The sequence below is a fragment of the Vibrio sp. D417a genome, from assembly GCF_030248595.1.
GTDB classification, from domain to species: Bacteria; Pseudomonadota; Gammaproteobacteria; order Enterobacterales; family Vibrionaceae; genus Vibrio; species Vibrio alginolyticus.
Genome location: NZ_JAHGAM010000035.1, coordinates 1 through 49,364 on the forward strand (window position 1 = coordinate 1; position 49,364 = coordinate 49,364).

At 46.0% G+C, this 49,364-nt stretch carries 46 protein-coding genes and 5 tRNA genes; 39 read left to right on the forward strand and 12 right to left on the reverse strand.

Annotation, left to right across the window (positions count from 1 at the left end; all coding sequences use genetic code 11):
• Positions 1-56 precede the first annotated feature (56 nt).
• From KI742_RS21690 to KI742_RS21710, 5 genes are all read left to right on the forward strand, one after another.
• Positions 57-133, forward strand: a tRNA-Met gene (locus tag KI742_RS21690).
• A gap of 30 nt (positions 134-163) precedes the next feature.
• Positions 164-239, forward strand: a tRNA-Gly gene (locus KI742_RS21695).
• Positions 240-275: 36 nt separating this feature from the next.
• A tRNA-Gly gene (locus KI742_RS21700) sits at positions 276-351 on the forward strand.
• Positions 352-387: 36 nt separating this feature from the next.
• Positions 388-463, forward strand: a tRNA-Gly gene (locus KI742_RS21705).
• A 58-nt stretch (positions 464-521) separates the two neighbouring features.
• Positions 522-598, forward strand: a tRNA-Met gene (locus KI742_RS21710).
• A 620-nt stretch (positions 599-1,218) separates the two neighbouring features.
• On the opposite strand, the gene queG is transcribed toward KI742_RS21710, so the two are convergent.
• Positions 1,219-2,346, reverse strand: a complete 1,128-nt coding sequence (gene queG, locus KI742_RS21715; RefSeq protein ID WP_285385671.1) for a tRNA epoxyqueuosine(34) reductase QueG — start codon at positions 2,344-2,346, stop codon at positions 1,219-1,221.
• A gap of 277 nt (positions 2,347-2,623) precedes the next feature.
• Between queG and tsaE the strand changes: the two genes are divergently transcribed.
• From tsaE to hflC, 8 genes are all read left to right on the forward strand, one after another.
• Positions 2,624-3,088 carry a tRNA (adenosine(37)-N6)-threonylcarbamoyltransferase complex ATPase subunit type 1 TsaE gene (tsaE, locus tag KI742_RS21720; protein ID WP_005381372.1) on the forward strand — a complete coding sequence of 155 codons (465 nt, stop codon included), beginning with the start codon at positions 2,624-2,626 and terminating at the stop codon, positions 3,086-3,088.
• Positions 3,082-4,791, forward strand: a complete 1,710-nt coding sequence (locus KI742_RS21725; RefSeq protein WP_005381374.1) for an N-acetylmuramoyl-L-alanine amidase — start codon at positions 3,082-3,084, stop codon at positions 4,789-4,791. Before tsaE ends, KI742_RS21725 begins: the two co-directional genes overlap by 7 nt.
• 18 nt (positions 4,792-4,809) lie before the next feature.
• Positions 4,810-6,822 carry a DNA mismatch repair endonuclease MutL gene (gene mutL / locus KI742_RS21730; RefSeq protein ID WP_213874975.1) on the forward strand — a complete coding sequence of 671 codons (2,013 nt, stop codon included), beginning with the start codon at positions 4,810-4,812 and terminating at the stop codon, positions 6,820-6,822.
• Positions 6,819-7,751: a tRNA (adenosine(37)-N6)-dimethylallyltransferase MiaA gene (miaA, locus tag KI742_RS21735; protein WP_005395375.1), complete on the forward strand. Its 933-nt coding sequence runs from the start codon at positions 6,819-6,821 to the stop codon at positions 7,749-7,751. The genes mutL and miaA overlap by 4 nt, the downstream gene beginning before the upstream one ends.
• Positions 7,752-7,945: 194 nt before the next feature.
• On the forward strand, positions 7,946-8,209 hold the full coding sequence (gene hfq / locus KI742_RS21740; RefSeq protein WP_005381379.1) for an RNA chaperone Hfq: 264 nt from the start codon (positions 7,946-7,948) through the stop codon (positions 8,207-8,209).
• A 38-nt stretch (positions 8,210-8,247) separates the two neighbouring features.
• Positions 8,248-9,537, forward strand: a complete 1,290-nt coding sequence (gene hflX, locus KI742_RS21745; RefSeq protein ID WP_005381380.1) for a ribosome rescue GTPase HflX — start codon at positions 8,248-8,250, stop codon at positions 9,535-9,537.
• Between the two features lie 45 nt (positions 9,538-9,582).
• Positions 9,583-10,788, forward strand: coding sequence for an FtsH protease activity modulator HflK (gene hflK, locus KI742_RS21750; protein ID WP_017633728.1), 1,206 nt, complete (start codon positions 9,583-9,585; stop codon positions 10,786-10,788).
• A gap of 2 nt (positions 10,789-10,790) precedes the next feature.
• Positions 10,791-11,771, forward strand: a complete 981-nt coding sequence (gene hflC, locus KI742_RS21755) for a protease modulator HflC (RefSeq protein ID WP_005381382.1) — start codon at positions 10,791-10,793, stop codon at positions 11,769-11,771.
• 63 nt (positions 11,772-11,834) lie between these two features.
• Here hflC and KI742_RS21760 read toward each other — a convergent pair whose 3' ends face one another.
• The gene (locus tag KI742_RS21760; RefSeq protein WP_154204985.1) at positions 11,835-12,020 is read right to left on the reverse strand and encodes a DUF2065 domain-containing protein; all 186 of its coding nucleotides are present in this window, start codon (positions 12,018-12,020) and stop codon (positions 11,835-11,837) included.
• A 172-nt stretch (positions 12,021-12,192) separates the two neighbouring features.
• On the opposite strand from KI742_RS21760, the gene KI742_RS21765 reads away from it, so the two are divergent.
• Both KI742_RS21765 and KI742_RS21770 read left to right on the forward strand, forming a co-directional pair.
• A complete protein-coding gene (locus KI742_RS21765; protein ID WP_005381385.1) occupies positions 12,193-13,509 on the forward strand; it encodes an adenylosuccinate synthase in 1,317 nt (438 codons plus the stop codon).
• Between the two features lie 216 nt (positions 13,510-13,725).
• On the forward strand, positions 13,726-14,361 hold the full coding sequence (locus tag KI742_RS21770) for a tetratricopeptide repeat protein (protein WP_054575294.1): 636 nt from the start codon (positions 13,726-13,728) through the stop codon (positions 14,359-14,361).
• A gap of 80 nt (positions 14,362-14,441) precedes the next feature.
• On the opposite strand, the gene hmpA is transcribed toward KI742_RS21770, so the two are convergent.
• Positions 14,442-15,626, reverse strand: a complete 1,185-nt coding sequence (gene hmpA / locus KI742_RS21775; RefSeq protein ID WP_213972530.1) for an NO-inducible flavohemoprotein — start codon at positions 15,624-15,626, stop codon at positions 14,442-14,444.
• A gap of 157 nt (positions 15,627-15,783) precedes the next feature.
• On the opposite strand from hmpA, the gene nsrR reads away from it, so the two are divergent.
• The 5 genes from nsrR (at position 15,784) to trpS (ending at position 21,573) form a co-directional block, all read left to right on the forward strand.
• Complete coding sequence (gene nsrR / locus KI742_RS21780; RefSeq protein ID WP_005381392.1) at positions 15,784-16,209, forward strand: nitric oxide-sensing transcriptional repressor NsrR; 426 nt, start codon at positions 15,784-15,786, stop codon at positions 16,207-16,209.
• Between the two features lie 115 nt (positions 16,210-16,324).
• A complete protein-coding gene (rnr, locus tag KI742_RS21785) occupies positions 16,325-18,832 on the forward strand; it encodes a ribonuclease R (protein ID WP_285385662.1) in 2,508 nt (835 codons plus the stop codon).
• A 67-nt stretch (positions 18,833-18,899) separates the two neighbouring features.
• Positions 18,900-19,643 (forward strand): 23S rRNA (guanosine(2251)-2'-O)-methyltransferase RlmB, encoded by a 744-nt coding sequence (rlmB, locus tag KI742_RS21790; protein ID WP_005381395.1) that lies wholly within the window; start codon positions 18,900-18,902, stop codon positions 19,641-19,643.
• Between the two features lie 110 nt (positions 19,644-19,753).
• The gene (locus KI742_RS21795; protein WP_050910301.1) at positions 19,754-20,440 is read left to right on the forward strand and encodes a phosphoglycolate phosphatase; all 687 of its coding nucleotides are present in this window, start codon (positions 19,754-19,756) and stop codon (positions 20,438-20,440) included.
• A 116-nt stretch (positions 20,441-20,556) separates the two neighbouring features.
• Positions 20,557-21,573 (forward strand): tryptophan--tRNA ligase, encoded by a 1,017-nt coding sequence (gene trpS / locus KI742_RS21800; RefSeq protein WP_005381398.1) that lies wholly within the window; start codon positions 20,557-20,559, stop codon positions 21,571-21,573.
• Between the two features lie 57 nt (positions 21,574-21,630).
• On the opposite strand, the gene KI742_RS21805 is transcribed toward trpS, so the two are convergent.
• Entirely contained in the window at positions 21,631-22,005 is a 375-nt protein-coding gene (locus KI742_RS21805) for a hypothetical protein (protein ID WP_005381401.1), read from the reverse strand.
• 543 nt (positions 22,006-22,548) lie between these two features.
• On the opposite strand from KI742_RS21805, the gene KI742_RS21810 reads away from it, so the two are divergent.
• The 6 genes from KI742_RS21810 (at position 22,549) to KI742_RS21835 (ending at position 31,508) form a co-directional block, all read left to right on the forward strand.
• Positions 22,549-25,503 carry an ExeM/NucH family extracellular endonuclease gene (locus KI742_RS21810; protein ID WP_285385660.1) on the forward strand — a complete coding sequence of 985 codons (2,955 nt, stop codon included), beginning with the start codon at positions 22,549-22,551 and terminating at the stop codon, positions 25,501-25,503.
• Positions 25,504-25,692: 189 nt separating this feature from the next.
• Positions 25,693-26,280, forward strand: a complete 588-nt coding sequence (locus KI742_RS21815; protein WP_033907164.1) for an aminodeoxychorismate/anthranilate synthase component II — start codon at positions 25,693-25,695, stop codon at positions 26,278-26,280.
• Between the two features lie 361 nt (positions 26,281-26,641).
• On the forward strand, positions 26,642-27,853 hold the full coding sequence (locus tag KI742_RS21820; protein ID WP_005381420.1) for an aspartate aminotransferase family protein: 1,212 nt from the start codon (positions 26,642-26,644) through the stop codon (positions 27,851-27,853).
• Positions 27,854-27,962: 109 nt separating this feature from the next.
• On the forward strand, positions 27,963-28,982 hold the full coding sequence (astA, locus tag KI742_RS21825; protein ID WP_005381422.1) for an arginine N-succinyltransferase: 1,020 nt from the start codon (positions 27,963-27,965) through the stop codon (positions 28,980-28,982).
• 28 nt (positions 28,983-29,010) lie between these two features.
• The gene (astD, locus tag KI742_RS21830; RefSeq protein ID WP_005381424.1) at positions 29,011-30,468 is read left to right on the forward strand and encodes a succinylglutamate-semialdehyde dehydrogenase; all 1,458 of its coding nucleotides are present in this window, start codon (positions 29,011-29,013) and stop codon (positions 30,466-30,468) included.
• Between the two features lie 248 nt (positions 30,469-30,716).
• On the forward strand, positions 30,717-31,508 hold the full coding sequence (locus tag KI742_RS21835; protein ID WP_042523639.1) for a DUF1338 domain-containing protein: 792 nt from the start codon (positions 30,717-30,719) through the stop codon (positions 31,506-31,508).
• Positions 31,509-31,644: 136 nt separating this feature from the next.
• On the opposite strand, the gene crp is transcribed toward KI742_RS21835, so the two are convergent.
• The 6 genes from crp to KI742_RS21865 all read right to left on the reverse strand — a co-directional run bounded on the left by crp (position 31,645) and on the right by KI742_RS21865 (position 37,258).
• Positions 31,645-32,277: a cAMP-activated global transcriptional regulator CRP gene (crp, locus tag KI742_RS21840; protein ID WP_005381432.1), complete on the reverse strand. Its 633-nt coding sequence runs from the start codon at positions 32,275-32,277 to the stop codon at positions 31,645-31,647.
• Positions 32,278-32,517: 240 nt separating this feature from the next.
• Positions 32,518-33,387, reverse strand: coding sequence for a phosphoribulokinase (locus KI742_RS21845; protein WP_005381434.1), 870 nt, complete (start codon positions 33,385-33,387; stop codon positions 32,518-32,520).
• 125 nt (positions 33,388-33,512) lie between these two features.
• Entirely contained in the window at positions 33,513-33,725 is a 213-nt protein-coding gene (locus KI742_RS21850) for a YheU family protein (RefSeq protein WP_005382815.1), read from the reverse strand.
• 33 nt (positions 33,726-33,758) lie between these two features.
• On the reverse strand, positions 33,759-34,766 hold the full coding sequence (locus KI742_RS21855) for a hydrolase (protein WP_033907159.1): 1,008 nt from the start codon (positions 34,764-34,766) through the stop codon (positions 33,759-33,761).
• Between the two features lie 87 nt (positions 34,767-34,853).
• Positions 34,854-35,342, reverse strand: coding sequence for a TIGR02444 family protein (locus KI742_RS21860; RefSeq protein WP_033907158.1), 489 nt, complete (start codon positions 35,340-35,342; stop codon positions 34,854-34,856).
• Positions 35,339-37,258: an ABC transporter ATP-binding protein gene (locus KI742_RS21865; RefSeq protein ID WP_042523641.1), complete on the reverse strand. Its 1,920-nt coding sequence runs from the start codon at positions 37,256-37,258 to the stop codon at positions 35,339-35,341. The genes KI742_RS21860 and KI742_RS21865 overlap by 4 nt, the downstream gene beginning before the upstream one ends.
• Positions 37,259-37,467: 209 nt before the next feature.
• Between KI742_RS21865 and kefG the strand changes: the two genes are divergently transcribed.
• The 5 genes from kefG to KI742_RS21890 all read left to right on the forward strand — a co-directional run bounded on the left by kefG (position 37,468) and on the right by KI742_RS21890 (position 41,792).
• Positions 37,468-38,061 carry a glutathione-regulated potassium-efflux system ancillary protein KefG gene (gene kefG, locus KI742_RS21870; protein ID WP_005381444.1) on the forward strand — a complete coding sequence of 198 codons (594 nt, stop codon included), beginning with the start codon at positions 37,468-37,470 and terminating at the stop codon, positions 38,059-38,061.
• Positions 38,045-39,841, forward strand: a complete 1,797-nt coding sequence (kefB, locus tag KI742_RS21875; RefSeq protein ID WP_017633740.1) for a glutathione-regulated potassium-efflux system protein KefB — start codon at positions 38,045-38,047, stop codon at positions 39,839-39,841. The genes kefG and kefB overlap by 17 nt, the downstream gene beginning before the upstream one ends.
• 33 nt (positions 39,842-39,874) lie before the next feature.
• Positions 39,875-40,075: a YheV family putative zinc ribbon protein gene (locus KI742_RS21880; protein ID WP_005381449.1), complete on the forward strand. Its 201-nt coding sequence runs from the start codon at positions 39,875-39,877 to the stop codon at positions 40,073-40,075.
• A 92-nt stretch (positions 40,076-40,167) separates the two neighbouring features.
• Positions 40,168-40,719 (forward strand): peptidylprolyl isomerase, encoded by a 552-nt coding sequence (slyD, locus tag KI742_RS21885; RefSeq protein ID WP_005381451.1) that lies wholly within the window; start codon positions 40,168-40,170, stop codon positions 40,717-40,719.
• A 131-nt stretch (positions 40,720-40,850) separates the two neighbouring features.
• Positions 40,851-41,792, forward strand: a complete 942-nt coding sequence (locus tag KI742_RS21890; protein WP_115386342.1) for an isoaspartyl peptidase/L-asparaginase family protein — start codon at positions 40,851-40,853, stop codon at positions 41,790-41,792.
• A gap of 83 nt (positions 41,793-41,875) precedes the next feature.
• Here KI742_RS21890 and KI742_RS21895 read toward each other — a convergent pair whose 3' ends face one another.
• Positions 41,876-42,103 carry a SlyX family protein gene (locus KI742_RS21895; protein WP_005381455.1) on the reverse strand — a complete coding sequence of 76 codons (228 nt, stop codon included), beginning with the start codon at positions 42,101-42,103 and terminating at the stop codon, positions 41,876-41,878.
• Positions 42,100-43,086, reverse strand: a complete 987-nt coding sequence (locus KI742_RS21900; protein WP_017633742.1) for a WD40 repeat domain-containing protein — start codon at positions 43,084-43,086, stop codon at positions 42,100-42,102. The genes KI742_RS21895 and KI742_RS21900 overlap by 4 nt, the downstream gene beginning before the upstream one ends.
• Positions 43,087-43,214: 128 nt before the next feature.
• On the opposite strand from KI742_RS21900, the gene fkpA reads away from it, so the two are divergent.
• The 8 genes from fkpA (at position 43,215) to fusA (ending at position 49,190) form a co-directional block, all read left to right on the forward strand.
• Positions 43,215-43,997, forward strand: a complete 783-nt coding sequence (gene fkpA / locus KI742_RS21905) for an FKBP-type peptidyl-prolyl cis-trans isomerase (protein ID WP_017821751.1) — start codon at positions 43,215-43,217, stop codon at positions 43,995-43,997.
• A 143-nt stretch (positions 43,998-44,140) separates the two neighbouring features.
• Positions 44,141-44,863: a transcriptional regulator gene (locus KI742_RS21910; protein WP_005382804.1), complete on the forward strand. Its 723-nt coding sequence runs from the start codon at positions 44,141-44,143 to the stop codon at positions 44,861-44,863.
• Positions 44,860-45,255, forward strand: coding sequence for a sulfurtransferase complex subunit TusD (gene tusD, locus KI742_RS21915; protein WP_017821752.1), 396 nt, complete (start codon positions 44,860-44,862; stop codon positions 45,253-45,255). The genes KI742_RS21910 and tusD overlap by 4 nt, the downstream gene beginning before the upstream one ends.
• Complete coding sequence (gene tusC, locus KI742_RS21920) at positions 45,252-45,608, forward strand: sulfurtransferase complex subunit TusC (RefSeq protein WP_054702275.1); 357 nt, start codon at positions 45,252-45,254, stop codon at positions 45,606-45,608. The genes tusD and tusC overlap by 4 nt, the downstream gene beginning before the upstream one ends.
• Before the next feature lie 7 nt (positions 45,609-45,615).
• Positions 45,616-45,891: a sulfurtransferase complex subunit TusB gene (gene tusB, locus KI742_RS21925; RefSeq protein WP_115386340.1), complete on the forward strand. Its 276-nt coding sequence runs from the start codon at positions 45,616-45,618 to the stop codon at positions 45,889-45,891.
• 177 nt (positions 45,892-46,068) lie between these two features.
• Entirely contained in the window at positions 46,069-46,443 is a 375-nt protein-coding gene (gene rpsL / locus KI742_RS21930) for a 30S ribosomal protein S12 (protein ID WP_004399892.1), read from the forward strand.
• 101 nt (positions 46,444-46,544) lie between these two features.
• Positions 46,545-47,015: a 30S ribosomal protein S7 gene (gene rpsG, locus KI742_RS21935; protein WP_005382796.1), complete on the forward strand. Its 471-nt coding sequence runs from the start codon at positions 46,545-46,547 to the stop codon at positions 47,013-47,015.
• Positions 47,016-47,090: 75 nt separating this feature from the next.
• Entirely contained in the window at positions 47,091-49,190 is a 2,100-nt protein-coding gene (fusA, locus tag KI742_RS21940) for an elongation factor G (RefSeq protein WP_005382794.1), read from the forward strand.
• Positions 49,191-49,364: the final 174 nt, after the last annotated feature.

Here is a 49,364-nt window from a genome sequence, read left to right on the forward strand (position 1 = left end):
CGTGTGTCGCTCCAGTTATATAGTTCTCACGGTACTTAACGGTGACACAATACGGACGCGGGGTGGAGCAGCTTGGTAGCTCGTCGGGCTCATAACCCGAAGGTCGTCGGTTCAAATCCGGCCCCCGCAACCAAATTCCATTAATAGCGACTGCTGTTAATATGCGACACTAGCTCAGTTGGTAGAGCGCAACCTTGCCAAGGTTGAGGTCACGAGTTCGAACCTCGTGTGTCGCTCCAATATATAGCCCTCATCGTGCTCAACGGTGACAAAATGCGACACTAGCTCAGTTGGTAGAGCGCAACCTTGCCAAGGTTGAGGTCACGAGTTCGAACCTCGTGTGTCGCTCCAATATATAGCCTTTATCGTGCTTAACGGTGACACAAGGCGACACTAGCTCAGTTGGTAGAGCGCAACCTTGCCAAGGTTGAGGTCACGAGTTCGAACCTCGTGTGTCGCTCCAGTTTCTTTTTATAAATGAAAGCAAAGCCTTCATCATCAACGAAGATGAAGCACTCGGACGCGGGGTGGAGCAGCTTGGTAGCTCGTCGGGCTCATAACCCGAAGGTCGTCGGTTCAAATCCGGCCCCCGCAACCAAATACAAGACGATAGATTGAGTACTTATTTAGTATACAATTGTTAAGTCGTCTACGGATGCGCCGCTTGATTCAACGCCTGCTTCTCGCAACCAATCACATCGCTCTTTTCATAATGCTGCGAAGCATGAATCCCCAAAAGCTAAACTTTTATCCGCATCATATGATGTCGGACGATTTCGTTTGTGTTTAAAACACGATATGAATCGGCTGACGTACAAGTATGATGAGGCTTCGCGTGTTTTATCTACTTTAATTAACAGAGTTATCCACATACGTCGTTCTGTGGATAAGTTGGTTGATAAAGTGTTTTTAGCTTGACTTTTTATGATGGGGAAGAAAGATCTTTTCTCTAAAGTGAAGTTGAAACAACAAAGAAATATCAATTAAATCTTTGTTATATAAAGAAAAAATAAGTTTTTTGTCGGATCGAGTACGTTAAAATACGATCATTAACTGGTATTTTTTTGATCCTAGTCATTTCTCCGAGCTGTGTTTAACTTTTTTCTGCTAGCTTGTTTTTCTTGAATCTCAAATTTTTTTCCACATTACAAAATTGAGAACAAGGTCATGAATTGAACATGCAAAAGTACTTTCAATCTCTTGCATATAGACTACGCTCTATGCGTCTCTCGGCAGTCCCTTCTCGACTATCCTTATTAAGCGTTGCTTTTTCGTCTCTATAGATGAATTACTCTCAGTGGGGAGTTGATTCAGTTGCTCTGTCAAAGCCCATTTAATGTGCTCATCAAGTAATTTATTTTCACCTTGCCGACTTTCCAGCGCATCTATGATTCGCTGACTATATTCTGCATTACCAAGTGCGACAGCGATGTTACGTAGCCACTGTATATGACCAATACGACGGATAGCGGAGCCTTCCATATTTTTTAGAAAAGTCGCTTCATCCCAGTTAAACATGTCGACGAGGTCAGGGTTTTTGAAACTGTCACGACGGTGGAAATCATCTTGCTCCGTTATGTCGGCGTAGCGGTTCCATGGGCAAACCAATTGACAGTCGTCACAACCATAAATGCGGTTACCCATTGGCTTTCGAAACTCTTCAGGAATCACGTCATCGAACTCGATGGTGAGATAAGAGATACAACGCCTGGCATCGACAACTCTGTCTTCAACGATAGCTTGTGTTGGGCATGATGTAATGCATGCTTTGCATTTACCGCACTGATCAACGCTTGGCTCATCTACGGGTAGTGGTAAGTCGATAAGTAGTTCACCTAAAAAGAACCACGATCCACAGTCTTGATCTAAAATCAGGGAATGTTTCCCGGTCCAACCTAAGCCCGCTTTTTGGGCGAGAGGTCGCTCTAATATTGGTGCGGAATCAACGAAAGGTCGGTAACCATATTGACCAACCTCTTGTTCAATAAGTTTGCCGAGCTTATTTAGCTGCTTTCTGACGAGCTTGTGATAATCGCGCCCTAGTGCGTAGCGGCTAATATAGGCATGACTTTTATTCGCGAGGTTCGAAGCGAATTGAGCCTCTGGTGGCAGATAGTCCATCCGGACGCTGATAACACGAACGGTTCCCGGGAGTAGCTCATGGGGTCTAGCACGCATCATACCGTGACGAGCCATCCAATCCATTGAGCCGTGATAGCCTGCATCAAGCCATTTTTGTAGTGCTGCTTCATGTTCACTCAGATCAACGTCGCAGATCCCAACTTTTTGGAAGCCGAGTTCTTTTCCCCAAACTTTGATTTGTTGTGCGAGTTGTTCGTAGTTCATGTTAACCACCGGAATAAAGGGGGGGCGGATCTTAACGGATCTCTGGCTTTGGTGCTACCCAGTTAGGTACGTTTTTGATGTTGTGAATACTGCTTATTGAAGTCATTTGCATATATTCTAAATCTAGGTAGATACTAAGATGATTAAGATACCGTTTATTGGATACTTTTTTCGCACATATGACATTTGAAAGCTTGTCTCTCAAAACCAACACGGTTTACTATTCCTGTTCTTTTGATTTTTATATAGTCAACGATCATTAGTTAGAGAAGCATCAATGAGCACGAAACAATTCAATTTAAAAGATGAGCATGAAACGGTTGCACTAGGCACCGCTCTGGCTCAGCTTTGTTCCCAGCAAACCACAATTTATCTGCATGGTGATTTGGGTGCAGGTAAAACAACCTTTAGTCGTGGTTTTGTCCGTGCTCTTGGTCATCAAGGTAACGTGAAAAGTCCAACTTATACTCTAGTCGAACCGTACCAGTTGGATCAGTGGCAAGTATATCACTTCGACCTTTATCGTCTTGCGGATCCTGAAGAGCTTGAGTTTATGGGGATTCGAGACTATTTCACAGACGATGCGATTTGCTTGGTTGAATGGCCTGAAAAAGGGCATGGCTTACTGCCACAACCGGATCTTGATGTAAACATTCGCTACCAAGGTGAGCAACGTGTAGCCGAACTAACAGCTAATAATGATTATGGTGTGCAGTTACTCAGTCGATTGGAGCTATGTTGAGTTTTTCAAATTTTAGAGTAGTGGCGACGTTTGTCGCCACTTTTCTCCTTCTCATCCCCAATTTAGCATTTGCTAACGTCGTTAAGAGTTTTCGAGTTTGGCCTTCACCTGATGAAACACGTGTTGTCATCGATTTAGGCTCGGAAGCTGACTATTCCTATTTCTCTTTATCAGGGCCGGATCGCCTTGTCGTGGATTTAAAAAGCACGACGATGCAGGCCAAACTGCCTGTTACTGTTACGGATAGCCCTGTTTTAAAACTGGTACGAAAAAGCTCGCCTCCAGAGAAGGGCACTTATCGTTTGGTGTTTGAACTAAAAAAGAGCGTTCAAGCGGAATTATTTAAATTAAGCCCAACACCAGGTGGGCAGTATGGTCACCGCTTGGTGATTGATTTACCGCACGGTAAGAAGGCATCGACCTCTAAACCGAGTAAGCCAGCGGCGGCCAGCAAAGACATGAGTTCAGTTCAACGAGCTCAAGAAGTGTTAATTGTTATCGACCCTGGTCACGGTGGGGAAGACCCTGGCTCTATTGGCCCTTCACGTCGTAAGTACGAGAAAGATGCGGTATTGAGTATCTCAAGAAAAATTGCTGCTCAGCTCGATGCGACTCCTGGTATTAAAACGCGCATGACTCGTACGGGAGATTATTTTGTAAACTTAAACCGTCGTGTCGCGATTGCTCGTGAAAATGATGCGCACTTGCTGATTTCCATTCACGCAGATGCGTTTACTTCACCGAAGCCTCGCGGTGGATCGGTCTTCGTACTAAATACTCGTCGTGCAAATACCGAAATTGCTCGTTGGGTCGAGAACCATGAGAAACAGTCTGAGTTATTGGGCGGCTCGGGTAATGCGTTCTTCACGAAGACAAAAGATCGTAACGTGAACCAAACTTTGTTGGACTTGCAGTTTAGTCATTCACAAAAAGAAGGCTATAAGCTGGCAACAGAAATCCTAGGTGAGATGGGACGTGTTGCGCACCTGCATAACACCAAACCGATCAACACCAGCCTTGCGGTTTTACGCTCTCCACAGATTCCGTCTGTGCTAGTGGAAACGGGTTTTATTTCTAACCCAACAGAAGAGCGATTACTGTTTCAACGAGCGCACCAAGATAAGTTAGCTCAGGCTATCACTAAGGCGGTCGTCAAGTACTTAAAAGATAACCCACCAGAGGGTACGGTGTTCTCGCCTTCAGCGAAGCCAATGGTACATATTGTAAAGCGTGGCGAGTCATTATCGGTGATCGCGAACAAATATGGGCTTAGCTCTAAAGCGCTGATGTCGGCAAACAACTTGAAGTCGACAGGCTTGGCAATTGGTCAGAAGCTCAACATTCCTTCTGCTGGTACGATTAAAGTGCCAAGTAAACCGATTACTGTTGAGACAGAAACCATTACGCACAAGGTTAAGTCTGGTGAGTTCTTAGGTAAGATTGCGAATCACTATAAAGTGAAGGTTTCAGATATCCGCCGAGAGAATAACTTGAAGTCAGATACCTTGTGGGTAGGGCAAAAGTTGAAGATAACGGTCGCGGTAAAAGATAAACCGATTCGTAAGCACAAGGTTTCTCGGGGTGAGTTCCTTGGCAAAATAGCGTCCAAATACGGCGTTAGCGTATCGAGCATTCGTAAAGCGAATAACTTACGCTCTGATCAGCTAGCGGTTGGGCAAGTCCTGATCATTCCAAACAAGTAGGTGAGCTCCTAACTCATTATGACGATTAAAATTTTGCCAGCCAGACTTGCAAACCAAATCGCCGCAGGGGAAGTGGTCGAAAGACCTGCTTCTGTGATTAAAGAGCTGGTTGAAAATAGTCTTGATTCTGGCGCAACTCGAATCGATATCGATATCGAGAAAGGAGGCGCAAAGCTGATTCGTGTTCGTGATAACGGAAAAGGTATCGCGAAAGATGAACTCGGCTTAGCGCTCAGTCGTCATGCGACATCTAAGATACATACCTTAGATGATCTCGAAGCCATTATGAGTCTAGGTTTTCGCGGTGAAGCGTTAGCCAGTATTAGCTCAGTCTCGCGTTTGACGCTCACGTCGCGTCCTGCGGCACAAGAAGAAGCCTGGAGTGCCTACTCCGAAGGGCGTGATATGCAGGTGAAGCTTAAGCCAGCAGCGCACCCGATTGGCACTACCGTTGAGGTGTTGGACTTATTTTTTAATACTCCAGCGCGTCGCAAGTTTCTTCGTACGGAGAAAACCGAATTTGCTCATATTGATGAGTTATTGAAACGCATTGCGTTAAGCCGCTTTGATGTCACCATCAATGTGCGTCATAACGGCAAGATCATCCGTCAATATCGCGCGGCGAAAAATCAGCTTCAAACCGAAAAGCGTATTGCGGCTGTCTGCGGTAATGCGTTTGTGCGGCATATGCTCAGAATCGAGCTTGAGCATCAAGGGTTAAAGTTACATGGGTGGATTACCACACCAGAGGGAGCAAGGCAGCAAAGCGATTTACAATATTGCTATGTGAATGGCCGAATGATGCGTGACAAATTAATCAATCACGCGATTCGTCAAAGCTATGAAATGAGCTTAAAGCCAGATCAGTTTGCTGCGTATGTGCTCTTTATTGAGCTAGATCCGCACCAAGTAGATGTGAATGTTCACCCTGCTAAGCATGAAGTGCGTTTCCACCAAGCTCGTTTGGTGCATGATTTCATCTATCAAGCTTTGACGGATGCACTTTCACAAAGCGCTGTGATTGATAAACCACAGGTGAATGAATCGGCATTTCATCGCGTGGAACCGACTGAATCCGAAGAGATTGAGCATTCGCCAGAGCCTGAAAAAGTACAAGAGCCAGCATCTTCACCGGTGCCAGAGCGGGTTTATCAAGCGATAGAGAGTACACCGGCTTATCCTGGACGCAGTGATTATGAAGTGAAGCCTCGTAATAGCGGTCCTAGTGAGACCTCCGTGCGAGAGGCGCGCGTAGTGGAGTCATTCAAACGTAATGATTGGGTGGAATCCAAACCTGCACCAAAGCCAAGTCACAGTAAAGAGCGCCACGTAGAACCAGCGCCAACTAAACAAGAAGTACGCGCTTATCACGAGCTGCTGAAAACGCCAGAGTTTGAGGCTCAGGCAGTCACTCCAATAGCGCCCCAAACGATAACTTCGCACACATCAATGCCATCGATTACTGCATTAGGCAAAGCGCTGATGGTGGTCGATGAACAATTTGTTTTGATGAGCAGTGACAGTGGGGCGGCGTTAGTCTCGTTACCTAGAGCAGAATTTTATCGTGTAAAAGGCCAGCTTTCTCCAAGCGATGGTGCACTCAAGGCACAACCTCTGCTTGTTCCTCTATCTATTAAGTTAGAGGCCGAATTAGTGAGACTGGCCCAAGATTATCAACAAGATTTGGCATTGCTTGGTATTCAATTGAAAGCGAGAAACGAGCACGCCTTAATGGTGATGGGCGTCCCAGCTCCGCTGCGTCAACAAAACTTACAAAATTTAGTACCAGATCTGTTATCTTACGCGCAATCTTGTGTGAACGAAGGTATAGCAGCGGCTCAGATGCTGTCTGAGTTGATAGATTGGCTCGCATTACAGGTCACGACAGTGAAGAGTCACTATACTTTTTCTGAAGCCATTCAAATTATTGCGGAACTTGAACAGCTAAGACATGGTCAATTGCCATTAGAAGATACAAAATTCGTATCCGCTGTTGATTTCTCTGCCACGATAGCCAAATTAAAACCATGACAGATAAACTACCTTTGGCGCTATTTTTAATGGGGCCAACTGCATCAGGCAAAACTGAGCTGGCGATTCGTCTTCGTCAAAAATTTCCGGTTGAGATCATCAGTGTTGATTCTGCTTTGATCTACAAAGGGATGGATATCGGTACGGCGAAACCGGATGAAAAAGAGTTAAGTTTGGCGCCTCATCGCTTGATAGATATTTTGGATCCAAGTGAATCTTACTCTGTCGCCGACTTTCGTCGAGATGCATTGAAAGCGATGGATGATATTGTTGCAGAAGGAAAAATTCCACTTCTTGTGGGTGGAACAATGCTGTATTACAAGGCGTTACTTGAAGGTTTATCACCACTTCCTGCTGCAAATCCTGAAATTCGTCAGCAAATTGAACAAGAGGCATTGACTAAAGGTTGGTCAGTGTTGCACGATGAACTCAAAGAGGTTGATCCTGTGTCAGCCGCGAGAATCCATCCCAATGATCCCCAACGTTTATCTCGGGCATTGGAAGTTTTTCGCATTTCAGGTAAAACTTTGACTGAATTGACTCAAACGAAAGGTGAAAGCCTACCATACCGAGTCAAGCAGTTTGCAATAGCTCCCAAGGATAGGGCAGAACTTCACCGTCGGATTGAACTCCGTTTCGAGAAGATGATGGAAGCGGGCTTTGAAGAAGAAATGAAAGCGTTACATTCGCGAAAAGATCTTCACCCCGATCTTCCTTCCATACGATGCGTCGGTTACCGACAGATGTGGGAGTATTTAGATGGGGAGTGTACACGTGACGAAGCGGTATTTCGTGGCGTATGCGCGACTCGTCAATTGGCCAAGCGTCAAATCACCTGGTTACGCAGCTGGGATGATTTAACTTGGTTGGATAGCGAGAACATTGAACAGGCATTAGAAACGATGTCGGAAGCAATAGCATCTGATTGACATAGCTGTGTATAATGTGATCGTTTTTGCGTGAACGCACTCTCAAAGGATCTGTTGTTGGCGGTTTTTATACTATGCTGCTAATTACTTAGAGTGCATTTTTGATTCGTTTAGCTCAGATGCAAAAGCCGTATCTTTTGCATTGCACCACTAGCTAAATAATTACAACTACAAATTAAATAAGGAAAATAAAAATGGCTAAGGGGCAATCTCTACAAGACCCATTTCTAAACGCGCTACGTCGTGAGCGTATCCCGGTATCTATCTACCTTGTGAATGGTATTAAACTACAAGGTCAGATCGAATCATTCGATCAATTTGTGATCCTGCTGAAGAATACTGTTAACCAAATGGTGTACAAGCACGCGATCTCAACAGTTGTGCCGGCTCGTCCAGTGAGCCATCACAGCGGTGAACGTCCACAAGGTGAGCGTCCACAAGAGAAATCAGAAGATTAATTCTTCATCGAGTATTTTTAAAATAAGGAGTTGATTGCTTGTTTGACCGTTATGAATCCGGTGAGCGAGCCGTACTTGTTCATATCAACTTCACGCAAGAAGGTGAATGGGAAGATCTGGCTGAGTTCGAAATGCTGGTTTCTTCTGCTGGGGTAGAGGCGCTACAAGTGGTAACTGGTAGTCGTCAATCCCCACACCCGAAATACTATGTCGGAGAGGGTAAGGCCCAAGAGATTGCTACAGCGGTACAATCAACGGGTGCCGAAATTGTGATTTTTAATCACGCCCTCTCTCCTGCCCAAGAACGTAACCTCGAAGCACTGTGCCAATGTCGAGTTCTCGACCGCACTGGTCTTATTCTCGATATCTTTGCTCAACGAGCTCGAACACACGAAGGTAAGCTACAGGTAGAGCTGGCTCAACTTCGTCATATCTCTACTCGTTTGATTCGTGGTTGGACGCACCTTGAAAGGCAGAAAGGTGGTATCGGTTTACGTGGCCCGGGTGAAACCCAGCTGGAAACCGACCGTCGCTTATTGCGTGACAGAATCAAAGCCATCCTGCGACGCTTAGACAAAGTAGCGAAGCAGCGTGAACAAGGGCGCCGCGCCCGAAATCGAGCTGAAATCCCAACGGTTTCACTTGTGGGTTACACCAACGCGGGTAAGTCGACACTCTTCAACCGTATTACAGAAGCTGGCGTGTACGCGGCTGATCAATTATTTGCTACTTTGGACCCGACTTTACGTAAGATAGAGTTAGCAGATGTTGGTCCTGCCATCTTGGCAGACACGGTTGGTTTTATTCGACATTTGCCACACGACTTGGTTGCGGCCTTCAAGGCAACCTTGCAGGAAACGCAAGAAGCTGACATTTTGTTACATGTTGTTGATGCCAGTGATGAGCGTTTTCGTGAGAATATTCAAGCTGTTCATGAAGTACTAGAAGAGATCGACGCGCATGAAGTGCCGACTCTGGTTGTCATGAACAAAATCGACAATCTAGATTCGCAGAAACCACGTATAGAACGAGACGAGGAAGGCGTACCTCGCGCAGTTTGGGTTTCAGCAATGGATGGGTTGGGCATTGATGTCCTGTTTGAGGCTCTGACGGAACGTCTGGCGTCACAAATGGTCGAGCATCAGTTGCGAATTCCTCCACAGTATCAAGGACGATTCCGTAGTACCTTCTTCCAAATGAAGTGTATTCAACGTGAGGAATATGACCAGGATGGTAACTTGTTGATCGATATTCGAATGCAGCAAGTAGATTGGTCTAGACTTGAAAAAAGAGAAGGGGCAGTTTTGACTGGCTTTATAGTCACTTAAAGGACTGCTACAGTATAACGTCATATCAAATGATGGAGCTTTCTAATGGCGTGGAATGAGCCTGGAAATAACAACGGCAACAATGGCCGCGATAATGACCCTTGGGGTAATAATAATCGTGGTGGCCAGCGTCCTGGTGGCCGAGATCAAGGTCCGCCAGATTTAGATGAAGTGTTCAACAAACTGAGTCAAAAGCTGGGCGGCAAGTTTGGTAAAAAAGGCGGCGGTGGTTCTCCAATCGGCGGCGGTGGTGGTAGTGCAATTGGCTTTGGCGTGATTGCTCTGATTGCTGTTGCGGTTTGGTTTTTCGCTGGTTTTTACACCATCGGTGAAGCAGAGCGTGGTGTTGTACTGCGTTTAGGTAAATACGATCGTATCGTAGACCCAGGTCTTAACTGGCGTCCTCGCTTTATTGATGAGTACGAAGCGGTAAACGTACAAGCGATTCGTTCACTACGTGCATCTGGTCTAATGCTGACTAAAGATGAAAACGTTGTAACAGTTGCGATGGATGTTCAGTACCGAGTGACTGACCCATACAAATACTTGTACCGTGTAACCAATGCAGACGACAGCTTGCGTCAAGCAACGGATTCTGCACTACGTGCAGTAATTGGTGACTCATTGATGGATAGCATTCTAACCAGTGGTCGTCAGCAAATTCGTCAAACTACGCAAGAAACACTGAACCAAATCATTGATAGCTATGATATGGGTCTGGTACTTGTTGATGTGAACTTCCAGTCTGCTCGCCCACCAGAGCAAGTGAAAGATGCGTTTGATGATGCAATCGCAGCACGTGAGGATGAAGAGCGTTTCATTCGTGAAGCTGAAGCATACAAGAACGAAATCTTGCCTAAGGCAACGGGTCGTGCAGAGCGTTTGAAGAAAGAAGCACAAGGTTACAATGAGCGTGTCACTAACGAGGCTCTTGGTCAGGTAGCACAGTTCGAAAAACTACTACCAGAATACCAAGCAGCGCCTGGTGTAACGCGTGATCGTCTGTACATCGACGCAATGGAAGAGGTGTACTCAAGCACTTCGAAAGTGTTGATTGACTCGGAATCAAGCGGCAATCTTCTTTACCTTCCAATCGATAAGTTGGCGGGACAAGAGGGCAAAGCAGATACCAAACGTAAATCGAAGTCATCTTCAACCTATGATCAAATTCAACTTGAGTCTGATCGTACACAAGAAGACACTTCGAACACGCAGTCTCGTTCAACAGGTTCACGTCAAGGGAGATACTAAGAATGCGTAAGTTAATGATCCCTGTACTGGTAATCGCACTGGCATTAATGTTGATGTCTTTGTTTGTGATTCCTGAAGGTGAGCGCGGTATCGTGGTTCGATTTGGTCGTGTCTTGAAAGACAACAACGACATCACTCGAATTTACGAGCCTGGTCTGCATTTCAAGATGCCTTTGTTTGACCGTGTGAAACAACTTGATGCACGTATCCAAACAATGGATGGCCGTGCAGACCGTTTCGTAACGTCTGAGAAAAAAGACGTTATCATTGATACCTACGTGAAGTGGCGTATTGAAGATTTTGGTCGCTACTACCTCGCGACTGGCGGTGGTAACTCGCTAACGGCAGAGGCACTACTTGAGCGTAAAGTGACGGACGTGCTTCGTTCTGAAATCGGTGCTCGTGAAATCAAACAGATCGTATCTGGTCCACGTAACGATGATGTGCTACCAGAAGACGCAAGTGCCGATGTTGTCGCAACTGAAGCGGCTCGTGAGGCGCTTGAGATTGATGGTGAACGCGACCTAATCATGTCTGAAGTATTGAAAGACACGCGTGAAAGCGCAATGAAAGACTTGGGTGTTCGTGTCGTTGATTTCCGAATGAAGAAAATCAACCTGCCTGATGAAATCAGTGAGTCTATCTACCGTCGTATGCGTGCGGAGCGTGAGTCCGTTGCTCGTAAGCACCGTTCTCAAGGTCGTGAAAAGGCGGAAGTTATTCGTGCTCAAGCAGAACTAGAAGTAGCAACTATTCTAGCTGAAGCTGATAAAACTGCGCGTGTGACACGAGGTGAAGCGGATGCTGAGGCTGCGAAGATTTATGCTGAAGCGTACAACAAAGACCCTGAGTTCTTTAGCTTCCTACGCTCGCTACGTGCGTATGAGAAGTCCTTCAGCTCTAAGAGCGATATTCTGGTGCTTGATCCGAAGAGTGAGTTCTTCCAATACATGAACCAGTCGAAGGGCAGCATGGAGAAATAATCTCCGCGTCTCATTGAAATAAAAGGCTCCTTAGGGAGCCTTTTTTGTATCTGATGCTAAGTGCTAGCTCATCATGATAGCGATTACGGCTCCAGCAACTACTAGGCAGCCACCGATGCGTCGTAGCTGATTGTTGGGTTGTTCACTTAATTGAGCCACCATATTCCGCCAACCGTTAGGAGCAATCAGTGGCCCAATGCCTTCCACGATCAAGATGAGCCCAATCGCCAACCATATGGATTCAGACATAGCGCTTTCCAGTCGAATAGAGAAAGCTAAATACTATCAGTGATATGCTGATTTCAAAATGAACAAAGCGGCAAGATGACATTCTGGTAGCAACTCTGTGAACAAAAAATGACTGCAAGAAGCGTGATTCGGTGCTAGAATCCATTTTTAACTAGCAATCAGACTTGGAAAGATGGGAAATAACGTAGTCGTTCTAGGCACCCAATGGGGTGACGAAGGTAAAGGTAAAATCGTAGACCTTTTAACTGAAGATGCAAAATACGTGGTACGCTACCAAGGCGGTCACAACGCAGGTCACACTCTCGTAATTGACGGTGAAAAAACCGTTCTTCACTTAATTCCATCAGGTATCCTTCGCGATAACGTAAAATGTGTTATCGGTAACGGTGTTGTACTATCACCTGAAGCTCTACTTAAAGAAATGAAGCCTCTTGAAGAGCGCGGTATTCCAGTACGCGAGCGTCTTTTCATTTCTGAAGCATGTCCGCTAATTCTTCCTTACCACGTTGCAATGGACCAAGCTCGCGAAATCGCTCGCGGTAAAAAAGCTATCGGTACTACTGGTCGTGGTATCGGTCCAGCATACGAAGATAAAGTTGCTCGTCGCGGTCTACGCGTTGGCGACCTATTCGATATGGCGACTTTCGCAGAGAAGCTAAAAGAAGTCATGGAGTTCCATAACTTCCAACTAGTTAACTTCTACAAAGCGGAGCCAGTAAGCTACGAAGAAGTACTTGAGCAAGCTAAAGGCTACGCTGAACTACTAACGTCAATGGTTATCGACGTAACTGACGAACTAGACGCAGCACGTAAGCGCGGCGACAAGATCATGTTCGAAGGTGCACAAGGTACACTACTTGATATCGACCACGGTACTTACCCGTACGTAACGTCTTCTAACACGACTGCTGGTGGTGTTGCTGCAGGTTCTGGTTTTGGTCCTCGTCACATCGGTTACATCTTGGGTATCGCAAAAGCGTACTGTACTCGCGTTGGTGCTGGTCCATTCCCGACTGAACTATACGACGGTTTAGATAAGCAAGATCCAATTGGTAAGCACTTAGGTGAAGTTGGCCACGAGTTCGGTGCGACAACTGGTCGTCTACGTCGTACAGGTTGGTTCGATGCTGTTGCTATGCGTCGTGCAATCCAAATCAACTCTGTATCTGGTTTCTGTCTAACTAAACTAGACGTACTAGATGGTCTAGAAGAGCTAAAAATCTGTACTGGTTACAAGATGGAAGATGGCTCTGTGCTAGAAGTTTCTCCGATGGCTGCTGAAGCATTCGAAAAAGCAACGCCAATCTACGAAACAATGCCAGGTTGGTCTGAGAATACATTTGGTGCTAAGTCACTAGATGCTCTACCACAAGCCGCCCTTGACTACATCAAGCGTATTGAAGAGCTAACTGGCGTTCCAGTAGACATCATCTCTACAGGTCCTGACCGTAACGAAACTATCATCAAAGTTCACCCATTCGAAGCTTAATTGATAGCCGTTAAAGATTGCAAAAGCCGACCTTATGGTCGGCTTTTTTGTATCTGAACAAAAACAGCGTGACTCTCATATGGCAAGCTTTTGCCGCTGAGCCTAAATCAGAGGCAAAAATTGTCTAAAGCTTAGCTGTTTTTTGCCGATAAGGTTATCAAGCAGAGGAGATCCTTCACCGATCTTTGGTTTCTTAGATACCTTAAGGGTACGTTTATGAAGTTACGAACAGTGGCTGCTTCACTGTTGTTGACCTTGGTTGCTACCACAGGGAAAGCCAATGTTGCTGATGTGGGGGCACCAGTTCCGATCTATACCGAAGCAGAGCTGATAAAGCTTATTGAGCAAAATAAGCACTTACAACGTGTGCGCGCTGATAACTGCCAGCTGGTGGAGGATATCGTAGCTCGTGCGACTCGAATTAACTTACCCGCTTATGAATTTCTGTACGGAGATATGTTGGCTTGGGGGGTGTGTGTCGAGCAAGATGTCGAACTGGGTCTTTACTACATCGAAAATGCAGCGCATCAGGGGTTACCAGCTGCACTAGAGCAGATTGGCCGATACTATTCGCGTGGCACTTTAGTACAGCAAGATAAAGAACGTGCAATTCCATATTTGCGAGAAGCTGCGTCAATGGGAAACCTAAACGCGCGTATTCATCTGGCCGAGTTGCTTTTACGTGATTATGGCAGTCCACTCGATTACGAAGATGCGTATCGTTGGTTATATAACTCTGTCACAGCAGATAAGCGGCAGCATAAGCGCATAACTGTATTGAGAAACGGCCTTGAACAGCGCATGCCACAAAACGTTATTGCTCGAGCTAAACGGCGAGACACCTTTTGGTAACGCTTCAATATTGCAAACAACTTCATACAACAAAGCCCACGTCACGTGGGCTTTGTTGTTTTCCCGATAGCTGATAGCGCTTAAACCACTTTGTGTGGACCGAAGCATTCGTAATGGAATTGCTCTTGTGGTACGCCAAGTTCTAATAGCTGTTTCGCTACGTGCTGCATAAATCCTACAGGGCCACAGAAGTACACCTGCACGTTATCTTGCTTTAATGCTGCTTCAATTTCATACAGATTGACAAAGCCCGTGAAGTGGAAGTCTTCACCTAGTTTGTCTTCTGCCGTTGGTTGGTTATACCAAACGAGCGCGTTCATATTTTCTTTTTCTGCAACGAGTTGGTTTACGTGTTGCTTGAAAGCATGCTGTTGGCCATTTTCGGTTGCATGAACCCAGGTTACAGGTGCTTGATGTGCTGAGAGACTTTCTAGCATTGACAGCGTTGGAGTAAGTCCCACACCAGCAGATATTAGAACAACGGGTGTTTGTGGTTCGGCATCCATAAAGAAGTCACCGGCAGGGGCCGCAAGCTGCACTTTTTCGCCAATGTTCAGGCTATCGTGCAGGTAGTTCGACACTTTTCCGCCTTCTTCACGTTTTACCGAGATACGGTAAGTGTTCTCTTGGACCGCAGAAGACAGACTATATTGGCGAATTTCTTGGTTTTCTAACTGGTCACTGTTGATGTAGATGCCAAGGTATTGTCCCGGTTTATACGGCGCCACTTTTTGACCATCGGTTGGCTTGAATACAAAGCTGCAAATGTGTTCGCTCTCAATCTTTTTATCGACTAATTCAAATTCGCGTAGACCGCGCCAGCCGCCTTCCAAAGCTTCATTTTGTTGGTAAATTTGTTCTTCGCGCTGAATAAATACATTCGCAAGTACGCCGTAAGCCTCAGCCCAAGCATCCAACACTTCTTGACCTGGATTAAAAAGCTCATCGATTGTCGCAAGTAAATGCTTACCAACGATTTGGTACTGATCTTCTGTGATCAAAAAGCTCGTGTGCTTATGCGCAATTTTCTCTACTGCGCCAAGCAGAGCTGGCAAATTTTCAATATTGGCAGCATAGGCACAGATAGCGTTGAATAATGCTTCACGCTGATCGCCGTTACGCTGGTTACTCATGTTAAAAATATCTTTCAACTCAGGGTTATGAGTAAACATACGCTCGTAAAAGTGCGCGGTCAGTTTTGGTCCTGTTTCGGCGATGAGTGGCGCGGTCGCTTTGACGATCTCGATAGTTTGATTGCTGAGCATAAGGGCTTCCTACTTTAAGTTGTATTTATAATGCATGTTTAAAGTTGTATCTCAAATGTATCTTTCGATCAAGAAAAGATTTACACTTTTATCGATAGCTCAAGTTTGGGGTTTTAGTATCACCAGCGGGTTATTGAGTCGCACTTTGGGAGAGAATATGCAGTTAACTAGTTTCACTGATTATGCGTTGAGAACCTTAATTTTCTTGGCTTCGTTGCCGGAAGATGAGTTAACCAGCATTACCGAAGTGACGGATTTATTTGGTGTGTCGCGCAACCATATGGTTAAAGTTATCAATCGGTTAGGACAGTTGGGTTATGTCCATACCGTGCGCGGAAAAAACGGTGGTATCCGGCTGATGAAGCCAGCATCTGAAATCACAGTCGGTGGTGTTGTGCGCGATTTAGAGCCGTTAGATTTAGTCAACTGTGGTGTGGATTTTTGCCATATTACCCCTGCTTGCCGCCTCAAAGATAAATTGGCGAAAGCAAAAAGTGCCTTTCTGGCGGAGTTGGATGACTGCACGATTGAATCCTTGCTCAGTGACAATTCTGAACTTTTGATCTTGCTGGCTCGTCCTTAACTCATTTGCATGCCTAGAGTCGATCTCGATCATTCTTTTTTCAAAGCAATTCTGTAGCTTATCGAGAGACTCAGATATACTAGCCATATACCTTCCTTGCTAGATAGGCGTGCCTATGTCAGACAATATTCCAAACGATCCTTTTGCAGATCGTGAATCCAAAAATTACGAAAATCCAATTCCAAGCCGAGAGTTTATCATCGAGTTTCTAGAGCAAGCGGGCGTTCCAATGAATCGTAACGACTTGTTTGAGGCACTAAAGCTTGAGGGCGAAGAGCAATACGAAGGGTTGCGTCGTCGGCTACGTGCGATGGAGCGAGATGGCCAACTGGTGTTTACCCGCCGTCAGTGCTATGCATTGCCTGAAAAACTTGAAATGGTGAAAGGTTACGTGATTGGTCATCGTGATGGCCATGGTTGGGTACGTCCAGAAGGCAGCGTCGGCAAGGATGATGATATTCTGTTACCGCACCATCAGATGAAGAACATCATCCACGGTGATTTTGTCTTAGTGCAACCGACAGACAACAGCAAGCGCGGCCGCCGTGAAGGACGTTTGGTGCGTGTGCTAGAGGAGCGCAATGATCAAATCGTTGGTCGTTTCTTCCTTGAATATGGATACTCCTATGTTGTCCCAGATGACTCGCGTATCAGCCAAGATATCCTGATCCCAAATGAGCACAAAGCGGGTGCACGCATGGGTAACGTAGTCGTAATTGAAATTACTGATCGTGGCTCACGCTCACGCGGCATGATGGGTAAAGTGGTTGAAGTCCTTGGTGAAAATATGGCACCAGGTATGGAAACACAAATTGCGATTCGTACACACCAAATTCCTCACGAGTGGCCAGAAGCCGTCGATAAACAAATCGAAAACTTGGGCGAAGAAGTACCAGAAGAAGCCAAAGTTGGTCGTGTGGATCTACGTGATTTGCCACTAGTGACCATTGACGGCGAAGACGCACGAGACTTTGATGATGCCGTTTATTGTGAAAAGAACAAAGAAGGTGGTTGGCGTTTATGGGTAGCGATTGCTGACGTCAGTTACTACGTTCGTCCTGACTCTGCGTTGGACAAAGAAGCGATCAATCGTGGTAACTCAGTATATTTCCCGTCGCAAGTTGTGCCGATGTTGCCAGAAGTACTATCGAACGGCCTATGTTCGCTTAACCCGCAAGTAGATCGCTTGTGTATGGTGTGCGAAATGACCATTTCCGATACAGGTAAGCTGTCTGGTTACAAGCATTACGAGGCGGTGATGAACTCGCACGCTCGTCTCACATATAGCAAAGTGAGCGCGATTCTAGAAGGGGATGAAGAACTACGTGAGCGCTACCAGCCGCTTGTTTCTCATCTAGAAGAGTTGCACAAGATGTACAAAGTGCTGAAAGAAGCACGAGATCAACGCGGTGCAATCGAATTTGAAACCGTTGAAACCAAATTTATTTTCAATGCGGAACGTAAAATCGAAAGCATTGAGCCAGTAATTCGTAATGACGCGCATAAGATCATCGAAGAATGTATGATTTTAGCCAACATTGCTTCGGCATCGCTGGTAGAAAAAGCGAAAGAGCCCGCGCTTTATCGTATCCACGAATCTCCAGGTGAATTACGTCTGCAAGGTTTCCGTGACTTCTTAAGTGAACTTGGTCTTGAGCTAAAAGGTGGTTTAGAGCCTTCACCAACGGACTATGCTGATCTCGCACGTCAAATCTCCGGGCGTCAAGATCAAGAGTTGATTCAGACCATGCTGCTACGCTCAATGAAGCAAGCGGTATACAACGCAGATAACGCGGGGCACTTTGGGTTGGCATTGAAACGCTATGCGCACTTTACGTCGCCAATTCGTCGTTACCCTGACTTGTTACTTCACCGTGCAATCAAGTATCTGATTGCTAAAGAAGAAGGTCGTAATCAAGATCGCTGGACACCAACAGGTGGCTATCATTACTCGTTTGACGACATGGATTTTTACGGCGAACAATGTTCGATGACAGAGCGCCGTGCTGATGATGCAACACGTGATGTTGCGGATTGGCTGAAGTGTGAATATATGCAAGACCACGTCGGTGACGAACTAGACGGTGTTATTGCTAATGTCACTAGCTTTGGCTTCTTTGTACGTTTAACGGATTTGCACATCGATGGTTTGGTACATATTTCTACCCTTGCGAACGACTACTATCAATTTGACCCGATTGGTCAACGACTTATTGGTGAAAGTTTCGGTAACATCTACCGCTTAGGTGATGCAGTAAAAGTAAAAGTACTGGCTGTTAACCTCGATGATAAGCAAATTGACTTTGAATTGGTCGAAACAAGTCGTAAGCTACGCGGCGAAGGTAAGACTGCGAAGAAACGCGCAGCGGAAGCAAAACGCAAAGCGAAAGATAAAAAACGCGCTGCGACTCGCTCTTCATCGAAGGAAGGTGGCTCGGCTCGTGCAGTTCCTGCGATAGAGCCAACTAAACGCCCAGAAGAAACGGGCGCAACGAGTAAGCGTAATGGCCCAAAACGTGGTGACGCCGAAGGCAACGAGAAGCCTAAAGTGAAAAAAGCACGTAAAAAGAAGCCGCACAGTAAGCCGAAGAAAACCAAGCGCACTAAAAAAGAAGCGCAGTAGGTTGAAGCGCCAACTTAGTTCAAACTCGGTTGGCGCAGGCAATACGACCAGAACAACAGGTTAAACAATGAGTAACGAATTTATCTACGGCATTCACGCAGTGAAGGCGGTATTGGAGCGCGAACCCGAGCGTTTTATCGAGGCGTACGTTTTAAAAGGTCGTCAAGATGATCGCCTAATGCCAATCCTAAATGATCTTCAGGTTTGTGGTGTTTCTATTCAGCAGATGACACGTAAAACCTTGGATGACAAAGCGCGCGGTGCAAATCACCAAGGCATCATCGCTCGTGTGAAACCAGCGAAGCAGCTGAATGAGAACGATATAGATGACATCCTGGCGCAGCACGAATCACCACTGCTATTAGTGTTAGACGGCGTGACCGATCCACACAATCTTGGTGCGTGTTTACGTAACGCAGATGCGGCAGGTGCTGCGGCGATCATCGTACCGAAAGATCGTTCTGCGCCAATGAATGCGACGGTAAGTAAAGTCGCTTGTGGTGCAGCTGAAGTCGTACCATTGATCCGAGTGACTAACTTGGCTCGTACTATGCGTACATTGCAAGAGAAAGGCATCTGGTTTGTTGGTACTGCGGGTGAAGCAACGCACGACATCTACCAAGCCAAACTGACTGGACCCCTTGCTATCGTAATGGGGGCAGAAGGTGACGGTATGCGTCGTCTGACTCGTGAAACCTGCGACGATTTGATTAAGATCCCAATGGCTGGTAGCGTTTCAAGCTTGAACGTATCTGTGGCATCCGGCATCTGTTTGTTTGAGGCAGTTCGTCAGCGTATTGCTGCAAAGTAACGACGAAACAAACAGTTACTGTCGAATCAGACATAATGATAAAAACAAAGGATGGGGTGCCATCCTTTGTCGTTTTCACCGATTTATAAATAAAAATCCTCAGGGAAGTTATGACTCAACAAGACATTAAATTCATCGCCTTCGATCTAGATGGCACTTTGCTTGATAGCGTGCCAGATCTAGCTGTCGCGGCAGACCAAGCAGTACAGGCGCTTGGCTTTCCATCGGTTTCAGAAGAACAAGTTCGTGATTACGTGGGTAACGGCGCAGACGTGCTTATTGGTCGCTCATTAAGCCAAAGCCTGACCATCAACCCAGAGCTGAGTGAAGAGCTTCGTGCTAAAGCGCGTGTATTGTTTGATGATTACTACGAGCAAAGCGGTCACAAGCTAAGTCATCTTTACCCAACGGTAAAAGAGACACTAGCAGAGCTGCACAAAGCGGGCTTTGTTATGGCGTTGGTGACCAACAAACCTTCAAAGTTTGTGCCTGACGTTTTGGAAAAGCACGACATCGCAAAATACTTCGTTGATGTTCTTGGCGGTGATGCATTCCCAGAGAAAAAACCAAACCCAGTCGCACTGAACTGGCTGATGGAAAAACACCAAATCCAACCTAGTGAAATGTTGATGGTCGGTGACTCGAAAAACGACATTCTTGCAGCGAAGAACGCAGGTTGCGCCTCATTTGGTCTGACATATGGTTACAACCACGGTGAACCGATTTCTGTATCAAATCCAGATTTCGTCGCTGACAGTTTGGCAGAATTATTGGACGTTGTAGCGGTTTCTGCATAACGGCTACAAAAGAGCTTCCAAAATACTCGTTAATGAGTACACTGAGTAAACCGTGCACCCATTACTGCACGGTTTTTTTCATTTAATTAGATTAAGAAGTCAAAGGAATCATTCTAATGAGCAAACCCATTGTATTGAGTGGTGTTCAACCTTCAGGTGAACTAAGTATCGGTAACTACTTGGGTGCTCTACGTCAATGGCAGCAGATGCAAGACGATTATGATTGCCAATATTGTGTGGTAGACCTTCACGCGATTACGGTTCGTCAGGACCCTAAAGCGCTGCATGAAGCAACTCTAGACGCACTGGCAATTTGTCTGGCAGTTGGTGTTGACCCGAAGAAGAGCACGCTATTTGTTCAGTCACATGTACCAGAGCATGCTCAATTAGGTTGGCTTCTTAACTGCTACACTCAAATGGGTGAGCTGAGCCGTATGACTCAGTTTAAAGACAAATCGGCACGTTACGCGAATGACGTAAACGTCGGTCTATTTGACTACCCGGTGTTGATGGCTGCTGACATTTTGCTTTACGGTGCGCACCAAGTACCTGTAGGCAGTGACCAGAAGCAACATCTAGAATTAGCGCGCGATATCGCAACGCGTTTCAACAATATTTACTCGCCAGAGCAGCCAATCTTCCAAGTTCCAGAGCCTTACATTCCGACAGTAAATGCGCGTGTAATGAGCCTTCAAGACGCAACGAAGAAGATGTCTAAATCTGATGACAACCGTAAGAACGTGATTACGCTGCTAGAAGAGCCTAAGTCGATCCTTAAGAAGATCAACAAAGCGCAAACCGATACCGAAACGCCACCAAGTATCCGCCATGATATCGAGAACAAGGCGGGCATTGCTAACCTAATGGGTCTGTACTCTGCGGCGACAGGCATGAGCTTCGAAGAGATTGAAGCGAAGTACCAAGGCGTAGAAATGTATGGCCCATTTAAGAAAGATGTTGGTGAGGCAGTTGTAGCAATGCTTGAGCCAATTCAAGCAGAATATCACCGTATTCGCGCTGATCGTGCTTACATGGACGAGGTAATGCAGCAAGGTGCTGAGAAAGCCTCGGCACGAGCGGCTGAAACGCTTAAGAAAGCATACGAAGCAGTAGGTTTTGTAGCTCGCCCATAGTCGCTAAGAACGAATACGAAAAAGCTCCACTTTGGTGGAGCTTTTTTTATGCCTGTATTACTGAAATGGCGTGTCTTTCATACAGCGTTCCATGTCGTAATATTCAACACGTCCTCGAGCCCCTAGAAAGGCAGACTTCACAACCATGCCTCTATCAATGAAGTAACTAAGCTGTACGCATGATATATCGTAGCTGAGTTCTTTAATTCTCGCTGGAATCCAGTAGGTTCCTGGCGTTCTTAGACGCTGAGTAAAGGTAATAACACCCTCGTCACTGACTTCTAGCTCTTCAATACCATCCAGTTCATTTTTGGCTGATTCGATGATGTCTTGATTCGCCGTAGGTTGAAGTGGCTCACTGGCGGTCAACTGACACCCCGCTATCAAGCCAAGTAGGGAGAGAGCTAGCACACTGCGTTGAATTTTTTTCATTTGTCGTTCCTGGGTTTACAGCTAATGAGATCTTATTGTCTCGCGCAGGTGTTATATCTTTTGTGTATGTTTTTGGCTAGTGAGTAATGAAAAGTTATTGAATAAATCATGAAAACTTTGAAGTATGAGGGGCCTATATAAGAGAGAACGAAGCGAGTAATAGATTCTTGGGCTTGAACAGTGATACAAGTGAAAATTAAAGCATTCTAAATTAGTGACTAATTATATTTTTATTTGTAACAGGAACGGTTGGATTAATAAGCAACTCAACAAGTGATGTATTTTCTACTCCTTAACATGAAGTGAAAAAGTAAACTGAGTAATCAATCTAAATTCTGACTTGTTTATCAATAGCGCTCTGTATTTATTACAAAAAATGTTTGAATGGGATGCTCTGGCATATTTTCTTATATTCACATGTGATTCATTTCACGGCTTTAATTACTCATTCTTATTTATTTCATAAATAAACCTGATAGTAGACGCAAATGGCAGGCTCTAACCAGAGCTAAGTTTGCATTTACATAAATATCAGGTATGACAATGGACACGTTAATCAAACCCTCAATACTCGCATTAACCATCGCCAGTGCACTTAGTGCAAACGCGAACGCAGAGATTATTATTTCCCAATACATAGAAGGCGGCGCTTATAATAAAGCGGTAGAGATCGCTAATACGGGTGATACTGCGGTGACACTCACTGGCTACGAGTTGGCGAAATCATCAAACGGTGGTGGTACTTGGGGTAGCACATTCGACCTTAGCCAAGTGACGCTACAAGCTAACCAAGTGTATGTACTGGCGCATGGTGACGCGAGCGATACCATCAAAGCTGTCTCGGATATCACAGATAAAAGCGTTGCGAACTTTAACGGTGACGACCCGATCGCACTGCTGAAAGATGGTGAAGTGCACGACATCATCGGTGTGATGGGTGACGTAGATTTTGGTAAAGACACCACATTAGTTCGTAACAGTGATGCACTAACCCCTTCTGCTACTTATGATGCATCTCAGTGGACGGCATTTGAGAAAGACAACATTGACGGCCTTGGTGAGCTAAATGCGACTGAGCCACCAGCACCATTCGCTTGTGAAGTCGACGGTCAGCAACCTAACTTCACTACCATCCAAGATATTCAAGGTGAAGGCGATACGTCTCAATTCATTGATGGTTACCCATACATTACTAACGAAGATCATTTCGTAACGGGTGTCGTGACTGCTGTTACCACTGGCCTAACCAAAGGTTTCTACCTACAAGCATTAGAAAGCGACAACAACGACAAGACCTCAGAAGGCTTGTTCATTCATACTGACGCGGCAGACACGGCGCTGAAAGCTGGTGACGTTGTTTGTGTGAAAGGTAAAGTTCAAGAGTATTACAGCAATACTCAGCTTGCTTCTGATGCTAACAGCTATGTGAAAACAGGCACCTCTGAAACCTCTCGAGTTACCGATCTTGTTATCAAAGAAGGTGAGACACTACGTGATGCGCTTGAGCGTCATGAAGGGATGCAAGTTGAGTTAACCTCGGCAAGTGACTTGTTTGTAACTCGAAACTTCTCTTACGACTACGATTCACGTCGTAACAATATGATGCTCTCTCATGAAGCGCCATTGTTAAAGCCGACTCAATTACACGCAGCAGAGAGCGATGCGGCCGTTGAGCTAGCAAAAGACAACGCAGCAAACCGCGTATACCTAGAATCAGATGGCAAAGCACCAAACGGCCAAATTCCTTACTACCCTGATTTTGCTAAAGATGCAGACCAAGATGGCTCTTCTGAGCAGCACATTCGTCTTGGTTCGCGAGTAGAAGGTCTGCAGGGCGTCGTGGCTTACAGCTACAACGAATACCGCCTGATTGCGACCAATGAAGTTGATAACACCAACTTCGTGACTTCAGGTGAAGGCTTCGACGTGGCTCGTAAAGATGCCCCAGCGATTGCGGACTCAGATTTGCGTATTGCAAGCTTCAACGTACTGAACTACTTCAACTCCGTGGCTGACAGTGGTCATGAAAACCCAACCGGACAAAACCGTGGTGCGACTAATCTAGACGAATTCCTGATCCAGCAAGCGAAAATCGTTGCGGCGATGAACAAGATGGACGCTGACATCATTGGTTTGATGGAAGTCGAGAACAATGGCTTTGGTGATGGCAGTGCTATCCAAAACTTAGTTGATGCCCTAAATGCTGAGATTGATGACGCTGAAGATCATTACACGTATGTCGAAATCGAAGAGCAAGACAAATACCAAGACGAATACTTTGGCAGTGATGCGATCATGGTGGCGATTTTATATCGTGCTAACGCAGTAACGCCAAAAGACGCTGCAAAAGTGATCATCACGCCAGAGCAGCACATTGCAGAAAACACAATTACTCGTAAAGAGGGCACAGAAAGTAACCCTGCTTACGATAAGTACCAACGACACAGTCTACTTCAGACCTTTACGGTGAAAGAGACGGGTGAAGATTTGTCTATTGTCGTAAACCACTTTAAGTCGAAAGGCTCTGAGTGTATTGAAGAGTGGATTGCTGGTGTAGAAGATTCTGAGCCAGCGGATCTGCAAGGCAACTGTAACAACTTCCGCGTTTCTGCTGCGCACGCAGTGGGTGAAGCGTTGAAAGAGGTGAAAGGCGATGTATTGCTCATGGGCGATCTCAATGCTTATGGCATGGAAGACCCACTTCTGACACTGACTGATTACTCGAAAGAGAAATACGGCCGTGACATTTATACTGCTGCTTACACAACCATTGGTGATGGTGAACTTCAAGTAGAGAAGACCAAAATTGAAAAAGGTTACGGTCTGCACAACTTAAACACGTTGCTGCACGGCGCTGATACGTTTTCTTACACCTATTCGGGCGAGCTGGGTAATTTGGACCACGCATTGGCAAGCAGTAGCCTAGCGCAAAAAGTGGTAGCAATTGAAGATTGGCACATCAACTCACTAGAGAGTAACTTGTTCGAATACAGCAGCAAGTACACAGGTGATATGCCGAAGTACAAAGATGCGTTCTCTGCCTCTGACCACGATCCAGTGATCATCGCGATTGATTTACCAGATGATGACATCGATTTACCGAAAGCAGGTGACAACTTAGCCGTCGATGTCCGTTTACCACCAACGGCGGTTGTAGGTGATATTGTTACGGTGAACTTAACGCCATCCACACAAGCGGCTGCGGCAAGCAGCGATACGAAAGCTTACTCGGCTAGCCAAACCTTAGTTCAAGCTGATATTGATGCGCGTAGCGTGAATATTGAGTTTGAACAAACGCCAGAGCAAGGTAATTATCAGTTAGAAGAGAAAGTGACTGACTCGACAGGTAATATCGTGAAGTTTAGCTCTGTTCGTGATGTTTCAATGACGCAAACTGAAACTGGAACAGAAGGGTCGAAGGATTCAGATGGTGGTTCGTTTGGTTTTGGCGCGCTATTTGCGCTGCTAGGTCTCGGCTTATTCCGCCGTCGCCGCTAAGCGAATTTATTTCCTGATAAACCTTTCCTAAATAGCTGTAAAGACCAAAGGCCAGCCTATGCTGGCCTTTTTATTCAGCAAAAACTTGCCTTTCTTGCTTGGTATAGCAAAATACCGCCCTTGATTGTCACGAACGTGGCGATTCACTACGTAAGCATTGCCAAAACGGATTGGAGCAACCGACCCTTTATGTTGTTGATCATCGATAACTACGACTCTTTTACCTACAACCTTTACCAATACTTCTGCGAGCTTGGTGCAGACGTAAAGGTGGTGCGTAACGATGAAATCGATATCCAAGGCATTGAGGCGATCAACCCAACTCATTTGGTGATCTCGCCAGGGCCATGTACGCCGAACGAAGCAGGTATTTCACTGAAAGCGATAGAACACTTCGCTGGTAAGCTTCCAATATTGGGTGTTTGCCTTGGCCATCAAGCGATAGCGCAAGTGTTTGGGGGCGAAGTGGTACGTGCACGACAAGTGATGCACGGTAAGACCTCACCGATTCGTCATAACGGTCGTAGTGTGTTTAAAAATCTGAATAACCCACTCACGGTAACTCGTTATCACTCTCTTGTGGTGAAAAACGGTACTTTACCCGACGTGTTTGAACTGACTGCATGGACAGAACTGCCTGACGGAAGCATGGATGAAATAATGGGTTACCAACATAAAACCTTGCCAATTGATGCGGTGCAGTTCCACCCAGAATCAATCAAAACTGAGCAAGGTCACGAGTTGCTTGCGAACTTTTTAGCGCGCAAAGCGATCTGATCGCGATCACTTTTCTTAACAAATCATTCATCTTTTTGCTGAGGTGAGCGGATTGCAAAACTATGCGGTTCTCTCGAGTCTCTTTGTCTATTCATGTCTTTTTAAACCTTCTATCCCCTGTATTACATAACATTTATAAAAAATCACTTCTCTATTTTACTTTCTTGATGCATAAATAGTCATAAGCAGTGATTAATGGAAGTTGCTTTCGAGAACGAAAAGAATAAATCACTATTGAAATGGTTAATTAAATGTAAATACAATGCCGCAATAGCTTAAATGCAAAACATTATTTGCTGGCAAAGAGAGCCGGTTAAATTCGCTTATCTGCTACGCATGCGGTATCAAGAAGGAATGTGCAATGACAACGGAAATTAAAGTAGAGCGCGGTTTATTCGATGAGGTAATGGTACCTTGCTATAACCCGATGGAAATGATCCCTGTTAAAGGTGAAGGTTCACGTGTTTGGGATCAGGAAGGTAATGAATACATCGACTTTGCTGGTGGTATTGCAGTGAGCTGTCTTGGCCATTGTCATCCAGTAATGGTAAACGCACTAACAGAGCAAGCTAACAAGCTTTGGCACTTAAGTAACGTTATGACGAACGAACCAGCCCTTCGTCTGGCGAAAAAGCTAACAGAAGTGAGTTTTGCTGAGCGTGTGTTCTTTGCTAACTCTGGCGCAGAAGCAAACGAAGCCGCTTTGAAGCTGGCACGTCGTTATGCAGCAGACGTTCATGGCACTGAGAAGTCTGAAATCATTGCATTCAAACAAGGTTTCCACGGTCGTACATTCTTTACCGTAACGGTTGGTGGCCAAGCGGCATACTCTGACGGCTTCGGTCCTAAGCCAGGCGACGTGACACACCTTCCTTACAACGATATCGAAGCTTTACAAGCACACATGTCTGATCGTACTTGTGCGGTCATGATGGAGCCACTACAAGGTGAAGGCGGCATCGTGCCACCAACGCCTGAGTTCGCTCAAGCGGTTCGCGAGCTGTGTGACAAACACAACGCCTTACTGATCTTCGATGAAGTGCAAACTGGTAATGGCCGAACAGGTAACTTCTACGCTTACCAAGGTTTAGGTATCACGCCAGATATTCTAAGTACTGCGAAATCACTTGGTGGCGGTTTCCCGATCGGTGCAATGCTAACGACAGCAAAATTGGCAGAGCACATGAAAGTGGGCACTCACGGTTCTACATATGGCGGTAACCCACTAGCGTGTGCGGTTGCAGAAGCGGTTGTAAATGAAGTTACTAAGCCAGAGGTGTTGGCTGGTGTGCTAGAACGCGAAGCAATGTTCCGTGAAGGTCTAGAGAAGATCAACGCGAAGTACAACATCTTCTCAGAAGTGCGCGGTCAAGGCCTATTACTTGGCGCTGCACTAAATGAAGAATGGCAAGGCCGTGCGCGTGACGTGCTGGTTGCTGCAGGTAAACAAGGTCTCATGGTATTGGTTGCGGGTGCCAATGTCGTACGTTTCACACCATCACTCGTTATCACACAACAAGAAATTGAAGAAGGCTTGGCGAAACTGGATAAAGCGATCGCGACTTTAGTTTAAGCGCGATATCAGTTTAAACGTCAACGCAGACACCCCCGTCAAGGATCTCTGATGGGGGAATTGTTCCTACAATATAGTTAGGATCTTCTTGCATCTGGAGGGAGTATTGATGCTAGTAGTTCGCCCTATCGCGATGTCGGATTACGACGCACTGCACACTTGTGCGGTGGAGTCTGGTCACGGATTTACATCTCTACCGGTTAACGAAGAACTGTTAACCAATCGAATCAAACATTCAGAGTACAGCTTTGGTAAGCCAGATGTGGCAGAACCAGGCGATGAAGGCTACCTGATGGTTGGCTTTGACTCTGAAACGGGTGAGGTTGCGGGTACCACCGGAATCGAAGCATCTATCGGCTGGGATGTCCCATTTTACTCATATCACATTAGTAAAGTCGTGCACTCGTCGCCAAAGCTTGGCGTTAACAACGTCGTTAAACTGCTTACTTTTGGTAATAACTACACGGGTAACAGCGAAATTTGTACCTTGTTCTTGCGTGAGAAATTCCGCCAAGGTCTGAATGGTCGTCTAATGTCGAAGTGTCGTTTCCTAATGATGGCAGAGCACCCAGAGCGCTTCTCTGAAACGATCTTTGCGGAGATGCGTGGCGTTTCAGACGACGAGGGTAATTCACCATTCTGGCAATGGCTTCAAGAGCATTTCTTCTCTATCGATTTCACGCTTGCAGATTACCTGACAGGTATCGGCAAGAAAGGCTTTATCGCCGACTTGATGCCGAAACTGCCTATTTACATCAACCTGCTCAGCCCAGAAGCGCAAGCCGTGATTGGTCAAGTACATGACAACACGCGTCCAGCGCTGAAGCTGCTTGAGCGTGAAGGTTTTACCAACCGAGGCTACGTCGACATCTTCGATGGTGGCCCAACGGTTGAGTGTGATCTGCGTAATATTGAGTCGGTACGTCATTCATTCCGTGCGCAAGTCAAAATCTCTGAACATTCCAGCACACAAGACTTCTTGATGTGTAATTCATCTTTCGAGAACTTCCGTGCGACAGTCACTAAAGCGGCGTATGACGCAGAAACACAAAGCGTGATGATTGCACCAGACGTTGCGGATGCACTTTCGGTTGAAGAAGGGGATTTCGTTCGCCTTCTTCCGCAGTAACAGACGACAGAATTTAAGGATAGAAACAATGACACATTGGATTGCAGGTGAATGGGTACAAGGTCAGGGTGAAGCATTTACGTCTCTGTCGCCGTACAACCAAGAAGTGATCTGGCAAGGCAAAGGTGCAACGGCAGAGCAGGTGAACCAGGCGGTATCTGCAGCGCGTGAAGCGTTTATTGACTGGAAAAAGCGTCCATTTTCAGAGCGTGAGGCAATCGTGTTGGCTTTTGCGGAGAAAGTAAAAGAGAACAGCGAAAAAATCGCCGAAGTGATTGCCAAAGAAACTGGTAAGCCGATTTGGGAAACGCGCACTGAAGCAGCAGCCATGGCAGGTAAAATTGCCATTTCGATTCGCGCTTATCATGACCGTACTGGTGAGGCGAGCCGTGAAGCAGCAGGCAACCAAATCGTATTGCGCCACCGCCCATTGGGCGTGATGGCGGTGTTTGGTCCTTACAACTTCCCAGGCCACCTACCAAATGGTCACATTGTGCCTGCGCTACTGGCTGGTAACACGGTAGTCTTCAAACCGTCTGAGCAAACGCCATGGACGGGTGAATTGGCAATGAAGTTATGGGAAGAAGCCGGTCTGCCGAAAGGCGTGATTAACCTTGTTCAAGGCGCGAAAGAAACTGGTATCGCCCTAGCTGACGCAAAAGGCATTGATGGCGTACTGTTTACGGGTAGCGCGAATACGGGGCATGTATTACACCGTCAATTTGCGGGTCAACCGGGCAAGATGCTCGCACTAGAAATGGGGGGTAATAACCCGATGGTGATCTCTGATAAATATGGTGATTTGGATGCCACGGTTTATACCATCATCCAGTCAGCGTTTATCAGTGCTGGGCAGCGTTGTACGTGTGCTCGTCGTTTGTATGTGCCATTGGGTGAAAAAGGTGATGCGCTTATCACCAAGCTCGTTGAAGCGACACGCAATATTCGCGTAGACCAACCATTTGCAGAACCTGCGCCATTTATGGGACCGCAAATATCGGTCGCGGCAGCCAAGTTTATTCTTGATGCACAAGCTAACCTACAGTCTCTTGGCGGTGAAAGCTTAATTGAAGCGAAAGCAGGAGAGGCGGCATTTGTTTCTCCAGGCATCATTGATGTAACGAACATTGCTGAGTTACCAGATGAAGAGTACTTCGGCCCACTTCTGCAAGTGGTGCGCTACGAAGGATTAGACAAAGCCGTGGCGCTAGCAAACGATACGCGCTTTGGCTTATCTGCTGGTTTGGTTTCAACCGACGACCAAGAATGGGAATACTTCGTTGACCACATTCGTGCAGGTATCGTGAACCGTAACCGCCAGCTCACTGGTGCAAGCGGTGATGCGCCATTTGGTGGTCCGGGGGCGTCGGGTAACTTGCGCCCAAGCGCTTACTACGCAGCAGATTACTGTGCGTACCCAATGGCATCAATGGAAGGTCAAGAAACTGTCTTGCCTGCAACATTGAGTCCAGGTGTAGCGCTATAAGTTTTAATTATAGAGTCGCAACTATGCATTGCGGCTCACCTTGCCGGCGCATCATTTAGGTATGGGTTGTAGTGATCGTTGGCAGAACACGAAAAGTGAGCAAAGACTCGGAAAAGCGTGTTGACTGACTGGCATTTACCGTCACAGGTTGATGGTTGCTCGTTCATTATTCTGGACAACTTTTGTTGTGAACGAGCAGCCAACTTCCGCTTACCTTTAAACTCTACATCTCGTAACAAGGAGTCGTTATGACGCCCGATGTGTTATTTGAATCGCTATGGCAAGATTACATTCAACGTCTTTGCCCTTCGGCTGCTAAAGTGCATCAGCTGCTTCAAGAAGATGAGCCTCTGATTAATGATCATATAGCTTTACGTACCTTCAATATCGCGCCTCTTGGTATTGAAACTCTAGCTAAGCCATTTGTAGCTATTGGTTACAAGGCTTGTGGTGATTACGTTTTCGAAAGCAAAAAGCTGGTTGCTAAGCACTATGAGCACCCAGATCCGAAGCAACCTAAAGTATTTATTAGTGAGCTAAAAGTTGAAGAGTGCTCACCTGAGCTACAAGAAATTGTGAAAAATTTGGTGGCACAAGTCGATGCTGACAAACTGAACGATAGCGCATTCTTACATGGTGGACGCTTGTGGGATTTAAGCTTTGCTGATTACCAAACATTGGCTAAAGAAAGTGAGTACGCATCTTGGCTTGCGGCGCATGGTTACGGAGCAAACCACTTCACGGTGAGCGTTAACCAGCTCAATGAATATGAAGAAGTGAAGCAGGTAAACGATCATCTGCGTACCGCTGGGTTTACCATTAATGAAAATGGTGGTGAAGTGAAGGGTACTCCTGAGGTGTTGCTAGAGCAGTCATCGACCATGGCAGATAAAGTAGCGGTTCGTTTTAGCGAAGGCACTGAAATTATCCCTGGCGGGTTTTATGAATTTGCTAAGCGCTATCCGATGGAAAATGGTGATTTGTACCCAGGTTTCGTGGCCGCTTCAGCGGACAAAATCTTTGAAAGTACGAATGGCTAAGTTTTAGGGTTAACCTGTTAAGCTTACTCATTAGTGTTCGCTGCACCCTATCTCATTTGGTCATGAGTAAATAAAAAGCCACCAATGTTGCCATTGGTGGCTTTTATAATTTTGTTCGTGTCACTCTAGTTCGAGATTAACGAGTACCGTAAACCACGATGGTTTTACCGTGAGCAGAGATTAGGTTCTGCTCTTCTAGCATCTTCAAGATACGACCTACTGTCTCACGAGAACAGCCAACAATTTGACCGATTTCTTGACGAGTGATCTTGATTTGCATGCCGTCTGGGTGAGTCATTGCGTCTGGTTGTTTTGCAAGGTTCAGAAGCGTCTGAGCGATACGACCAGTTACGTCTAGGAACGCCAGGTCACCCACTTTTTGGCTAGTTACTTGAAGACGACGAGCCATCTGCGCAGAAAGACGCATTAGGATGTCTGGGTTTACTTGGATAAGCTGACGGAACTTCTTGAAAGAAATTTCAGCAACTTCACAAGGAGATTTAGCACGAACCCAAGCTGTGCGCTCTTGGTCTTCCTCGAATAGACCAAGTTCACCAATAAAGTCTCCTTGGTTTAGGTAAGAAAGGATCATCTCCTTACCTTCTTCGTCTTTGATAAGAACCGCAACAGAACCTTTAACGATGTAGTACAAAGTTTCTGCCTTTTCGCCCGCGTGAATTAGCGTGCTCTTTGAAGGGTACTTATGAATATGACAGTGTGAAAGAAACCACTCTAATGTTGGGTCGGTTTGAGGTTTACCTAGAACCATAATATCTCACTTCCTCTGCAGGGTACGCTTGCGCTATCCATATTTTAGCTAAGCCTGAATTAGGCCTACTAGAATAAGAGCACTTTTTATATGCTGCAAGCTCTCTTGTGTTTCGGTAAGAAATAGTATCCTTTTTCGAAAACGATTTCTTGATTTTAATCGTGCCATGATTGAGATTTTGTAAGCAAAACTGTGCACATGATCACGGTATGAAAAGTAAACATCTTCGCAGGCAGGTTTTTAGCCAATTTTCCCTGTTTCGATGAGCTGTTGTAGGATAGGCCGAACTATGAGCTCCATTGCAAAGCTCATCTTACCGCCGGGTACGACAATCGTGTTGTGGCGTGACATGAATGAGCCATCAATCATGGCCAGCAGATATGGGAAGTCGACATTCTTGATACCGCGTAGGCGAATCACCACAAAACTCTCATCCAAACTAGGGATGCCTTTTGCATTAAGTGGGTTGGAAGTATCAACGGTCGGTACGCGCTGGAAGTTGATGTGAGTACGAGAAAACTGCGGAGTGATATAGTTGAGGTAATCGTCCATGGATCGCACGATTGAGTCCATTACCGCTTCACGCGAATGGCCGCGATCGCGAGTGTCACGTACGAATTTTTGTATCCACTCTAAGTTCACAATCGGCACCATGCCGATTAAGAAATCCACATGTTGAGCAACATTAACATCGCCATCGACCACGCCACCATGTAACCCTTCATAAAACAGAACGTCGCTGTTTTCGGGTAAGTCTTGCCACGGTGTAAACGTGCCTGGCATTTGATTGTAGGGAACCGCTTCGTCAAACGTGTGCAGATAACGGCGCACGCTGCCAGTGCCGTCATGCCCGAACTTACGGAAAAACTCTTCTAATCCCGGGAAGTCATTAGCTTGTGGGCCAAAGTAGCTAATGTGTCGACCTTGCTCGCGGGCTTTGCGAATTTCGATGTCCATTTCTGGGCGAGTAAAGCGATGGAAGCTATCGCCTTCAACCCATGCGGGTTTAACGTTCATCATATTGAACATTTTACGGAAGGCTTCAGATGTAGTGGTCGTGCCGGCACCGGACGAACCAGTAACCGCAATAATTGGGTGTTTAGCTGACATGACAAACCTTGTCGAAAATTACTTACCTGTAATGTGCAGTAGAGTTACTACTGCACGGTCGATATCCCACTATAGCACGTAACAATACCTTGTCATCGAGTGGGATACGGTAAAATGTGAAGGGTCTAAAATTTTGTTTTATGCTGAATATCGACGGTTTCGTGTAGCTCAGAGAACACGATAACCGCTTCACCTTTTTCCAATTGAGCTTTAACTTGATCAATTTTGTCTTGCAAAGAAACCTCGACGGTTCCGTAATCCGTTCCTTCGCGTAAGACGAATTCACGAATTAAGTTTTCCAATGTTTCCGGCGCAATGTCTTGCCATGGAATGATCATAAATACCTCTAACTTTTATGATGAGCGGCTAGTTTACTGCGTTCGTTGCTTGGATACAGCAGAAAGGTAATCTGCGGCGATACTTTCGTAATACGCGGGCAGCGCTTCCTCCAACCAAAACTTAGGTTTTAACGCCGTTCCTGTCAGGAAACCAACATGGCCACCGTGTTCAAAGAGACGGTAATCAATGTTATCTGGCAGAACAAATTTCGGGATCACATCGTCGGTCATGAATGGATCGTCTTTGGCGTGAATGATCAGTGTCGGTAGCGTGATCTGTTGTAATTTACTTAAGCCAGAACATTGATCGTAATAATCTTGTGCGTCTTTAAAACCGTGCAGTGGTGCCGTGATCAAATCATCGAATTCATACAGCCGTGTGACACGTTTTATTGAGTTGTAGGACAGCGCAAGCTCACCATGCAGTAGATGATGCTTTTGTAACGCGTTACGTTTCAGTGAAGAAAGCAGGTAACGGCGATACACTTTTGAAAAGCCTTGTTCTATACGGTTCGCACACGCCGCTAGGTCTAAAGGCGCTGAGATAATAGTCGCTGCATTCAAAATAGGGTGGTCTTTATATTGGGCTAAATAATTCGCCAACATGTTACCGCCAAGAGAAATACCAACTGCAACTTTGGGATTATCAGGAAAACGTTGTTCAAGGTGCTCTAGGAAGTAACGAGCATCCGTCACTTCTCCCGAGTGATAAGCTCGTGCTTTTTTGTTTGGTTTACCGCTGCAGCCACGAAAATGCATCATCACCGACAGCCATCCAGATTGAGCAAATGCATTCATTAGCCCATTGGCATAAGGGCTATAGAAGCACCCCTCTAACCCATGAAATAAAACAAAAATCGGCTTTTTTTGTGCAGGCTCTTGGGTTGGGTCCTCGCTCCACGCGAGATCGAGAAAGTCGCCATCGGATGTATCGAGGGTTTGCCAAATCGGCGTAAATAACGCTTTTTTGCGAATAAAACGCGGCAAAAGCGTTTGGAGATGCGGGTTTTTGATCCCGGCGGCTGCGAAAAATTGTGTCATACCTAACTGCTCTTATGCGGTCCTTCGGTGTCCGTTGAAGAACTTATTAATATAATCCTTTATAAAGATTATAGGTATTCTACAGATTTATGGGCGTTTTGGTGGTTGAATGTTTGGCACCGGAATAGCAAAGGCTTGCTGCAAATGCTCCCCACCGAGTTGACGACAGTATCTCAACGTCAGTGGGTCACCATCATTTTTGAGTAGTGCAAGTGAGTTAATGCAGTCCACCAAATCCGCTTGTTGCTGCTTTTCTAGTTGCAGCTCAAACTGCAAGGTCTCACGATACAAAGCGTCATTGACTTGAGACTTAAGGTGGCGACGAAGGTCGCGAAAGGAGTGAAGTAAAGTTTCGCTCCTACCTAGACAGTCTTGCACCAAGGGCCAGTCTTTTTCTTGGAAAATGAGTTGCTGCTCATCGAGCCATCTGAGCAGCAGGAGTAGGTTCACGTTACCGTGATAATTGTTCTGTAATGATAAACACGCCTCTTTCACTTCTCGCACACCATAAAATTGCAGACTAAACTGCCAAAGGTGTTCTAGGGTGAGTGTGTATTCAGCGTGTTGATTACTCATTGATTAAACTCTAGCTCCATCTGCTCCAACGTTTCTTGAGCAGACATCCATTCCATTTCAATTTCTTCGAGCTCAGCTTTACTGGAAGCTTGAAGTGCCAGCACTTGGTTAAGTTTAGCTTTATTTTCGGCCGCATACAGTGAGTTGTCCGCCAATTGTTCTTCAGCTTCGGCCAGTGCAGCACCTAACTTATCCATTTTATTTTCTAGTTGTGTCAGCGTTTTGCGAATTGGCGCTGTCTGTTTTCGAAACTCTGCATCGCGACGTTTTTGCTCTTTCTTCGCAGCTGCGCTGTTGGCCGTATCTTTGCTTGGCTGCGCAGCCTGCGCTTCTTTGCGTTCCGCTCTTTGTTGTTCGGTTAACCATTTGTAATAGTCATTTAAGTCACCGTCGAACGGAGCAACTTGTCTATCATGCACTAAATACAAGTCATCGGTCGTAGCGCGCAGTAAATAGCGGTCGTGCGAAACAATCACCATCGCACCTTCGAATGTTTGCAGTGCCATCGTCAATGCTTGGCGCATGTCCAAGTCTAAGTGGTTGGTCGGTTCATCAAGTAGCAACAGGTTTGGCTTTTGCCACACAATTAAAGCCAATACCAAACGGGCTTTTTCGCCACCAGAAAACGGCGCAACTTTTTCTAGTGCTTTGTCACCTTGGAAGCCAAAGCTACCTAGGTAATCACGTAGCTGCTGTTCGGTTTGATCGGGTGCGATTTGCATCATGTGTTGCAGCGGCGTTTCTTCAGGATGAAGCGTTTCTAACTGGTGCTGAGCGAAGTAACCAATTTTCACGCCTTGTGAGTAAGTTAGGTCACCACCTTGCGCGTTAAGTTCACCAGAGAGCAGCTTGATTAAGGTCGATTTACCCGCACCATTACGGCCGAGTAAACCAATACGACTGCCAGGAACCAAGTTCAAGCGGATCTTCTCTAAGATGAGGTTGTCACCGTAACCTGCAGATACTTCATCCATCATCATGATTGGGTTTGGCAGCGCAGCTGGCTCACGGAATTGGAAGCTAAATGGGTTATCGAATTGAGCTGGCAGTACTTTTTCCATGCGCTCCAAAGCTTTGATACGGCTTTGGGCTTGGCGTGCTTTTGATGCTTTGTAACGGAAGCGGTCGATGTAGCTTTGCATGTGCGACATCTGCTTCTGTTGCTTTTCAAACATCGCTTGTTGTAACACCATCTTTTGTGCGCGTTGGTTTTCGAATGACGAGTAGTTACCCGTGTATTCGTTCAGCTGCTGATTCTCGATGTGAATGATGCGACCAACGATTGGATCAAGGAAGTCTCGGTCGTGCGAGATCAGAATCAGCGTGCCAGGGTAGTTTTGTAGCCAACGCTCTAACCACATTACCGCGTCCAAATCCAAGTGGTTGGTTGGCTCATCGAGTAGCAATAAGTCAGAACGGCACAATAGCGCTTGAGCCAAGTTAAGACGCATACGCCAACCACCCGAGAATTGGGTCAAACTCCAACTCATTTGCTCTTGGCTGAACCCTAAACCATCGAGCAGTTCTGCCGCGCGAGCGCGAATGCTGTAACCACCAATGGTTTCAATTTTACCGTGTATCTCGGCAACTAGGGTTCCGTTGTCTTGTGTTTCTGCTTCAGCTAACTGCTTTTCGAGAGCGCGGTATTCGCGATCACCATCAATGACGTATTCCAGTGCAGTGCGCTCTAGCGCAGGCGTTTCCTGTGCGACCCAGGCCAACTCCCAATGTTGAGGTTGGCTAAATGAGCCTGCATCAATTGACAGTTCATCTTTCAGTAGGGCAAACAGCGTTGATTTACCGCAGCCGTTTTTGCCCACAAGACCGACTTTATCGCCAGGGTGAATAGTCGCAGAAGCTTGGTCTAAAAGAGGTTTACCGCCACGCAGTAACTGAATATCAGAGAAGGTAATCATAAAGTTTTCATTCACTTTGCGCAGTGCGCGTTGCTTGGTTACATAGCGAAGTGGTTTCAATCGTTTTTAAAGCCACTTGGGTATATATCTAGCGGTGAATAGTAGGGGTATTGACCGGAAAAGTCGATTGATTCGCTTTAATTGCATTATGCTGTACAAAAAAGTATAACAATTTGATAACGGATAAAAATAACCACAAGGACGACCATTTGGCTGTTGCACCGTCTATTCTCCCAAAAGTTCTGGTCATTTATGCTCATCCAGAGCCACATAACTCGATTGCCAATCAAGTGATGATAAAAAAAGCTCAGTCGCTTGATCACGTCACTGTGCACGATCTTTACGGTGTTTACCCCGATTTCTTTATTGATGTGAATTATGAACATGAGTTGTTGCTCGCTCACGATGTGATCGTATTTCACCACCCACTTTATATGTATTCATGTCCAGCCCTATTAAAAGAGTGGCTAGACCGAGTGTTAGGTAAAGGCTTTGCGTTTGGCGGAGGTGCGGCGCTAGAAGGAAAATACTGGCGCAGTGTCATTACAACAGGTGGTAAAGAAGAAGCCTTCAGCGCGAAGGGGTACAACAAATACCCACTTGAGCAAATCTTGCAACCGTTTGAACTGACGGCAGCCCTATGCCAGATGCACTGGATTGAACCACTGGTGTTGTATTGGTCAAGAAATGTTTCAGATATTGAACGCTACGAACATGCCGAGTTATACCGTGGATGGCTGAGTAACCCACTTGAAAACTGGCAAGCGGCAGATCGAGGAGGTCAGTATGGCGATCACCAGTGAGTTTCTTCAAAGCAGTGTGGTCTTTCTTTCGGCTGCGGTTATTGCGGTGCCGATTGCTCAGCGCCTTGGGCTTGGCTCGGTTTTAGGTTATTTACTCGCTGGTGTGTTGATTGGCCCATGGGGGCTTGGCTTAATTAGCGACGTTGATGCCATTTTGCATTTTGCCGAGCTTGGGGTTGTGTTGTTACTGTTTTTGATAGGGCTGGAATTAAACCCTAAAAAATTGTGGCAGATGCGAGGGCCGATTTTAGGTTTAGGCGGTGCGCAGGTTGTGGTCACGACCGCCGTGATTGGTAGTGTCGTCAGTATGTTTGGCGTAAGCATGCAAGTGAGTTTAGTGATCGGGATGGGGTTGGCGCTGTCCTCGACGGCGATTGCGCTTAAAGTCATTGAAGAGCAAGGGCTTAATGGTACCGAAACGGGGCAATCTGGTTTTGCGGTGCTGCTCTTTCAAGATATTGCAGTGATCCCGATGCTGGCGATGTTGCCCTTGCTAGCAGGCGGGCATAGTGGTGGAAGTTGGTTGGATGTCTTCACTATTTTAGGCAGTGTGGTAGCACTGTTGATTGGTGGTCACTTTTTACTACGTCCGCTATTTCGTTTTGTCGTGATGAGCGGCGTTCGTGAACTCTTTACCGTTGCTGCACTTTTAGTCGTGCTTGGCATTTCGGTCGTGATGCAAAAGCTCGGCCTTTCGATGGCATTGGGGACTTTTTTAGCAGGCGTTTTGCTGGCAGAGAGTGAGTATCGCCATGAGTTGGAAATCGCTATCGAGCCATTTAAAGGTCTGTTGTTGGGGTTATTCTTTATTGCGGTGGGCATGGCGGTAAACTTGGGGTTATTGGCATTACATCCTTTAGAGATTCTCGGTGCGGTGGTGGCTTTGGTCGTGGTTAAGGGTTTGGTTTTGTATGCATTGGCGAGAGCTGCCCGTGTCGGAGCCAAAGCGAGAAGCCGTATGGCTGCAATTTTGAGCCAAGGCGGTGAGTTTGCCTTTGTTATATTTACCGCGGCGAGCCAAGAGGGCATTTTGTCCAAAGAGCAAGTGGCGTTTCTGTTGGTGGTGGTCAGTCTATCCATGGTGACGACTCCTCTTTTGCTGATGGGACAAAAGAAGTGGTTTGCTCATACCCTGAATCAAGAAGAAGAGGGCATGACCACGAAAGTCGTGGATCGCCGACCACGCGTTATCATTGCAGGCTTTGGACGTTTCGGTCAGATCGTCGGACGTTTAATGTATGCCAATAAAATCAAAGTGACAGTATTAGAAAGTGATGCCAGCCAAATCCACCTATTACGTAAGTATGGTTACAAAGTGTTTTATGGCGATGCTACACAAATTGACCTATTGAGGGCTGCTGGCGCTGATAAAGCGGAAGCATTGATTATTTGTACTGATTCACCTGATGAGGTGATGGCTATCGTGGACATTTGTCGCGTGCACTTCCCGAAACTTAAGTTGTTAGCCCGAGCAAGAAGCCGTGTCGAGGCTTACCAGTTAATGAGTCATGGTGTAGAGAATTACTCTCGTGAAACATTTTTAGGGGCGCTAGATCTCGGTCGCCAAGCGCTCGTAGAACTGGGTATGCATCCTTATCAAGCAAAGCGGGCAGAAGCACATTTTCGCAAGTTGGATAATGCTATGCTTAAGGACTTATTGCCTCAACACAATGAAGATAAGAAATTAGCTCAAAGGGCGAAAGAGGCACGCAAAGAGCTAGAAGAAATATTTGGTCGTGAAATGGAGAGCGACCATCAGTCACCTAATCATTGGAAGTAGTACTTGAGCCAAGACTCAAGCTAAGGAAATAGCGTGAAAATCAAGAAACGTTTTATTGCCGGCGCTAGCTGCCCAAATTGCAGCCAGCAAGATACCCTGCGCTGGTGGATTGAAAATAACATCGAGTTAGTTGAGTGTGTCGAGTGTGAGTTTACAGAGCAGCGTAAACCACAATCTGTAGAGAAAAATAAACACTCAGATCAGGAAATGATCGGAATTTTTAAGCCGGAGTAATTGAACTTCGATAATTGATCCCCATAATACACCCAGATATCTCAGTACTTAACCCCATTCAGGTTAAGTCAATTAATCTCCCTGGAGTTAGTATGAAAATTGAAAAGAACGTTGTTGCAAGCCTTGCATACAAAGTAATGATGGAAGACGGTGTCGTTGTTGATCAATCAACAGCAGAAGCACCTCTAGATTACCTTCACGGTCACAACAACCTAATCACAGGTCTTGAAAAAGAACTTGAAGGTAAAGTGGCTGGCGACAAGTTCTCAGTAACGGTAGCTCCTGAAGAAGCTTACGGTGAGCACAACGATGCGCTAGTACAGCGCGTTCCTGCGGACGTGTTCCAAGGCGTTGAGCAAATCGAAGTGGGCATGCGCTTCCTAGCTGACACTGACCAAGGTCCAATCCCTGTTGAAGTAACAGAAGTTGACGGCAACGAAGTGGTTGTTGACGGTAACCATATGTTAGCTGGTCAAACACTAACTTTCGAAGTAGAAGTTATGTCTACACGTGAAGCAACAGCAGAAGAGATCGAACACGGTCACATCCATCAAGGTGGTGGCTGTTGTGGTGGTCACGATCATGACCACGATCACGAAGAAGAAGGCGGCTGCTGTGGCGGCGGTAGCTGTGGTTCTCACTAATCATAAGCGCCTTCACTAGATAATCTTATCTAGCAAAGCTTTGAAAAGCGCAAGTTGAGTTTTCAACTTGCGCTTTTTGTTTATCTAAGGTGTAGTGCCAACCATACAAGGAATAACAGTTGGACAAAGCGATGACGAAACCTTTCTCGATTGCCATTCATGGCGGTGCAGGCACCATCTTGCGTGAACAGATGAGCGATGAGCTGCAACAATCCATCTTGGCGGATTTAGAAGCTGCGGTAAAAGCGGGAGATCAAATTCTAGAAACGGGCGGTGAAGCCTTAGATGCCGTCGTAGCGGCAGTGAAAGTATTGGAAGACTCTCCTAACTTTAATGCGGGTAAAGGCTCAGTGCTGACCAACAACGAAATGGTAGAAATGGACGCTTCTGTGATGGATGGGCGAAACCTTGCAGCAGGTGCGGTCGCTGGGGTTCGTCATATCAGAAACCCAATTGAGCTCGCTCGTGACGTGATGCGAAACAGCAATCATGTGTTGTTGGTGGGTGAGGGCGCAGAGAAGTTTGCTTTTGAGCAAGGTCATGAGTATACCGAGCAAGATTACTTCTTTACTGATCGCCGTTATGAGCAGTTACTGTCTATGCGTGAGAAAGGACTGTTTGCTTTGTCGGAATCTCGTTACCCAGATGACCGTAAGCACGGTACGGTTGGTGCGGTGGCATTGGACCAACAAGGCAACTTAGCCGCTGCCACCAGTACGGGTGGCGTGACGAATAAGAAATACAACCGAGTCGGAGATTCTGCTCTTATTGGTTGTGGTACGGTGGCCGAAAATGGCGTCGTGGCAGTTTCCACTACGGGTGTCGGCGAGTTCTTTATTCGTAAACGTGTTGCGGAAGACGTTGCAGCACGTATGCGTTACTTACAAGAAGATATTCATACGGCTTGTGAACACATTATCCAAGGTGATCTCAAACAGATGGGCGGAGAGGGCGGTTTGATTGCCATTGATGCTAAAGGTGAGATGCACTTTGCGATGAACAGTTCTGGCATGTACCGAGCAGGCATTAATACGCAAGGCGAGCTGAGCGTTAAAATCTACGCCGACGAATAGCTTCCTCTTGAGTACCTTCTTAAGTAATTAATACAACAAAGCCCAGAACATGTTCTGGGCTTTATGCTATTTGAGCCTGCATTTTAATAATGCGGTGGTGGGGTTTCTTCTGACGGATCGGCTAAATTCGACGAGTCCATATTTTTTACTTTACCTACCACATATTTCATCTGATCGAGCATCTTGGTAATTTGCAGTTGTTGCTGCGATAAAGCTCCGTTCAGATCTTCAATAGTCTGTTCTTGGAACGCAAGCTGACATTCTAAGTCATTAATGCGTGCTTCCAATTGCTGAATGATTTTTTCTGTCATGATCCGTTCTCTAACTGCCAAGCTTGGGCAATACCTGCTGAAGTAGCAGTAATTACGCGTTGTTTTGAATCAAAGGCTGCATCATACACGACCGCACGGGGAGGGCGAGTGTCTTTTTTGGGCTCCACTTCAAATCCACTCATTCGTTTTCCGGTTTGAGTATCCCATATCGACACACGGCCAGAAGGGCTTCCTGTGACTAGTTGAGTCCCGTCGTCAGAAAATCGTGCGGTAGAGAAAATTAATTGGCGTGACCAACTGCTCAACTGTGTGACTTCTTGTCCAGTTTTTAAATTCCAAACAATCGCTTGGTTTCCGCCATCAGATGTCATTGCTAATTTTCCATCTCTTTGCAGGGCCACGCGAACAATTCGTTGTTCATGTTCGAAGGTTCGTAGTACTTGTCCGGTTTCGGTATCCCACAGATACGCTTTATAGTCATTACCTCCGGTTAGGGCGAAGCGACCATTAGGAGAAATGGCCACGGAATTGACTTTTTCACGATGCGCAAGGAACTCCATGCGACGCCCGGTGACTAAGTTGACATAAATTGCTTTACCGTTGGATAACCCAAGCAGAACTTGTTCACCATTACTGGTGATATCAACGTCGCGAATGAGCGCATCAGAGATAGACCAAAGGCCTTCGGATTGCGTCCAGCCTAGGTCCCAAACTGCGAAGTTCATTTGGCTTGCTGTAATTGCGTAGCGACCATTGTCAGATATGCGGATATGGGAAACCACATTGGCATCGGCATCGAGTTCACCCAGGTTGGCTAGTTGTTCATTTTGCTCTAGGTCCCACAACATCAAATGACGTTGTTGAGAATAGAGCAGAGCAAACCGTCCATCTCTGCTAAGTGCGAAGCTCGTCGCACCTTGAGGTTCTATCGGCCAACGCTGCACTTCACGCTCGGCGAAAAAGCAACCATTTAACGTGGTGATGACAATTAAATATAGGAATAAATGAAAAATTCTTTGCATCACATCTAATAATCCGGTTTGTGTCTTAAGACATATAGCTAGTATATTGGTATAACGATTGTCTTCACTAGTCTCATAGAAGATTTGTGCACAACAACCAATGGCAGAGCCATTATTGGGAGAATTTAATGAAATCAGTTTTAAAAGTGTCGCTACTTGCTGCAACAGTTATGCTAGCGGTAGGTTGTCAGAAAGAAGAAACTAAAACAGAAACCGCACCTCAAGCAGAACAAGTTCAAGCAGAAACCGGTAAAGCGGTTCACTTTAAAACCGACGACGACAAAGCGGCATACGCAATCGGTGTTTCATTTGCTAACTACCTAAGCACAAGCATCGACAAGCCAAGCGAAATCGGCATTAATCTTAACAAAGATTTGGTACTAAAAGGTATCGAAGACGTCTTCAAAGGCAATGCTGAATTGAATGAAGAAGAAACACGTGCAGCACTAGAATCTCTAGACAAGCGTGTTGCAGAAAAGATGCAAGCACAAGCGGCTGAGAAAGCAGCTGAAGCGAAAAAAGCTGGCGATGATTTCCGAGCTGAGTTTGAGAAGCAAGAAGGCGTAGTGAAGACAGATACAGGTCTTCTATACCAAGTAATGACACCAGCTGAAGGTGAGAAGCCAAAAGACACTGATACGGTTCAAGTACACTACAAAGGTACTCTGATCGACGGTACTCAGTTCGACAGCTCATACGATCGTGGTGAACCTGCAACGTTCCCACTTAACCGTGTAATCCCAGGTTGGACAGAGGGTGTTCAGCTAATGCCTGTGGGTTCTAAATTCAAATTCGTTATCCCGCCAGAGCTAGCATACGGTGACCAAGACACACCAAGCATTCCTGCTAACTCAACGCTAGTATTTGAAGTTGAGCTGCTAAAAGTTGAGAACGACAACGCAGAGCAATAACAATAAGCTGCGATAAGTTATTGAAAAAGGTCCGTTTAACGGGCCTTTTTTGTTCTAGGTCACTAGTTGGTGAGTTTGCTAGGTTGCTTTTCAAATTTTCTGATAAACTTACACCAATTTGTTGATTTTTCGCTCGAAGGCTTATGACAACTACAGAAACAATAAACGCGGAGATGTTGCTCGAAATGGAATCCGTTAACGTGATGCCGTTTACCGAGCACGACAAAATCATTTTAAGATCTTATGAGGCGGTCGTGGATGGTATCGCCAGCCTGATAGGTCCATTTTGTGAAATCGTTCTTCACTCTCTAGAAGACTTAAATACCTCTGCAATTAAAATCGCTAACGGTGAAAACACGGGGCGCCAAGTCGGCTCACCAATCACTGATTTAGCGCTTAAGATGCTAAAAGACATCGAAGGCTCGGAGCGCAACTTCTCACGTTCGTACTTTACCCGTGCAAAAGGTGGCGTGTTGATGAAGTCGATTACTGTCGCCATTCGTAATGGCGAAAATCGCGTGATTGGTTTGTTGTGTATCAACGTCAACTTGGATGCGCCTTTCTCGCAAGTTCTTCAGTCTTTCATGCCGACGCAAGAAGCGAAAGAAGCGGCTTCCTCGGTCAACTTTGCTAGTGACGTAGAAGAGCTGGTGGACCAAACTGTTGAACGCACCATCGAAGAGATTAATGCGGATAAATCCGTGTCTAACAACACCAAAAATCGCCAGATCGTGATGGAGTTGTACGACAAAGGTATCTTCGATATTAAAGATGCCATCAACCGTGTCGCGGATCGCCTTAATATTTCAAAACACACCGTTTACTTGTACATTCGTCAACGTAAAACCGAGGATGATGAAAGGTGAGTAAACTGACTTACACGTTAGTGGTGAATGGTCCCGTTTATGGCAGCCAGTCAGCGCGCAGTGCTTATCAGTTCGCCAAAGCGGTGATAGAGCAAGGCCATCAGCTAGTGAGCGTCTTCTTTTATCAAGATGGTGTGACTAATGGTACTGCTTTGAGTGTGCCAGCCAACGATGAATTTGATCTCAATAAGGCGTGGCAGTCTTTGGCTAAAGAGCATGGTGTTCGCCTAGAAACTTGTGTCGCGGCCGCTTTGCGTCGCGGGATTGTAAGTGAAGAAGAAGCGAATCAACATGGTTTGGTTCAGAACAATCTAGCCGATGGTTTTGAACAAGCAGGCTTAGGTAGCCTAGCTGAAGCGATGTTAACCCAAGACAGAGTGGTACAGTTTTGAGTCAGTTAACTTATCTATTTCGTAGTGCGCCACATGGCTGTGCAGCTGGTCGTGAAGGTGTGGATGCACTGTTAGCCGCGTCGGCTTACTGTGAAGATATCAGCGTCATTTTCATGGGTGACGGGGTATACCAGCTTCTACTCGGGCAAGACCCCAACAATATTTTGAGTAAAGATTACGCGCCGATGTTAAAGCTTTTCGATTTATACGACATCGAACAAGTCTTTGTGTGTTCAGAGTCGTTAACCCAGCGAGGTTTGGCGCAAGCGGATTTAGTCATTGAAGCCCAAGCGTTAAGCTCAGAACAGCTCAAAGATAAGTTACAACACGCTGGCAAGCTACTGTCTTTTTGAGGAAGTTATGTTACACATCATAAAAACAGTCTCTGCTCTAGAAGACGCCATGCCCTTATGCAGTGAACAGGATAACATCTTACTTATAGAAGATGCAGTGTACGCTGCTAACTCGCAACATAAAGCATTTTCCCATCTAAAAAACCGCAGCGTATTTGTGTTAGAGAGCGATGCGCAAGCTCGCGGTATTGCAAATCGTATCAGTCCATCGCTGACGATTGTGAATTACTCAGGCTTCGTTGAACTAACAGCAAAACAGGATAAATCCCTAACTTGGGATTGAACAAGATTTGCTGTCGACAAAGCTTTACGGATGAATTGTTCTAATTGAACAAAAAAGATCCGTATATTTCTTGACACACCTCTCACTGCTGCATAGAATTTTGCGTCCCTAACTGCATTGGCAGTTGGGGATAGATTTTTCACAAAGCTTACTTTCAAGTAAATCAGGAGCTAGTTAATGGCAACTATTAACCAGTTGGTACGTAAGCCACGTGCAAAGCAAGTTGTTAAAAGCAACGTGCCTGCACTAGAAGCGTGCCCACAAAAACGTGGTGTATGTACTCGTGTTTACACTACTACACCTAAAAAACCTAACTCAGCACTTCGTAAAGTTTGTCGTGTACGTCTGACAAACGGCTTCGAAGTTACATCGTACATCGGCGGTGAAGGTCACAACCTTCAAGAGCACTCAGTTGTTCTAATCCGTGGTGGTCGTGTTAAAGACCTTCCAGGTGTGCGTTACCACACTGTTCGCGGCGCACTAGACTGTGCTGGCGTAAATGACCGTAAACAAGGTCGTTCTAAGTACGGTGTGAAGCGTCCTAAGTCTTAATGGATTCCGTTAAGTAAGGCCAAACACTAAATTATTTTTAATTTTTTGAAAAAACTGAAAAGTTTTGGATAAAACCTGAAGAAGACAACGGAGATAAATCCATGCCACGTCGTCGCGTCATTGGTCAGCGTAAGATCCTTCCAGATCCAAAATTCAAATCTGAATTGCTGGCAAAATTCGTTAACATCCTAATGGTTGACGGTAAAAAATCTACTGCAGAGAAAATCGTTTACACTGCACTAGATGCTATGGCTGAAAAGTCTGGTAAAGACCACTTAGCTATTTTTGAAGAAGCTCTTGAAAACGTTCGCCCAGCGGTAGAGGTTAAATCTCGCCGTGTTGGTGGTTCAACTTACCAAGTACCTGTAGAAGTACGTCCGGTTCGCCGTAACGCACTTGCTATGCGTTGGTTGGTTGAAGCTGCGCGCAAGCGTGGTGAAAAATCTATGGCTCAACGCCTAGCTGCTGAAATGCTAGACGCGTCTGAGAACAAAGGTACTGCGGTTAAGAAACGTGAAGACGTTCACCGCATGGCTGACGCAAACAAAGCGTTCGCTCATTACCGTTGGTAATACCTTCTGTGCTGCGAGGTTCTCTCGCAGCACTTTTCTATACTCTAAGGTACACCTTAGTAAGAGGATACAATCGTGGCTCGTAAAACTCCTATTGAGCTATACCGTAATATCGGTATCTGTGCTCACGTAGATGCAGGAAAAACAACCACAACTGAGCGTATTCTGTTCTACACTGGCCTTTCTCACAAAATCGGCGAAGTTCACGATGGTGCAGCAACCATGGACTGGATGGAGCAGGAGCAGGAGCGTGGTATCACTATCACATCCGCTGCGACTACTACATTCTGGCGTGGTATGGAAGCACAGTTCCCTGAGCATCGCGTAAACATCATTGATACCCCTGGACACGTTGACTTTACTATCGAAGTAGAGCGTTCTCTTCGTGTACTTGATGGTGCTGTGGTTGTGTTCTGTGGCTCATCTGGTGTTGAACCTCAGTCTGAAACTGTATGGCGTCAAGCAGACAAATACCACGTTCCACGTTTGGTATTTGTAAACAAGATGGACCGTGCGGGCGCAGACTTCCTACGCGTTGTGAACCAAATTAAGAATCGTCTTGGTGCGACTCCTGTTCCAATCCAGCTGAACGTTGGTGCGGAAGATGAGTTCAGAGGTGTCATCGACCTTATCAAGATGAAAATGATCAACTGGAATGATGCCGATCAAGGCACTTCGTTTACTTACGAAGACATCCCAGCTGACATGATTGAACTTGCTGAAGAGTGGCGCAACCACATGGTTGAATCCGCTGCTGAAGCTAGCGAAGAGCTGATGGACAAGTACCTTGAAGAAGGTGAATTGACTGAAGCTGAGCTCAAACAAGCTCTACGTACTCGCACACTAAATAACGAAATCGTACTGGCTACTTGTGGTAGTGCGTTTAAGAACAAAGGTGTTCAAGCGGTACTGGATGCAGTAGTTGAGTTCTTGCCATCGCCTGTTGACGTACCTGCAATTAAAGGTGTCGACGAAAGAGAAAATGAAGTTGAGCGTCATGCTGACGACAACGAACCTTTCTCAGCGCTAGCGTTTAAGATTGCGACTGACCCATTCGTGGGCACGCTAACTTTCATGCGTGTTTACTCCGGTGTTGTAAACTCGGGTGACGCTGTTTACAACTCAGTAAAAGAGAAGAAAGAGCGTTTCGGTCGTATCGTTCAGATGCATGCGAATAAGCGTGAAGAAGTGAAAGAAGTTCGCGCTGGTGATATTGCAGCTGCTATCGGTCTGAAAGACGTAACAACAGGTGACACACTGTGTGATCAGAACCACAAAGTGATTCTAGAGCGCATGGAGTTCCCTGAACCAGTTATTCAGATTGCTGTAGAGCCTCGTTCTAAGGCAGACCAAGAGAAAATGGCTATCGCGCTAGGTAAACTAGCAGCGGAAGATCCATCATTCCGCGTGGAAACGGACGACGAATCAGGTCAGACTCTGATCTCAGGTATGGGTGAACTTCACCTAGACATTATCGTTGATCGTATGAAGCGTGAATTCAGCGTTGATTGTAACGTTGGTAAACCTCAGGTTGCTTACCGTGAAACCATTCGTGGTAAAGCGGAAGTTGAAGGTAAGTTTGTTCGTCAATCAGGTGGTCGTGGTCAATACGGTCATGTTTGGGTCAAACTTGAGCCTTCTGAGCCTGGTGAAGGTTTCGTATTCGTAGACGAAATCGTGGGCGGTGTGATTCCTAAGGAATACATCAGTTCGGTATCGAAAGGTATCGAAGAGCAAATGAATAGTGGTGTTCTAGCGGGTTACCCTGTACTAGATATTAAAGCTACACTATTTGATGGTTCTTACCACGATGTAGACTCAAGCGAGATGGCGTTTAAGATCGCTGGCTCGATGGCATTCAAGAAAGGTGCACTAGAAGCACAACCTGTGATTCTAGAACCTATGATGAATGTCGAAGTAACCACTCCGGAAGACTGGATGGGTGACGTTGTTGGTGACCTAAACCGTCGTCGCGGTATCATTGAAGGCATGGACGAAGGTGTGGCTGGTCTTAAGATCATCCGTGCTCAAGTACCACTATCCGAAATGTTCGGTTACGCAACTGATCTACGTTCTGCAACTCAAGGCCGTGCGTCTTACTCTATGGAGTTTCACGAGTACGCTGAAGTGCCGAAAAACTTCGCAGATAAAATTATTGCAGAGCGTGGTTACTAATTGACGATTGAACTGCAAAAAGTTTACGACTTTTTGCGAGATCAGGGCGTCCAAATATTGCGCTAACGGGCGTTGGCGCATAAAATAACAATTTCTGGCGCGTCGTCGATCAATAATGATCACGACGAATCATAACTAGGAAGGAACACGATCGTGTCTAAAGAAAAATTTGAA

Bases quoted from the DNA above. Each gene is read 5' to 3' on its own strand.
- rpsG (WP_005382796.1), top strand. From the start codon at position 46,545: ATGCCACGTCGTCGCGTCATTGGTCAGCGTAAGATCCTTCCAGATCCA.
- KI742_RS21845 (WP_005381434.1), bottom strand. From the start codon at position 33,387: ATGTCAGCTAAACACCCAATTATTGCGGTTACTGGTTCGTCCGGTGCC.
- KI742_RS21795 (WP_050910301.1), top strand. From the start codon at position 19,754: ATGACTCAACAAGACATTAAATTCATCGCCTTCGATCTAGATGGCACT.
- fkpA (WP_017821751.1), top strand. From the start codon at position 43,215: ATGAAATCAGTTTTAAAAGTGTCGCTACTTGCTGCAACAGTTATGCTA.
- hflK (WP_017633728.1), top strand. From the start codon at position 9,583: ATGGCGTGGAATGAGCCTGGAAATAACAACGGCAACAATGGCCGCGAT.
- hfq (WP_005381379.1), top strand. From the start codon at position 7,946: ATGGCTAAGGGGCAATCTCTACAAGACCCATTTCTAAACGCGCTACGT.
- KI742_RS21890 (WP_115386342.1), top strand. From the start codon at position 40,851: ATGACGAAACCTTTCTCGATTGCCATTCATGGCGGTGCAGGCACCATC.
- KI742_RS21805 (WP_005381401.1), bottom strand. From the start codon at position 22,005: ATGAAAAAAATTCAACGCAGTGTGCTAGCTCTCTCCCTACTTGGCTTG.
- KI742_RS21725 (WP_005381374.1), top strand. From the start codon at position 3,082: ATGTTGAGTTTTTCAAATTTTAGAGTAGTGGCGACGTTTGTCGCCACT.
- slyD (WP_005381451.1), top strand. From the start codon at position 40,168: ATGAAAATTGAAAAGAACGTTGTTGCAAGCCTTGCATACAAAGTAATG.
- KI742_RS21860 (WP_033907158.1), bottom strand. From the start codon at position 35,342: ATGAGTAATCAACACGCTGAATACACACTCACCCTAGAACACCTTTGG.
- crp (WP_005381432.1), bottom strand. From the start codon at position 32,277: ATGGTTCTAGGTAAACCTCAAACCGACCCAACATTAGAGTGGTTTCTT.
- rnr (WP_285385662.1), top strand. From the start codon at position 16,325: ATGTCAGACAATATTCCAAACGATCCTTTTGCAGATCGTGAATCCAAA.
- rpsL (WP_004399892.1), top strand. From the start codon at position 46,069: ATGGCAACTATTAACCAGTTGGTACGTAAGCCACGTGCAAAGCAAGTT.
- KI742_RS21770 (WP_054575294.1), top strand. From the start codon at position 13,726: ATGAAGTTACGAACAGTGGCTGCTTCACTGTTGTTGACCTTGGTTGCT.
- KI742_RS21910 (WP_005382804.1), top strand. From the start codon at position 44,141: ATGACAACTACAGAAACAATAAACGCGGAGATGTTGCTCGAAATGGAA.
- KI742_RS21855 (WP_033907159.1), bottom strand. From the start codon at position 34,766: ATGACACAATTTTTCGCAGCCGCCGGGATCAAAAACCCGCATCTCCAA.
- miaA (WP_005395375.1), top strand. From the start codon at position 6,819: ATGACAGATAAACTACCTTTGGCGCTATTTTTAATGGGGCCAACTGCA.
- KI742_RS21900 (WP_017633742.1), bottom strand. From the start codon at position 43,086: ATGCAAAGAATTTTTCATTTATTCCTATATTTAATTGTCATCACCACG.
- hflC (WP_005381382.1), top strand. From the start codon at position 10,791: ATGCGTAAGTTAATGATCCCTGTACTGGTAATCGCACTGGCATTAATG.
- rlmB (WP_005381395.1), top strand. From the start codon at position 18,900: ATGAGTAACGAATTTATCTACGGCATTCACGCAGTGAAGGCGGTATTG.
- queG (WP_285385671.1), bottom strand. From the start codon at position 2,346: ATGAACTACGAACAACTCGCACAACAAATCAAAGTTTGGGGAAAAGAA.
- KI742_RS21820 (WP_005381420.1), top strand. From the start codon at position 26,642: ATGACAACGGAAATTAAAGTAGAGCGCGGTTTATTCGATGAGGTAATG.
- KI742_RS21895 (WP_005381455.1), bottom strand. From the start codon at position 42,103: ATGACAGAAAAAATCATTCAGCAATTGGAAGCACGCATTAATGACTTA.
- KI742_RS21815 (WP_033907164.1), top strand. From the start codon at position 25,693: ATGTTGTTGATCATCGATAACTACGACTCTTTTACCTACAACCTTTAC.
- kefB (WP_017633740.1), top strand. From the start codon at position 38,045: ATGGCGATCACCAGTGAGTTTCTTCAAAGCAGTGTGGTCTTTCTTTCG.
- KI742_RS21760 (WP_154204985.1), bottom strand. From the start codon at position 12,020: ATGTCTGAATCCATATGGTTGGCGATTGGGCTCATCTTGATCGTGGAA.
- KI742_RS21850 (WP_005382815.1), bottom strand. From the start codon at position 33,725: ATGATCATTCCATGGCAAGACATTGCGCCGGAAACATTGGAAAACTTA.
- astD (WP_005381424.1), top strand. From the start codon at position 29,011: ATGACACATTGGATTGCAGGTGAATGGGTACAAGGTCAGGGTGAAGCA.
- tsaE (WP_005381372.1), top strand. From the start codon at position 2,624: ATGAGCACGAAACAATTCAATTTAAAAGATGAGCATGAAACGGTTGCA.
- KI742_RS21835 (WP_042523639.1), top strand. From the start codon at position 30,717: ATGACGCCCGATGTGTTATTTGAATCGCTATGGCAAGATTACATTCAA.
- KI742_RS21810 (WP_285385660.1), top strand. From the start codon at position 22,549: ATGGACACGTTAATCAAACCCTCAATACTCGCATTAACCATCGCCAGT.
- trpS (WP_005381398.1), top strand. From the start codon at position 20,557: ATGAGCAAACCCATTGTATTGAGTGGTGTTCAACCTTCAGGTGAACTA.
- KI742_RS21765 (WP_005381385.1), top strand. From the start codon at position 12,193: ATGGGAAATAACGTAGTCGTTCTAGGCACCCAATGGGGTGACGAAGGT.
- nsrR (WP_005381392.1), top strand. From the start codon at position 15,784: ATGCAGTTAACTAGTTTCACTGATTATGCGTTGAGAACCTTAATTTTC.
- KI742_RS21865 (WP_042523641.1), bottom strand. From the start codon at position 37,258: ATGATTACCTTCTCTGATATTCAGTTACTGCGTGGCGGTAAACCTCTT.
- mutL (WP_213874975.1), top strand. From the start codon at position 4,810: ATGACGATTAAAATTTTGCCAGCCAGACTTGCAAACCAAATCGCCGCA.
- tusB (WP_115386340.1), top strand. From the start codon at position 45,616: ATGTTACACATCATAAAAACAGTCTCTGCTCTAGAAGACGCCATGCCC.
- astA (WP_005381422.1), top strand. From the start codon at position 27,963: ATGCTAGTAGTTCGCCCTATCGCGATGTCGGATTACGACGCACTGCAC.
- hmpA (WP_213972530.1), bottom strand. From the start codon at position 15,626: ATGCTCAGCAATCAAACTATCGAGATCGTCAAAGCGACCGCGCCACTC.